Here is a 52,366-nt window from a genome sequence, read left to right as displayed (position 1 = left end):
GGGGTTCGCTCTCCCCCCACCCCCGGGTCGGCGACCTCCCCCCCCCGTGCGGTTTGCCGGCCCGCCCCCGCCGGCGGGTGCCCACCTTCCCACGCAACCGTGGGCACCGGCCTTCTCCGACCACCACCCGCCCTTCTGACCCCGGGGTCGACGTCGGCACCTGGGACTCACGTCGTCAGTCCCCGCTCCGTAAAAGGTGATGCGTCAAAAGAGGCCACGTACGTGTCGGATAAAGGTGTGCCACTCGCCTGGTTGCGTGCTCTTGTACCCGCTGTGCTTCAAGGTCAGCTCCAGGGTCTTTCTGAGCGGGCGAGGCGACTGCATGATGGCTTCGTTCCGCTCCGCGAGTCTGAACATCTCCTGCTCGGTGGGGAGCCGGTTGCTCTTCTGTCCGTTGCACCCCGCGTGCGTGGGAGCCAGGTTCCAGATCGCGTCCAGGTCGGGTGTCGTCCCATTGCCGCCGGGGGGAAGAAGCCTCTTGAACGAGAGGGGGAACACGTGGTCGACGGCGATGCTGTCTCTGTTCAGCGTGATGAGGTCTGTGCAGATCAGGCAGAGGCCGCGCTGGAAGCCGATGACCGAGTCCGTGACGCCGGCGACCGATCGGCGGCGCTGTCGGTCGGTGATCTGCAGGGTGCTCATGTCCACGACGACACCCTCACGGATCAGGCTCTGGCCGATCCCGATGGCGAAGGACGTCTCCACGATGCTCCAGCGGGCTGACAGCTCGCCCCGTAGGGTCGGGGCCTGCTCCGACTGGGCGATGTCGCGGAGTTCCTTGCTCAGCCGGACGACCTGTTCGTGGGAGCGGCCGGTCACCTCGTAGAAGCGATGCGGCACCTCCGCTCCTTCGCCGCGCAGGTTGTGGAACTTCCGCATCACCATCCTGGGCATGGACTGGATGGCCGCAGCCAGCAGTTCTTCGGTGGGGCTTCCGAGCCTGAGCGATTCCGCGGCCTCTCGCTCGGCCACCGAGAGGAAATCCTTCTCTCCCCGTTCGCCCTTCTGGGATACCTGCGGTGCCTGGCCGAGATGCCGTACCAGCCCCATCGCGTACGGCACCGCCAGGTCCCGGAGCAGGATCTCCGACCGGCCTTCGGCGGCGGCGTCCAGGAGCGCGGAGCCGAGGGCGAACTTGTAGGTACGGGTGTTCGCCCCTACGAGTACGGCCATGCGCCACGAGGAGCGTGGGCTCTGTTCCCAATGAGAGAAATCCATCCGCCGCCACCCTGGGTGTGTATTTGCCGAAATACAGGCCATTTTCACCGCTCCTGTCGGGGAACGCGCACGACGGAGGAGCCCGGTAGTCTCTGGGCTTTCCGAAGGAAGCCGTACGTGCGCGAAGGGGCGGTCTGAGGTGGGGAAACTCGTGCGGGACAGGATTCCGGAGATCATTCGGGAGCATGGCGGGGAGCCGGTGGTGACCGTGCTCGGGGAGGCGGACTACCGCGCGGCGCTGCTGGAGAAGCTGTTTGAGGAGGCGGCGGAGCTGCGCGAGGCCGGGGTGACCGAGGTGGCGGAGGAGATCGCCGACGTGCTCGAAGTGCTGCGGGCCATCGTCAAGGTTCATGGGCACGAGTGGGCGGACATCGAGAAGGTCGCCGAGGTCAAACGGGCCGAGCGGGGGGCGTTCCTCGAACGCGTCTACCTCGAAGGATGACGGTAATCGGGGCAATCTATGGTTCTTCCTCTCGCCCCTAACGCGGCCCTTCGGAGTCCGGCGAATGATCAAAAATGGGTTGATCTTCTCGGTAGGGTGAACGCAGGTGCCGGTTCGAAACCGAGCCGTTCTGCGTAGGGGCTGTAGCGCAGTTGGCCGTCGCACTTTCTCTCACAGGGGAATTCGAATCCAGTCGGCCCCACCCCCCCCGGGAGGATGACGTGGACTCCGAGACCGTCTGGACGGTCCTGCGAGCGCTTGGCGAGGCCAGGCGGCTCCCGCTGGACGATCCGGACCGCAGGTGGATCGCGCACGCGGCGCTCGCACTGGTCCGTGACGGGCAGCAGCGCCGCAGGCAGGAGCGTGATCATGCCGCGAAGGAGGCCGACGCCGCGGTGCTGGCGGCCACCGCGATGGGCAGTCCAGACCGGGTGATCGACGCTCCCATCTCGGAGAGACCAGTGGGAGAGCCGGCCGGAGAGCTGCGCAGGGCGCGACGCTGCTATGTCTGCAAGGAGCACTTCACTCGGGTGGGCAGCCTGTATCACCTGCTCTGCCCCTCGTGCGCGGCCTTCAACGCGGCCCATCGTACGGCCCGTACCGACCTGTCGGGGCGGCGGGCGCTGGTCAGCGGGGGGCGGACGAAGATAGGGCATCAGCTCGCGCTGAAGATGCTCCGTGACGGCGCCCACGTCACGGTGACCACCCGTTTTCCGGCCGACGCGGTCAGCAGGTTCGCGGCGGCCGGTGACTGGGGCGGGCGCCTGGAGGTCGTGGGGATCGATCTGTGCGATCCTCGCCAGGTCATCGCGCTCGGCGACCGGTTCCTGGCGGCCGGGGATCCGCTGGACATCCTGGTCAACAATGCCGCGCAGACCCTGCGCCGGCCGCCGTCGGCCTACGCTGCCCTGGTCGAGGGGGAGCGGGCCGGGCTTCCGCCGGGGGCGTCGACGGTGCCGGGGTTCTTACCGGGGTTCATGCCGGGCCCTCCGGTGTCGCTCTCCGGTGACGGGAACGGTCTTCCGCTGCCGCCGCCAGGTGACGGGCTCCGGGATCTGTCGGGCCTTCCGCTGCCGTCAGGTGATGGGGCTTGGGATCTGCCAGGGCTTCCGGTATCCCCTTTCGGGGATGAGACCCGGGGTCTGCTGGTCTCGACTCCTGTGGACGAGGCCGAGCGACTGTCGGTCTCGCCTTCCGGGAATGTGAATCTGGGAGTGCCGGACGCGTCCGGTCTGCTGCCGGATATGTCGGCGGGTAACTCCTGGTCGGTGCGGATCGGTGAGGTGGACCCGGCCGAGCTGCTGGAGGTCCAACTGGTCAACGCGGTCGCGCCGTTTCTGCTGATCGACCGGCTGCTGCCGTTGCTGCTCGCCGCGCCCTTCCCGCGCCGGTACGTCGTGAACGTGTCGGCGGTGGAGGGACAGTTCGCGGTGCCGAACAAGACCGGCCGTCACCCGCACACCAACATGGCCAAGGCCGGACTGAACATGCTGACCCGTACCAGCGCCGCCGATCTGGCGCGGCAGGGTGTGTACATGTGCAGCGTGGACACCGGCTGGATCACCGACGAGAACCCGGTGCCGGTGCGGGAGTGGCTCGACCGCCGGACGCCGCTGGACGTCATCGACGGTGCCGCGCGGGTCTACGACCCGATCGTGCGCGGCGAGGCGGGCGACCCGGTGCACGGCGTCTTCCTCAAGGACTACGCGCAGGCACCGTGGTAGGCGAGCCGCACGACCTCGACGGGTTGCTCGCGTGGCTGCGTACCGGGCGGCCCGCGACCCGCCGCACCGTTGCTCGCAGGGGGCCGGGGCCGATTGCCTTATGGGCCGAGGCCAAGGCGTATCCGCTCGATCAAGCCGAGGCCGCCGCCCGCAGGGCCGACACCAGCAGGTAGCCCGGGTATTCGCGCAGCCGAGGATAGGCGCTTGTGTGGTAGCAGCTCCAGTAGCTGATCACCCGCTGTTCCGTCACTGTCAGGAAGTCCGGATTGTCGGCGAAGAATCGCCCGTAGGCGGCGTGGACGGCGGAGCCGGGCCGGCCGAGATCATCAAGCACGCGGTGGACATCCCCCACGATCTCCACGACGTACTCTCCGATCAGTCGCGCCACGTACGGGATGACCCATGGCTCCAGTGAGCCGATGATCTGGGCGAGGTGGCGCTGCCGGACGAACCCGTCGTGGTGACGGGTGTAGAGGCAGTGCAGGATCACCCGCTGGACGGGGGGGCAGCGCACTGAGCGCCTCGGAGGTGGGTTCGGGATGGTAGATCCGCTCGGGAACGGTGACGCGGTCCTCGCCGACGGTCACCTCAAAGGACGTCGCCGAGCAGTGTCCGGGGATCGGCATGACCCCGACAGCAGTGCGAACGTCGTCGGCCAGTGCGAGAGGGAAGGCGCACGTGAGGGATTCGTTGAGCCCGCCGGCCGGTTCCGGCTGCCGCGGCTCGGCGGTGGCTCGCCGCCGATAGTGGGCGTCGGGGAGGTTCTCCTCGTTGTCGTCGCCGTCTCCCAGCGCCACCAGGGTGAAGCCGTGCCGTTCGTAGAGGCGGCGGGCGCCGGTGTTCTGCTGGAACACGTGCAGGTTGAGCAGGCTGGGCCGTGCCTTCCTGGCCTGGGCGAGCAGGGCTGAGCCGATGCCGTGGCCCTGGGCCTCCGGTGCGACGTACAGGTGTTCCAGCCACTGGTCGTCCAGTGCGGCGAATCCGGCGACCTGGCCGTGTAGTTCGGCCACCCATGTCTCGTGGCGGGCGACCACGACCCCGGCGATCCAGGCCCGGGTCTCCTCGTCGGTGTGCAGCCGCGGCAGGTAGGTCATCTGGCCACGCGCGGCCAGGAAGACCTCCGCGATCCGCTCCGCGTCGCCGTGCCATGCCCGGCGTACGAGCGGTAGCGCGTCGTGTGCCATGAGTTCGGCCATCTTGCGCAGCTGAAGGAAATAGGTGAGCGCCCCGGAGATGGGCGAACGGTAATCGAACCGTACGGCACGCAGGTCGGCCAGGCAGGACCGCAGGATGTCCCGATGGTCGGGATGCAGGGCTCCGCCCCGGCGCAGGTAGGTCTGTACGCAGTCCGCGACGGTCGAGTCCAGCGTGACCAGGGATGGTACCTCCGGGAAGGGCAGCCGCTGGCGCTGGGCCCACAGGGTCTGGACCGTTTGGTGCATCGCCTCGTGCGCGTCAGGGCCCGGCCAGCGCCAGCCGTGCCGGTATCGGTGCTCGCCGGCGGACAGGGTGCGGCGATCACGTTTCTCGCTCGTACGGCGCAGTGCGAACGCCGCCATCTCCGCCAGCCGGGCTTCCCGGCTGGTCTCCAGGATGTCCAGCGCGCGGAGCAGGGCGGTCTCGTCCGTCCGTATCCGTCCGGCGCGGCTGGTGATGTAGTCCCAGGTCGCGTGGTATCCAACGGGCATGTAACGCTCGACCGCGTATCTGAGGGAGGTGTGGCGCAGGCCGTACGGCAGATCCTGATTCCGGACCCGGCGCGCGTAGGTACCGAAGCTCATGATGCCGCTCGGACGACTCTGCGGGCGTTCACCTTCTCGGACACCGTCATACAGTGCCATGTTCGGATATGAACGGGCCATCGGATATCGCAGCATCCTTTGCTGTCAGCCCAGGCCAGCGTTTGGTGTGGCCGTAGGGCGTGGGCGCGCAACGCGGCCTTGGCTGCGGCGGTGCCCTGCGGCGTGAGTGCGAACGGTGCGCCGAGCGGGCGCGCGAGGTGATGGCAGTCGAGTGCCCACAGCCGGTGGCGCATGGACACTCGTTCGTCAAGGACCGGTTGGGCGAGGCTACCGGGGGTGCCCCGTTCCTGGCCGGGGATCTCAACCATGTTCCGATCGAGGTCCTCGGCACTCATGGGACCGCGGACGATGAGCAGCGTCAGCATGACCTCCCGGGCGATGACGGTGAGCGTGCGCCCCTGGCCGATCACGGTCGCGACCGCGGTGTCCCGGTGTCGATAGCCTCGTCGCGGGAAAATCGGTCGCCGGGCCGGGTGGTCTGCTTCTACGCTCGATAACCATGACCGTCGAGTGGGCCCCGCTGGGCAAGGACGATGTCGGGGCGTGGGCGGAGTTGCTGGTGGCGATCGACGCGGTCGATCAGGTCGGGGGGAGAAGCGACGCGGACGACCTCGCCGAGGAGCTCGTCAATCCGCTGCTCGATCCCGTCGAGGGCACGCTGGGGGCGTGGGAGTCCGGCCGGCTGGTCGCGTACGGGGTGACCATGGCTCGGGCCGCGGCCGAGCCGGTGCATCGGATGAGCCTGTGGGGCGGGGTGCATCCGGAGTATCGGCGCCGGGGGCTGGGGGGTCACCTGCTGGAGTGGGCGATCGGCAACACCCCGGTGCTGCACGAGCGTCGGTTCCCCGGGCAGCCGCTCGAACTCCACGTCGAGGTGGACACCCGCAACGAGGGCTTGCGGGCGCTGGTCGCCGGAGCCGGGATGGAGCCGGCCCGGTGGTTCTACGGGATGGCCCTCGACCTGAGCGCCGAGCTGCCGGAGGTCTCACTGCCGGACGGGCTCCGGATCGTCACCTACCGGGATGACCTGGAGGACGCCGTCCGGGAGGTGCGTAACCGCTCGTTCGTCGACCACTGGGGGAGCGTCCAGCACACCCCGGAGTCCTGGCGGAACACCGTCGTCGGGGTGAAGGTGTTCCGGCCGGATGGGTCCTTCGTCGCGCTGGACGCGTCGGGGGAGAGCGTGGGCGTGCTGCTCACCCACTATTTCGAGGCCGACACCGAGGCGACCGGGGTTCGCGAGGCGTGGATCCAGATCATCGGCACCCTGCGCGAGTGGCGTGGGCGCGGGGTGGCGAGCGTGCTGCTCGCGCACGCGCTGCGCGAGTTCCGGGCGCAGGGGTACGACAAGGCCGGCCTGGGGGTGGACGCGGACAACCCGACCGGGGCTCTCGGCATCTACACCCGGGCAGGGTTCGAGATCGCGCACCGCACGGCCGACTACGGGCTCCCACTGGTCCCTGCGGTGACGTGACAACCCGGGCTGTCAGTGCCTGCGCTTCCTGCCGTGGCCGCTGGGGCGGCCCCGTGAGCCGGGTGCGGGGCTTGGCATGAGGCGGAGCCGGCTCCTCCGGGCCAGCATCGGCTCGTACACCAGGGTGCGCAGCTCCTCCAGGGCCGCTCGTGCGGGATGCCCCGAATCCAGCACCTCCGCGACGAACTCGGACGCGTCCCTGCCCACCGACTCGCGGAGTTGCTCCATGACGGCCTCGGGGCCGCCCAGCTCCAGCAGGTTGATCAACCCCTCGGCGAGTAGCAGTGAGTACTCGTCGGGGCTGAGATCCTCGGGGCGCAGCTCTCCGGTCTCCAGGAGGGCGGTCAGGACGACGGGCCCCAGCATCGGATCACGCCGGAGCCCCGCCCGCATCGACCGGCCGCCGGGGAGTGTCTCCGCCAGGGTGGAGAGCATGGCGGAGGCGCGGGTACGGAAGGGGCAGGCGCGTACGGCGTCCAGAAGCGGCTCGACGTCACCTCCGTGCGTCGCCAGCCAGCCTTCGAGCTCGGCCGCCGCCGTCTCCTGGGTGTAGTGCTGGGCGAGCACCCCCAGCAGTTCGGCCGCCGTGGCGTCCGCCAGTTCCCCGAGCAGCGGGGCGTCCCGCCCGTCGGCGAGCAACCGCTCCCGTACGGCTCGGGTGCCCAGGGGCGTCAGCCGTACCAGCGGGCCCGGCTCCGCCAGGCGCGGCAGGAGCCGGGCGCGTGCCTCGGGCGGCAACGGCAGGTCGTCCTCGCCGAACTCGCCGAACTCGCCGAACTCGCCGAGCACGCCGGGACGCAGGTCGCTGGAGTACAGCTCGTCGGGCACACCGTGGCTCGGCTCGACGGCACCGAGGCCGGCGAGGGTGTCGAACACCGCGAGCAGGTCCCTTGCGACCTGGCGGCGCCAGAGGTCCTGACGGAAGCCGTCCTCCTCGGGATCGAGCAGGAAGTACTCCTGGCAGGCCAGCCATACGGTCTCCTGCAGCCGGGCCACGGGGATCGGGGTCGGCAGGCTGTACATCGTGTTCAGCACGTCGGGCAGCAGCAGGTCGAACGCCGTGGCGAGCATCGAGGAGGCGGCCCACCCGTAGGCGGGCGTGCAGATCTCGGTGCCCAGCTCGAAGACCGCCTCGAACGCGCGCCGCCACAGCGCCTCCGGGTCACGCAGGAGGGGGGCGGCCTTGGCCACCGGGACCAGGTGGCCCTTGCGCACTCGCACCAGGCTGGTCTTCTTCGCCCACGCCAGCAGGAGGTTCACCCGGGGCAGCTCGGCGGAGCTGCGTACCCGCAGATCCTGCTCCCCGGTGCCCAGCAGCGTCGCCAGCTCGCGGGCGTCGGCCAGCCGCAGGTTGCCGGTCTTGGTGAGGGGCCGCCCGCCCGTCCCCACCCAGCCGGTCAGGGCGGTCAGCTGCCGTACGACCTCGCTTTGGGCGGCCTCGGCGGCGAGTTCGGCGGCGGGAGGGAGGGCGACGGGGGACTGGGGGAAGGCCCGCTCGTCGTCGGGTCCGGCACCGGCGAACTCGGCCTCAAGAAGCCTGTCGAGTATGTCGGCGTCGAACCGTATCCGGCCCATGTCGACATCGCGCTGGAATCTGGCCACGGCCCTTTCGTCGTCGAGGATGATGCCGTTGTCGAGGGCGGTCTGCGCCCAGAACTTCCCGATGCCCTGCCGGGCGGGGTCGGCCAGCGCCGCCGGGTACTCCGCCGCGGCCTCGGCCACGGTCGCCTCCAGCTCCGCCGGGGAGGCGCCCCGGGGGTCACGCAGGCCGGACGCGGCGAGGTAGCGCAGGAGCGTCAGCAGGCTTTCCGGCGCGGTGGCGAGGACATCCCGCTCGGCCGCGAGGTGCCGGGGAATCCATTCCAGCAGGAAACGCCGCACCTGTCGCGCGTCCCAGCAGGCCAGCCGCCCGTCGTGGCTGCGGTGCCGCGCGTCCAGAGCCGCCGCCAGCATCGCCCCGTCGGCCCGCACGCCGTGCTCATCCGCCCAGGCGAGGCAGCGGCGGACCAGCAGGTCCTTCGCCGACTCGAACTCCTCGGCCTCCTCCGGATCGAAATACGTCCGCACCATGAACCCCCGTACTCATGTGTCGTGACCAGGCCGAGTCGCTCTTTCTCGCCGGGACGGTGTGCGCAGGTCGGCCTCGGCGCGCACGGGATCCATCGTGTCATCATCATCGCTGACAGTGCGGGATCCAACGGAGCCTGCACGGGTGGCCGGTATGGGGCGCCGCAGCGGCCGCCGTCCCCCGTCTCCCAGGAGTGAGGAGCCGGGCGGCGTTGACGCTCCGCGTGTGGAATCTTGACCGCCGGACAGGGCCGATGCCCGCCTTCTCGCTGGATCGCCCACATGCTCGGCGCGTGGGCGGGGGAGTCAGCCGGGACGCTCGTCGGGACGTCGGGCGAGTGCCAACGGCGCGTGCCGACGACGGCATAGATTGTCCGCATGATCAGTGCGTGGGCGGTGGAGGCGGTCGCCGTACTGGACGCGGAGATGGAGCGGACGCCTGTCACGCCGCTGCGCCGGTTCCCGTTGCCCACCGGGTGGGAGGTGCGGCTGTGGATGAAGGACGAGTCGGCGCAGCCGACGGGGAGTCTCAAACACCGGCTGGCGCGTGCCCTGTTCCGCCAGGCGATCGCCTCGGGCCGGATCGCGGCGGGCACCACGGTGGTGGAGGCCACCGGGGGTGCGATGGCAGTCGCCCAGGCCTACTTCGCCCGGTTGCTCGGCCTGCCGTACGTCGCGGTGATGCCCAGGAGGTCCTCGGGGGAGGGCGTCGAACGGCTGGGCGGGACGTGCCGGTTCGTCGATCCGCCCCTGGCCATCTACGGCGAGGCCAGGGAACTGGCCGATCAGGTCGGTGGCCACTACCTGGACCACTACGTCTCGGCCGCGACCGTCGACTGGCACGGGGGGAGTCTGGCCGAGGAGCTGTTCGGGCAGGTGGGGGAGTGCCCGCACTGGGTGGTCGTCGGCGCGGGCACCGGCGTCACCTCCGCCGCCGTCGGCCGTCACCTGCGTGCCCATGAGCTGCCGGGTCGACTGGCCGTGGTCGATCCGGAGAACTCCGCCTACTTCCCGGGCTGGGTGAGCGGCGCCGCCGACTACGGCACCGGGATGCCGTCCCGGATCGAGGGGATCGGCCGGCCGAGGATGGAGCCGGGGTTCGTCCCCGATCTCGTCGACCTGGTGGTGCCGGTGCCGGACGCCGCCAGTGTGGCCGCCGCCCGCCGGGTGCGCCGGGAGACCGGGCTGACGGTCGGCGGTGCCACGGGCACGAACCTGTGGGGTGCGCTGGAACTCGTCACGCGGATGCGCGCCCAGGGTGTCCGGGGCGACGTGGTGACCGTGATCGGCGACGCCGGCGCGCGCCACCTGCGGACCTGCCACGACGATGGCTGGGCGGAGGACAGGGGGCTGGACTGGCGGCCGTACGCGGCGCGGCTGGAAGGCCTGCTCGATCATGGGGAGTGCTGGACGACTTCGTGAGACACGAGGGTGGGACGTCCCGCACCCGACTGTGCGGGACGTTCCACCGTTGAGCGCGGGTGAGCACCTCCCGGGGCCGGTCAGGGGCCGGGGCAGACCCCTACCGGGAGGCGCTCACCCGCGTTCTCCCCGTCAGTGGCCGTGGTCGTGCTCGTACATGCCCTTTTCCGGGATGGTGCTGGAGACCACGGCTTCGTAGGACTTGCCGCGGGGGTTGGGGCGGGGGTCGACGAGGCCGGCGCACTGGCCGCTGCCGGTGATCTGGTTGGACACCCCGGCGTTGGACGGCGCGGGCGTGTTGCCGCCGCAGGCGAGCGCGCCGCGGACGCTGGTGCCCGCCATCACGAGCGCGTCGACGGTGGTGTTGTTGTTCAGCACCGCCGCGCCCCTGAGGTCGGAGCCGGCGACGATCAGCTGGCCGGTGGTGCCGGAGACGGTGACCGCGCCGTTGATCCGCGCCTTGAGCAGGTGCACCTCGGCGGCGGCGGTCGCGGTGACCGCTCCGTTGATCGTGCCGCCGGTCACCACCAGGGACGCGCCGGCGGAGACGGTCACCCCGCCGTTGATCCGGGCGTCGTTCAGGCAGGTGACGCCGGAGCGGACAACGAGCGTCCCGTTCCTGGTGCCGGTGACCGTGGTGGTGCAGGCGGGCGGTGCCGCGAGGGTGGTGACCGTGAAGCTCCTGGCCGTGCCGTGGTTGCCGCTGGGGTCGATCGAGCGGTACTCGACGGTGTGCCTGCCGCGCGGCAGCTTGCCGAACGTGAGGCTGTCGATGACGGTGCCGCTCTCGCTGAACGTCCACGGCAGATCGGCGGAGGTCGGCCAGCCGAAGTAGTTGAACCAGCCGTCGCCGTCCACCCGGGACTCGCTCACCACGTACCCGTCCTGGTCGTCGTCGCCGGTGAGCCTCATGGTGAAGGGGCCGTTGTAGACGTGGGTGTCGCCGGAGGCGACCAGCGGCTCGGAGAGCTGGTAGCCGGTGGTGGGCGGCGTGTTGTCGACGGTCCAGGACCGGGTGTCGCCGCCGGAGGTGGCGGTGAGGGTGTGGTTGCCGGGGGTGAGCGTGAGCGCGCCCAGATCCAGGTCCCCGTCGCTCTCGTCGAGCCGCGCGCCGTCCAGCGTCCAGGTGACGGCGGGGACGCTGTCGTCGGGGTGGGTGGTCTCGACGTAGACCACCTCGTCGTGGCCGACGGCCTGGTCGGTGGGCGTGGAGGAGAGCAGACCGGCGCCGACCGCGGTGGGGACGGTGGTCACGGTCGTGTCCACGGTCCAGGTGCGGGTCGCGGTGAGGGCACCGGAGCGGATGGCCGGGTCCCGTACGAAGCCGGTCGGGTCGGCGACGGTCGCCTTCACCGTGTGCGTGCCGGCCGGCAGGTTCAGTGTGCGGAGGTCGAGCGCGGTGCCCTCACCCGGCAGTTCGGTGCCGTCGACGCTCCAGGTGGTGGTCAGCGAGTGGCTGTTGGGGTGCAGCGGCTCCACCCAGAGCACCCGGTCGGCGCCGACCGGCGACGTGGTGGGCGTGCCGTCCTGGATGAGGCCGACCTTGGCGGAGATCTTCTGGGTCATGACCTCACGGCTGACCTGGTCGTAGTAGTAGCCCAGCGTCCTCATGATGGAGTGCTCGCTGGGCCGCCAGACGCCTTTGCCGAAGTACAGGCCGCCCTCGTGGCGGCTGATGGTGCCGCCCGCCTCGCTCGGCTCGCCCAGCCAGCGCCACCACTTCTTCCGCTGGTCGGCGATCTGCTGCTCGGTCAGCAGGGTGTGGTGTACGGAGCCTGGCTCGGCCCCGGCGTAGGTGCCGCCCTCCACGCCGCGCGTGTAGTAGGTGTACTCGTCCTGCAGGCCGCCCAGCGAGTGGCCGATCTCGTGCGGCGCGATGAGGGCCGACATCGAGTTGTGGCCGGAGGAGGTGGCGTAGGCGCCGCCCGCTCCGCCGTAGGTTCCGCTGTTGCCCAGGGCCAGGATCTGCCGGTTGGCGCTGCTGGTCCCGGCCACCAGGTTGGCGTACGTGTTGGCCGCCGAGTTGCTCATGGTGATCAGCCGCTGGACGCTGGCGGGGTTGCAGCCACCCCAGAAGGCCATGCTCAGCGGGGTGTTCTTCTTGCCGGAGGCCAGGTCGGGGTCACAGCCGATGCCGGACTCGCCGGAGACGATGTCCACCCGGTAGACGTTGAAGTAGTTGCGGTAGGACTTGTACGGCTCGATGGACCACATCACGTTGAGCTGCTGATCGGTGTCGGCGGCGAACGTGGACTGCTCGTTCTCGGTGTAGCCGTCGCCCATGATGATCAGATTGAACCGCTTGGCCGGGGCTCCGGTGACCTGGAGCGGCACCACGGTGGCGCTGCCGACGGTGGCGTCGGCGGCGTTGGCGGGGGCTACCGGAGTGAGCAGGGCGGCGGTCATCGAGACGGCCGCCAAGGCGGTGAGCGGCCTGGTGATACGCATGGTGGGGGGAACCTCCAGGGGGTGGTCGGGGCGGCCCCGCACGGTCGTGCGTCGGCGCCCCGGGCATTCATTTCAAACAGGGATTCATGGGCTCATTTGGTGGAGCAGCGGGCGCTCGCCCAAGGCGCCCGGGGACCGGTGCGGACCTCGATCCCGGTATGGCCGCGGGCCGGCCGTAGCGGGAGGGGAGGTCAGCGCTCCCCGCGAGGGGGGAGCATGTCGTCGTCGGGGAGGGGCGGCACAGCGCGGCTGTTGACGGTGATGCTGTCGGACACCCCGGCCCAGCGCCTGAGCGTCGCCGTCGCCGCGTCACGCTCGGCCGGGCTCAGCTGGGAGATGTTCGCGCTGTGGTTGGCGCCGGGGGCGACGTACAGATGGGAGTCGTTCCGGCTGGGTGTGAACCGCTCCGCGCTCCACGGGTCGTTCTCGCCGTAGATGAACATCATCTGGCTCGCGTCCTTGCGCACCCAGTGGTCCACGTCGAGCATCGGCTTCGGGTCGTGCCCGGTGCGCAGTTCGGCGGGGAGCACCGAGTTGGGCTGGTAAAGCTTGGGGTATCTGGCCATGCCGCGCAGGTGCGCGAACTTCAGGTCGGGCCAGCCGAGCTGGCTCGCCGCCTGGTAGTAGTACGGGGCGTAGTAGTTGAGGCCCTGGTCGGTGTAGAAGGAGAAGCCCGCGATGTCGTCGATCCACGCGTAGATCTCGTCATCGGAGGCGGTGGCGGCCGGCACCTTCGCGCAGTCGGACACCTTGGCGTACTGCCAGAACGCCCAGACCGTGTCGAGGACCGTCATCTCGAACGACCGGTCGGCGGTGCCCAGGGTCTTCTCGAAGGTGATCCCGTCGCGCGCGGCGGTCTCCACCAGCTTCGGAACCAGCCGCTCGCGCCGCTTGAGCGCCTCGATCTGCACGTTGTTCAGCGCGGTACGGCAGGCCCGGTCGGCCACGTTCGCGAAGAAGTCGTCGTAGGTGTGGTCGGACGGATTGACCCGGTCGTTCGGCGCGACGTAGGCCACCACGCCGTCCACGTCACCGGGGTAGAACCGCCGGTGGTAGACCGAGGTCATGCCGCCCTTGCTCGCGCCGGTCTGGATCCACTTCCCCGAGTAGACCGTCTTGAGCGCCTCGACGATCCGGTGCTCGTCGCTGGCCTCCTGCCAGATGTCGAGCTTTCTCCAGTCCGCCGGGTCCGGGCGGGAGTTCCGGAAGAACCGGTGCTCCACCGAGACCTGGTTGGCGCCGAGCAGCCGGGTCGGCTCGGTCTGGGAGGCGCCGGGGTTGACCGGCAGGCCGTACCCGCCGGTGTACAGCACGACCGGCGCGTCGGCGGACCGGTGCAGCAGGGTGAATCGCTGCTCGTACGTGCCCTTGCCCGGATGGCGGTGGTCGATCGGCTGGGTGAGGCGCAGGACGAAGAACCGGTAGCCGGTCGGCCGGGTCTCCGAGACCACGGTCAGCCCGGGGATGGCGGTGAGCTTGCCGAGGAGTTCGTCCTCGACCGCCGCGGCGGGGGGCGCGAGGCCGGGTTCCGCCGCCGCGGCGGGGGTGACCCCGGCCACGCCGATCGAGCCGGCGGTGAGGACCGCCAGCATGAGGGCGGGAAGTACGCGCACTGATATGTCTCCTTCTGACACACGAAGTGTCGAAGGAGGCTATCGATCATGCTTTATCCGCGGTAGTCCTGATTTCCATAATTCCAGTGTTATGGGAGTGTCTGTAGTGGTTGGTCTGGAATGCCGACGCGCCGCCGGCTCAGGGCGTCGGGAAGGCCGGTCACGACTTCGCGTACAGGGCCTGCCAGTAGTAGCTCCACGGGGTCCCCCAGCCGTCCGCGACGAGTCGCCAGTCGTCGCCGGGCTGGTACACCTCGACGAAACGCTTGGACTGCGCCTGGACCGCCTCGCTGTCGTGCACGTCGATGATCTCGCGGAGCAGGCCGGATTGGAGGGCCTGCTGGACCACGGCCTGCCCCTCGTAGTGTCCGTCCAGGTCCGGGTCCAGGTACTTGCCGACCGGGTTCTTCGTGTAGGAGTGCGTGGCGATGCCGTCGATGAGGGAGAGGTAGTTCCTGACCGTGTCCGCGGGCATCTCGGCGAACGAGTCGATGTTGACGCACAGGTCGAAGGGCTCGCCGCCGGAGAGGTCCTCCACCTCGTCGATGCCCAGGAACCTGATCTTCTCGAACTGCTCGCCGGTCAGCACGGCGCGCAGATACTCGCGGGAGAGCTTCAGGCAGTTCTCCAGGTCGATGATGTGGTATTCCGCGACATCGTGGTTCGACAGGATGGTGTGGCAGGACCGGCCGTACCCGGCGCCGATCTCCAGGATCCGCGCGCCGTCCATTTTCACGGACCGTGCCATGAAATCGAGCTCAAGAACCGCCTGCAGATAGTCCAGGCAGATCGACTCACCCTTCAGGGTGACCGCGATGGGCTCTCCCAGCTGGCGGTTCCTGATCCGGAGCATGCGCTCCCAGTTCTCCGGTGACAATTGGAGGCCAAGGTTGTGGATGAGCGTCTTCAGATATCTCCGGCCGTTGACCTCGGGGTTCCAGAGTGCGATCTTGTAGTTCACCCGGCTGGATTTGAAACGGCTCAGATCGGGGGTCTCGTCCAGGGCGAGATTGTTCTCGTTAATGTGCGCCCACTGAGGACTCTGGCCATATTTATGACTCATTTGTCTGCTCTTTCCTGGAGCTCGGCGATTCAAGGTCCGCAAGGCGCCGCACCCATGTCCGCACGAGTATCGCGCACCGAACCGGCTCGCGCCTAGATCACTTCTCCGGCTCTCCCGGGGTCCGGAACCCCGGCGCGCGGCGGCCCTCCGGAGTGGGCGGCGCCCGGTCCCGGCGTTGATCGCGGGCATGATCGTGACAGGGGGTTAATGGCGGTGCCGCCGAATGTCCAGGTCAGCACGGGGGCGTTACCCGCGGGACAACAAGATGTACTCACAGTTCCACAGGTTGTTGTCAAAAAATTTATCCAATTGTGACATGCCAACTATAAGATCACGTTTCATGATCATGAATCTCCCCGTACCGGACGGACCGTCGGCTTGGCCGTGGCGTGGGGCTCCGGGCGTCGCGGCGCCGGACGGGAGGTTACCCGCGGTTGCCCGCTGACACGGTGGGTCTCGGTGAGCTAGGAATGATGTCACTGAACGAGACGCTCGCCGACCGGTTCGGAACGTGAAGGAATTCGGGATTGTCGATGCTTTTGCCGTTGGGTCAACGGATTTACCGTGGCGCCGGACCCGATGAAACCGCCAGTTTTCCACGAATAGCAGGCCGCCCGCTCCGCCCTCTCACCACAGCCCCGTCGAGAACGACCCCTGTCTGAGAATTCCATGAAGTGGGGGAGTGGTTCACTCTGCCGCTGCGCAGGACCCGGGTCGTCAGACTAAACGAGGATGTAGTAAATGCTGGCATCGCAGCATCGCAGCGTACTTGATGTCCTGAAGGGATTGCTCGCCGAGAGCAGCGCGGGAAACGGCCGGTTGGTGCTGGTCAGCGGGGGACTGGCAAGCGGGAAGACCGAGTTGCTGCACGAGTTCTCGCGGGTCGCGGCCACCTCCGGCGCGTTGCTGCTCAGCGCCACCGGCTCCCTGGGGGAGAACACCCTGCAGGCGGGCATGATCGACCAGTTGTTCCACGGCGCGGGGCTGCCGCCGGAGGTCTCGGACCAGGTGTCACGGCTGATCCGGCGGCACACCGTGACGACCGGCGCCACCCGGCACGCCGAGGCCGAGGTCGTCCGCGAGATCGGCGATGTCCTGCTGGAGCTGTCCAGGGAGCGCCCGGTGGTCGTCGGCGTCGACGCCGTTCATCTGGTGGACGGCCTCTCACTCCGGCTGCTGCTCTATCTGTGCCGCAGGATAAGCTCCGCCCGCATTCTGCTGATCATGAACGAGTGGGATCTGCCGCAGTCCACGATCCCGTCCTTCTCCGCCGAGGTCACCCGAGGGTTCCACCACCGGATCTGGCTGACCCCGCTGTCGGTCGGTGACATCGCCGAGGTGCTGCCCCCGACAATGGATCCGGTTGCCGCCGTCGCGCTCCAGCGGCTGAGCGGTGGGAACCCGATGCTGGTCAACGCCCTGATCGAGGACCATCGTGCCGACCCCGACGACCCGATCGCCGCCGGGGCTGCGTACGCCCGGGCGGTGATGGCGTGCCTGCACCGGTGGGAGCCGGAGCTGCTCTGGGTGGCCCGGGCCCTGGCGGTTCTGGGGGAACCGGGCTCGGCCGGGCTGACCGGCGGCCTGGCGAAGATCAATCCGAAGGCCGCCGAGCGGGCGGTGGAGGTCCTGACCGAGGCGGGCCTACTGGCCGGCGGCTGGTTCCGGCACCCGGTGGCCGCCGCGGCGGTGCTGGACGGCATCGGTGCCGAGGAGCGTTCGGGCCTGCACGTCCGCGCGGCCGTGCTGCTGTACCAGCGCGGCATGTCCACCACGAAGATCGCGGGGCATTTCGTCGCCGCGGACCGGGCGCCGGAGGACTGGGCGACCGGGGTGCTGCGGGACGCGGCCGAGCAGGCGCTGGCCGGCAATGAGGTGGCCGTGGCCGTGCAGTGCCTGGAGCTGGCCCTGCGGTCCGTCCGCGACGAGGGCGAGCGTCTGGCGATAACGAAGGTGCTGGTCCGGGCGCTGTGGCGGGTCAACCCCTCGGCGGCCGCGCTGCATCTGCCGCTGCTGCGGGAGGCCCTGGAGAAGGGATGCCTGTTCGGCCAGGACGCGGCGGCCGTGGTGCGGCACTCGCTGTGGAACGGTGACGTGCAGACGGCGTCGAGGGCGATGGAGGCGCTGACCGCGACCCCCGATCTGCTGAACGTGCAGACCGCCGCCGAGCTGCACCTCACCTACCAGTGGTTCTACGGGACGTCGCGGGGTCCGCACGGGAGGTTCGACACCGCCTCCGCCTGGGGCGACGAGGCCCGCAGGATGACCTCGATCTGGACGCACGGCGACGGCGAGGTGGCGCTGGTGAGCGCCGAGAACATCCTGCAGAGCTGCCGGCTCGGCGAGACCACCCTGGAGGTGGTGGCCATCGCGGTACTGACCCTGATGTACGGGGGCAGGACGGAGCGGGCCACTCACTGGTGTGACGAGCTGATCGACGAGGCGGTCCGCAGCGGCGCGCTCACCTGGCAGGCCGTGCTCGGTGCGGTCCGGGCCGAGATCGCGTTCCGGCAGGGGGAGGTGGTGGTCGCCGCGGCCAAGGCGCAGGCCGCCCTGGAGCTGATGCAGGCGCAGAGCTGGGGCATCCTGATCGGCTACCCGAGGTCGACGCTGCTGCTGGCCCACACGGCGATGGGGCAGTACGAGGAGGGGGCCGAGCTGCTGCAGCAGCGGGTGCCCGACGAGATGTTCGCGACTCTGATCGGCCTGCGGTACCTGCACGCGCGCGGTCACTACTACCTGGCCACCGATCGGGTGCTCGCCGCGATCAGCGACTTCCAGACCTGCGGCAGGCTCATGCAGGACTGGGAACTCGACCGGCCGATGGTGGTTCCCTGGCGCAGCAACCTGGCCGAGGCGAACCTCCGGCTCAGCCGCTGGGGGGTGGCCCGCGACCTGGTGACGGAGCAGATGGAGCGGCTCAAGCCCATCGACCTGCGGACCCGGGGCGTCTCCCTGCTGATCCTGGCCGCCGCCAGCGGGCTCGCGCAGCGTACCGAGCTGCTGCGCGAGGCGGCGGAGTGCCTGCGAACGGCGGGCGACCGGCTGCTGCTGTCCCGGGCGCTGGCCGATCTGGGCGCGGCCCTGCAGCAGCTCGGGGAGGCCGACGAGGCCAAGCCGCTGATCTGCCGGGCGATGCGGGAGGCCGAGATCTGCCACTCCGGCGTGATGCCCCTGCGGCTCAGCAAGAGCTGGACCACCGGCCCCGTTCTGCCGGACGCGGGGGAGCCCGCCGAGGACCCGAACCCGCTGGGGCTCAGCGACTCGGAGTGCAGGGTGGCGGAGCTGGCCGCGCTCGGGCACACCAACCGGGAGATAAGCCGGACGCTGCACATCACGGTGAGCACCGTCGAACAGCATCTGACCCGCGTCTACCGGAAGTTGGGAGTGAAGAGCCGGGCCGATCTGCCCCCGGTTCTCACGCCCCCCGACCGGCGGGCGTCCGCCGGCCCGCCCGAGGCGGGATCGAGAGCCAAGCCGAGCATGCGGGGAATCGCACAGTGAACAGTTTCCCAATCCCAGGAGTCACCTATGCCAGTCACGTCGTCGTGCCGGATCTGCTCGGGCACGGTTCGCGAGTTCCTCGATTTCGGAAGGCAGCCGCTCTCCGACGCCTTCGTGACGCCTGAGGACTTCGAGGAGGAGTTCTTCTTCACCCTCGCCGTGGGGATCTGTGAATCGTGCACGATGGTGCAGCTCATGGAGGAGGTGCCGCGCGACCGCATGTTCCACGAGAGCTATCCGTACCTCTCCTCGGGGTCGGCCGTCATGCGCGAGCACTTCCAGGCGATCGCCAAGCGTTTCCTGGCCGTCGAGCTCACCGGGCCCGACCCGTTCGTCGTCGAACTCGGCTCGAACGACGGCACCATGCTCCAGGTGATCGCCGAATCGGGCGTCCGCCACCTGGGAGTGGAGCCGTCCGGCGGGGTGGCGGACCTGGCCGCGGCCAAGGGCATCCGGGTGCGCAAGGACTTCTTCGAGGAGGCGACCGCGTCCGGCATCCTCGCCGCCGACGGACCGGCCGACGTCATCTACGCCGCCAACACCCTGTGCCACATCCCGTACATGGAGTCGATCCTGCGCGGTGTCGACAGGTTGCTGGCGCCCGGCGGGGTCTTCGTGTTCGAGGACCCGTACTTCGCCGACATCCTGGAGCGCACCTCGTTCGACCAGATCTACGACGAGCACTTCTTCTTCTTCACGGTCCGCTCGGTACAGGAGATGGCGCGGCGGTTCGGGTTCGAACTCGTCGACGCGGAGCGGCTCTCCGTGCACGGCGGCGAGGTCCGCTACACCCTGGCGCGTCCGGGAGCGAGGCAGCCGACCCGGGCGGTGACCGACCTGCTGGCCGAGGAGAGCGCGGCCGGGGTCACCGAGCCGGCGACGCTCGAGGGCTTCGCCTCCCGGGTCGGGCACATCCGCGAGCGACTGCCGGCGCTGCTGGGCGAGCTGCGCGACAAGGGGGAGCGGGTCGTCGGGTACGGCGCCACCGCCAAGAGCGCGACGGTGACGAACTACTGCGGCATCGGCCCCGAGCTGGTCCCCTTCGTCTGCGACACGACCGCGGGCAAGCAGGGCAGGCTCACGCCGGGGGCGCACATCCCGGTACGGAGCCCCGAGGCGTTCTCCGACCCCTACCCGGAGTACGCGCTGCTCTTCGCCTGGAACCACGCGCAGGAGATCATGGAGAAGGAGAAGGAGTTCCGCGAGGCGGGCGGCAAGTGGATCCTCTACGTTCCCGAGGTGCGCGTTGTCTGACCAGCCGCTGGTCGTGGTCCTGGGCGCCTCCGGTTTCGTGGGCTCCGCCCTCGTGACGGAGCTGGCCGGGCGGGATGTCCGGCTGAGGCTGGTGGCGCGGAGGCCCGCCGTGGTCCCCCCGGGCCACGCGGCCGAGGCCGAGGTCCGTACCGCGGACCTCACCGGCGCGGGCCAGGTCGCCGAGGCGATCGCCGGCGCCGACGTGGTGGTCAACCTGCTGCTCTACACCGGCGGCGGGACCTGGCGGGCGGCGGAGGACGAGTCGCCGGGCGAGCGGGTGAACGTCGGCGTGGTACGCGACATCGTCGCGGCCATCCGGGCGGAACGCCGGGACGGCCCACCCCCCGTGGTCCTCTTTCCAGGCTCGACCTCCCAGGTCGGCCCGAGGCCGGAGGCCAGGATCGACGGCACCGAGCCGGACGCCCCGGTGACCGCCTACGACCGGCAGAAACTGGCCGCCGAGCGGGAGCTGAAGGCCGCCACGGCGGAGGGCCTGCTGCGCGGGGTCACGCTCCGGCTCGGCACGGTGTTCGGCGGCCGGGTCTCCCCGACCGCCACCGACCGGGGGGTGGTGACCACCATGGTGCGCCGCGCGCTGGCGGGTGAGCCGCTGACCGTGTGGAACGACGGGACGGCCGAGCGCGACCTGCTCTACGTCGGGGACGTGGCCGGCGCCTTCCTGGCCGCGCTCGACCACGCCGACTCCCTCGCGGGCCGGCACTGGCTCATCGGCACCGGCGGCGGCCGGAGCGTGCGAGACATCTTCACGACCGTCGCCGCGACCGTGGCCGCCAGGACGGGGGCGCCCGCGGTCCCGGTCGTCTCGGTGCCGGCGCCGCCGGACGCCACCGGAATGGACTTCCACAGCGTCGTCGCCGACCCGGCCGCCTTCCGCGCGGTCACCGGATGGCAGGCCCGGGTGCCGTTCCGCGAGGCGCTGGAGCGCACCGTCTCCTCGCTGATCCGCGGTGACGAGGTGCCGCTCTGAGGCGTTTCGGGCGACCCCTATCTTGCTCGCGGGCGACCCCTACCTTGTTGACCCCGCACCGGCGGTCTGAGCATGCTGGACCGCGTTCCGTGACCGTCCGTCATCCTCGACCGATTGGCGACTGTTGTGACCGAACACCCCCCGGCGGCGCGGCCGTAATGAAATCCCGCGCGCTCGCCGTCACCGGCGCTTTCGAATTCACTCCCGAGGTGTTTCCCGACGAGCGGGGCCTCTTCGTCTCCCCGTTCCAGGAGGCGGCGTTCGTCGAGGCGGTCGGGCACCCGCTCTTCCCGGTCGCGCAGACCAGCCAGAGCGCCTCGGTGCGCGGCGTGCTCCGCGGGATCCACTTCACCCTCGCCCCGCCGGGGACCGCCAAGTACGTGCACTGCGCGCGGGGAAGCGCGCTGGACATCGTCGTCGATCTCCGGGTCGGCTCCCCGACGTTCGGGGAGTGGGACCAGGTGGTGCTGACCGGTGAGAGCTTCCGCTCGGTGTACTTCCCGCCGGGGCTCGGCCACGCCTTCGTCGCGCTCGAGGACGACACCGTGATGTCCTACCTGCTCTCGCAGCGGTACCGGAAGGAGAACGAGCTCGCGCTCTCGGCCCTCGACCCGGAGATCGGGCTGCGGCTGCCCGAGGACCTGGCGCCGATCCAGTCGGAGCGGGACCGGGAGGCGCCCACCCTGGCGAAGGCGCGGGCGCTGGACATACTGCCCGACTACAAGGAGTGCCTGCGGATCGAGGAGACCTTCCGGCAGGCGTGACGGCGGCGTGCGGGAGCCGGTCGCGGCTCGGGGGAACTCCCGAGCCGCGGCCGTCGGAAGATGAAATTTCGTATCAAAGGAGCCAGCATGGCCGTACCCTCTCGGCGGCAGACTCGTTCACCGTTGCAGGTGCGGCTCGCGGAATCCGTGCTCTCCCCGGGTGGGTGGTTCGCGACACTCGACGAGTTCCACCGATGGCTGGCCGAGACGGCGAGCCGTACGTACATGAACGTGCGGAAGGTGCCGTTGCACGGGCTGTCCGGTTGGGAGGTGGACCGGCACACCGGGAACATCCGGCATCGGACCGGAAAGTTCTTCAGCGTCGAGGGTCTGGACGTCCACGTTCCCGGCCGGACGGTCTCCCACTGGTCCCAGCCGATCATCAACCAGCCGGAGATCGGCATCCTGGGCATCCTGGTCAAGGAGATCGACGGGATCCCGCACTGCCTCATGCAGGCCAAGCACGAACCGGGCAACCACAACGGCCTGCAGCTCTCTCCCACCGTGCAGGCCACCCGGAGCAACTACACCCGGGTGCACCAGGGCAGGCCGGTCCCCTATCTCGACCACTTCCTCGACACCTCGGGCCACGAGGTGATCGCGGACATCCGCCAGTCCGAGCAGGGCGCCTGGTTCTACCGGAAGCGCAACCGGAACATGATCGTTGAGATCACCGGGGAGATCGAGGTCGCCGAGGGCTTCTGCTGGCTGACCCTCGGCCAGTTGCACACCCTGATGTCGGTGCCGGATCTGGTGAACATGGACGCGCGGACCGTGCTGGCCTGCATGCCGTTCTCCGGAGCCGGGCTGACATCGGCCCTGACGGCGGCGCTTTCGATGGAGCCGGGCGACGGTTTCCGCGCCGCGCTCGTCCGCTCCTGCGATCCGGGCGAGGCCGGCCCGCACACCATGGGGGAGGTGCTGAGCTGGATCACCGACATGCGCACCAGGACCGACCCGCAGGTCAGGCTGATCCCCCTCGACGAGGTGCGGGGATGGCGGCGGACGGACGAGCTGATCTCCCACGAGACCGGCCGCTACTTCGACGTCGTCGGGGTGAGCGTGGAGGCGGGCGGGCGCGAGGTCGGCCACTGGGACCAGCCCATGATCGAACCTTCCGGGACCGGGGTCATCGCGTTCCTGGTCGGAGAGATCGGCGGAGTGCTGCACGCCCTGGTGCACGCGCGGGTCGAGCCGGGCTACGCCGATGTGGTGGAGCTGGGGCCGACCGTGCAGTGCACCCCGGAGAGCTACGACCACCTGCCCGCCGGGGCACGCCCGCCCTTCCTGGACGAGGTGCTGGGGGCCGGCCCCGAGCGCGTCCGGTTCGAGACGATCCTGTCGGAGGAGGGCGGGCGTTTCCACCGCGCCCGCAACCGCTATCTCATCGTGCACACCGACGAGGCCGCCGGGATCGACCACCCCGAGTACCGCTGGCTGAGCGTGTCCCAGCTCGGAGAGCTGCTGCGGCACAGCTTCTATCTCAACATCCAGGCGCGCAGCCTGCTGTTCTGCCTGACCACCCTGACTACAACGCCGCCAGCACCTCTCGCAGCGCGCTGATCACCCTGTCCTGGACGTCGCCGGGCAGTGACGGGTACATCGGCAGCGAGAAGATCTCACCGGCCAGCTCCTCGGTGACGGGCAGGCTGCCCCTGCCGTAGCCGAGGTGGGCGAACCCGGTCATGGTGTGGACCGGCCACGGGTAGCTGATGTTCAGCTGGATGTCGTACGCCTTCAGCGCCTCGATGATGTCGTCGCGGCGGGGGTGGCGCACCACGTAGACGTAGTAGACGTGGTCGTTGCCCTCGGCGAGCGCGGGAAGGACGAGTTCGGTGTCGCCGAGGCCGTCGGCGTAACGGGCCGCCACGGCTCGCCGGTCGGCGATGTACCGGTCGAGCCGGCGCAGCTTGCGCCGGAGGATCTCGGCCTGCAGCTCGTCCAGCCTGCTGTTGTGGCCGGGGGTCTCGACGACGTAGTAGGTCTTCTCCATGCCGTAGTAGCGCAGCCTGCGCAGGTTCCGCTCGACCTCGTCGTCGGAGGTGAGCGTCGCGCCGCCGTCCCCGTAGGCGCCGAGCACCTTGGTCGGGTAGAAGGAGAACCCGGCCGCCTTCCCCATCGATCCCGCGACGCGCCCGTGGTGGCGGGCGCCGTGCGCCTGCGCGCAGTCCTCGAAGATCATCAGGTCGTGCCTGGCCGCGAGCCGCTCCAGCGGCTCCATCTCGACGCACTGGCCGTACAGGTGGACCGGCAGCAGGCACCGGGTCCGCTCGGTGATGGCGGCCTCCACCTGGGTGGTGTCCATCAGGTAGTCATCCCGGCGCACGTCCACGAAGACCGGGGTCGCGCCGACGGCGTCGATCGCGACCACCGTCGGCGCCGCGGTGTTGGAGACCGTGATCACCTCGTCGCCGAGGCCGACCCCCAGGGCCTGCAACCCCAGCTTGATCGCGTTGGTGCCGTTGTCGACGCCGACGCAGTGCCCCACCCCGTGGTAGCCGGCGAACTCCGCCTCGAAGGAGCGGACGCTCTCGCCGAGGACCAGTTGCCCTGACCGGAACACCGTCTCGACGGCGTCCATGATGTCCTTCTGCTCGCTGTCGTATTCCCGCAGATAGTCCCAGACACGCGTGGTCATGGCAGCCCCTTTCTCGAAAGCTCGGCCCAGCATAATGACCGGCGGGAATCGGGGGGAGCCCCTGTGTCCAGGCGGAAACCGGCACCCCGGGAGGTGGCCGGCGGCGGTCTCGGAATGGCTAGGGGTAACCCCTAACACTTCACCCGGTACCCCAGTCTCCATCGCCGTTCGTTGCGGATGAATGGCGGCCCGGCTAGGGTGGCGCTCTTTTTCCGTTATCGCGTTGTGAACTCGATCCCGGGCGTGCGCGCCTGTGGAAGACGGTTAGGGGTGTTGCCCTAAATAGGCCCTAACTAGCATTGCCGGAAGATCGTAGTGACTGATTTGTCGCCGATGGGCTAGTTTTTTTGTCGCGAAATCAGTGCTTATCAGGTCAGAAATCCCAGAGAGACAGGATTCTCCCAGATGGCGAAACATTTCCTCTTCCTGGTTCATCCCGACCATGGCCACGTGATCCCCAACCTGGCCGTGGTGACGGAGCTGGTCCGCAGAGGAAACCGCGTCTCCTATCTGACCGGAGACATGATGGTGGGCATCGTGGAGGAGGCCGGCGCCACCGCGCTGCGCTACGACTCGAAGTACCGGGACTCGGACTTCCTGAACCTGGCGCGCGACCCGCTCTACCTGCTCTCGGTCCTGCTCGACGAGAGCGCGGACATGCTGGCGGCCCTGGAGTCCTACCCGGCCGACGACCTCCCCGACATGATCGTCTACGACACCTCCATCCTCTACGCGGGGCGCATCCTGGCCAGGAAGTGGAACCGGCCCGCGACCCAGCTCATCCCGATGTTCGCGTCGAACGCGAACTTCTCGTACCTGAACGCGATCTACAACTCCGACGGGGCCGAGCAGTCCATGCCGAACTGGGTGGACGACATGTTCGCCCGGATCAGCGCCCTGTCCAGTGCGCACGGGGTCGACGTCCCGCCCGCGGAGCTGTGGTGGGAGATCCAGGACTTCAGCATCATCAACATGCCGCGGTCCTTCCAGTACGTCGGTGACAGCTTCGACGAGCGGTTCGCGTTCGTGGGGCCGTGCCTGGGCGAGCGGAACTTCCTGGGCGAGTGGCAGCCGCCGGCCAGCGGGCTTCCGGTCGCGCTCGTCTCGTTCGGCGCGGTCTTCAACGAGTATCCGGACTTCTTCCAGATGTGCGTACGGACCTTCACCGGCGTTCCGTGGCACGTGGTGATCACGGTCGCGGACGGAATGGACCCCGCGGACCTGGGCCCGCTGCCCCCCAACATCGAGGCGCATCGGTGGATGCCGCACTACAAGGTGCTCCAGCACGCCTCGGTGGCCGTCACCCACGGGGGCATGGGCACCGTGATGGAGGCGCTGCACTCCGGCTGCCCGATGGTGGTCGTCCCGACGTCGTCCATCGACGCGGTGGCCGCCCGGCGGATCGAGGAGCTGAACCTCGGCCGGTCCATCCCGCCGGAGGAGGTCACCGGGGAACTGCTGCTCCAGGCGGTGCTGGAGGTGGCGGGCAGCGAGGTCATCCAGCGGTGCACGGGGGAGATGCAGAAGGATCTGCATGCCTCGGGCGGCACCCTTCGGGCCGCCGACGAGCTTGAGAAGTACCTGATGCGGATCCAGTGATGGACGGACGACTCGAGTTTCGGATCATGGGGCCGCTCGGGGTGTTCAGGAAGGGCGAGGAGCTTCGGATCGGCGGCCCCCGGGAGCGCGCGATCCTGGCCAGCCTGGTGCTGAACGCGGGCCGCGTCGTCGGGGTGGACCGGCTGATCGAGGCGGTGTGGGGCGGGCACGCCCCGCAGAGCGCCCGTGGGCAGATCGCCATCTGCGTGTCGCGGCTGCGCAGGGCGCTGGGGGACCGGGCGGACGACATCATGACGTCGAGCCCCGGCTACCTGCTCAGGGCGGCCCCCGAGCAGATCGACAGGCTCCGCTTCGACGACCTCGTGGCGCGGGCGCGCCGGCAGGCCGCCGGGGGCGATCGGGAGGGTGCGATCGCCATGCTGCGGGACGCGCTCTCCCTGTGGCGGGGAACCCCGTTCGAGGACATCCACAGCATGCGCTACGACGCGGCCCGGCTGCGGGAGTCGCGGCTGGAGGCGATCGAGGCCTGCCTGGAGCTGGAGCTGGAGCTCGGCAACCACCTCAAGGTGATCGCGGAACTGGTTCCCGTGGTGGAGGAGCACCCGCTCAGGGAGCGCGCCCGGGCGCAGCTGATGCTGGCCCAGTACCGCTCGGGGCGCCGCGCCGAGTCACTGCGGACCTACCAGGAGGGCCGGCGGCACCTGGTGGAACAGGTCGGGCTCGAACCCGGCCCGGAGCTGAGGCGGCTGCACGACCAGATCCTGCGGGACGAGTCCGCGCTGATGGAGGTGTCGGGGGTGCGGCGGGCCGAGGAGTTCGTCATCCCCTCCCAGCTCCCCCCGCAGGCCCTGCCGTTCACCGGGCGCACCGCGGAGCTCGCCGTCCTGGACGACGCGCTCCGCTTCTCCCCGGAGACGACCGGGCCGGGAACGGTGGTCGTGACGGGTCTGGGCGGCTTCGGAAAGACCGCGCTGGCCCTGCGGTGGGCGCACCGCAGGATCGCCCAGTTCCCCGACGGGCAGCTCTTCGCCGACCTGCAGGGGGACGAGGGCGCGGCGGCCCTGACCCCCGGTGTCGTCGCCGGCCGTTTCCTGCGCGCGCTCGGCGTGGCCGGCCACGCCATCCCCGAGGATCTCAGCGAGAAGCTGGCCCTGTACCGCAGCAGGACGGCGCGCCGGCGGCTGCTCGTCGTGCTGGACAACGCCCGCGACAGCGCCCAGGTCATCCCACTGCTGCCGGGCGGCGCGCACTGCCGGGTGATCGTCACGAGCCGGGATCCGCTCGACGAGTTCGTGGCCCGCCAGGGCGCGCACCGGGAGTTCGTCCGGCCGCTGGGCTTCGAGGAGTCCAGGGCACTGGCGGTCATGCTGGTCGGCACCGCCAGGATGGAGGCCGAGCCGCAGGCGATGACCAGGCTCGCGGCTAGTTCCTCGGGGTGCCCGCTGACCCTGCGGATGGCGGCGGCGCGGCTCTGCTCGGGGTCCTACCGGGGATCGGCCGACGAGCTCGCCGGCCACGACGGCTACAACCTCGCCAGGATGGTGCCCAGGGCGCCGGTCAGCGCGTTCGCCGACGCCTCCGCGCCGGGGGAGCGCCAGCCGACGTGACCGTCGGGGCGGATGAGTACGGCTCCGGCGGTGCCCACGCCGAACTCCTCCGCCCACGTCGGTGAGGTGAGCTCCGTCGAGCCGTCGGCGGAGATCTCCAGGGCGGTGACGGCGACCCCGGTGTCCTGGGCCGCCTGCTTGGCGGCCTGCGCCCAGCCGGTGCCCGCGGGCGTCATCAGGGTGAACGAGCTGCCCAGCAGGTCCAAGGTGGAGACCTGACCACCCCGCCGCGACAGCCAGACGTGGGGCATGCGGTGGCCGGGGCGGGCGGTCGGCAGGTAGGTCCGGTAGGGGTCGGCGGGTTCGGGGGCGGGCGTCCCGTCCGCGACGACGGCGGCGGAGTCGTAGTGGAAGCCGAGCACCAGGCCCTCCGAGCTGCGCCGGCCCGCCTGCTGGTCGATCGACTCCTGCATGGTCAGGCGGCCCTCCATCATCTGGAAGGTGATGAGCGCGTTGTTCAGGCTCTCGGTGACCGTACGGTCGGAGATCGGGCGCCGCTCGGGCGTGTAGGTGTCGAGAAGGCCGGCCCCCGCGGTGCCCCGGAGCACGGCGGCGAGCTTCCAGCCGAGGTTGTGCGCGTCCTGGATGCCGCAGTTCATGCCGAACCCGCCCTGCGGGGTGGCCACGTGCGCCGCGTCCCCCGCGAGGAAGACCTGGCCGCTGCGGAACTCGTCGGCGACCACGGCCTGCTGGAGCCAGGGCATGATGCCCACGATGTTCACCGCCAGGTCGGGGATGCCCGCTGCGGACCGCACCGCCGCGACGCAGACCTCCTCGGTGAAGTCGTCGGGGCTGCCGCCGTGCGCCGGGTCGTACCCGGTCTGGATCATCCACCGGCGCTGGTTGTCCACCGCCTCCACCGCGCACGGCGGGTTGCTGAGCAGGAAGTAGAGCGCGGCCTGGCGATCACGGAGCAGCGGCCCCAGGTCGGCGTCGAACATGACGCTGATCATGTTGCCCAGCGGGGGAGGGCCGGTCATGGCGATGCCGAGCGCGTCCCTCGTGGTGCTCCGGCCGCCGTCGGCGGCCACCAGGTAGCGGGCGCGGACTCCGCGGCGGACCCCCGCGGACTCGATCACCGCCTCGACGCCGTCCGGGGTCTTCCGCATCTCCGTCATGGTCGTGTCGAAACGGACGTCGGCGCCCGGCTGCGCCTCGGCGAGCGCGCGCAGGATCACCTCGAAACGGTCCTGGGCGCAGATGTAGGTGTAGGTCGGGCTCTGCGGGGCGTCCTCGTGCAGCGGCGCGACCGCCCGCAGGAAGTCGTCATCGGTCAGCGACGTTCCGACGCCCACCGCCAGGGTCTCCTCGCGGGGCAGTCCGGCGCGTTCGACCTCGTCCTGGATTCCCCACGCCCTGACCAGTTCCATGGTCCTGGTCGAGATGAGCCGGGCCTTGGGAAAGAGGGAGGTTTTCTGGTGCCTCTCGACGAGCAACGAGGATATCCCGTACCTCGAAAGCTCGATCGAGGCGGACAGGCCGACCGGGCCGCCTCCGACAATCAACACCTCGACATCGAGCTCGTCCATGGGCGTCAGCGTTTCGTACCGCTGTTATCAGCGTCAATAGCCGGATATCCGGATGATATCGGGCTGAAAACCGGCTTCAGTAGCCTCTCCCTTTGTAAGCGGACGATCAGGTCGGCTCCCTTTCACCTCACCACTGACACCCTGGAGACGAGGATGCTCTTTACCGAAGGCTCGGTGGCCCTGGTAACAGGCGGGTCGCGCGGAATCGGGCGGGCGGTGGCGCTCGATCTGGCCAGGGAAGGCGCTCACGTCGTGGTCAACTACCTGCGCGCCGAGCAGGACGCCAAGGACCTCGTCGCCCAGATCGAGCAGGAGGGTGGCGGCGCGACGGCCGTACAGGCCGACGTCACCAAGGAGGAGGAGGTCCAGCAGCTCTTCCGCGGCCTGCGCTCCGACTTCGGCCGGCTGGACGTGCTGGTGACCAGCGCGGGCATCACCCGCGACCGGCACCTCGTCGCCATGAGCCTTGCGCAGTTCCGCGAGCCGATGGACGTCAACGTCACCGGCACCTTCCTGAGCTGCCGGGAGGCTCTCCGGATCATGCAGCACCAGCGGCGCGGCTCGATCGTGACGCTGTCGTCGGTCAGCGGGCTCGACGGTGGCTTCCCCGGCCAGACGAACTACGTGGCGTCCAAGGGGGCGATCATCGCCTTCAGCAAGGCGCTGTCCTACGAGGCGGCGCCGCACGGTGTCCGGGTCAACGTGGTGGCCCCTGGCTTCGTCGCCACCGACATGACCCGCAGCGTTCCCGCCCAGATCAGGAAGCAGTACGAGTCCCGCATCCGGCTGGGCCGGATGGGCAGGCCCGAGGAGATCGCGTCGATCGTGAGCTTCCTCGCCTCGGACAAGGCCTCGTACGTCACCGGAGAGGTGATGGTCGCCCACGGCGGCGGCCTGGGCTGAGCCTGTCATCGAAAGCACGAGCTTCGACAGCACGAGCACGGAGGAAAGATGACCATCGACGAGCTGCGCGCCAGGGCTGCCCAGCGTCAGCAGGCGTGTGACCAGATCAAGAAGATGATCGTGAACCGGCTGGATCTGGAGATCGAGCCGAACTGGATCACCGACGACCAGCCCCTGTTCGGCCGCGGCCTTGAGCTGGACAGCCTGGACATCCTTGAGCTCTACGTCGCGATCGAGGCGGAGTTCGGGGTGGCCCTCTACGACAGCGAGATGGCGGTCTTCGGCTCGGTGTCCCGGCTCGCGGAGACGATCAAGCCCGAACTGCGAGCGGCAGCCGCGGTATGACCGTTGCCCAGTCGTCCAGGGAATCGCTCAGCCTGAACAACGACCAGATCAGGGAGCTGATCCCGCATCGCTGGCCGATGCTGCTGCTCGACCGCGTCGACAAGGTCGAGCCGGGCGTCAAAGGCACCGCGATCAAGAACGTCACCGGGACCGAGATCTGGTTCCAGGGGCATTTCCCCGACGAGGCGATCCTGCCGGGCGTCGTGGTCATCGAGGCGATGGCCCAGCTCGCCGGAGTGGTCTTCTCGCTCACCGGGACAAGCAAGATCAGTTACTTGGCGGCGGTCAGGTCGATGCGCTTCCGCCGCCGGATCGTCCCCGGTGACCAGCTGGTCCTGACCGCGGAGCGGAGCGCGGGCGGCAGAGGCTTCGGGGAGTACCGGGTCTCGGCGCGGGTGGACGGGAACATCGCCGCCGAAGGAATCATCACGATCGCCGACCCGGCGGCCGGCAGCACTCATGGAGAGGTGTGAGAAATGGATTCCGTGCTCGCGAACGCGCACCCGGAGGAGACCGTCTTCGGCGAGGTGCTGGACGTGACCGTCCCACTGCGCTTTTCGACGCCGGCCGAGGAGTACCAGGCCCTCAGGGAGCGGGCCGCGCTGCTCGACCTGAGCGGGCTCGGCCTGATCGAGATCAGCGGTGACGGCGCCGTCGACTTCGCGCAGCGGGTCCTCGCCCGCGACGTCGAGTACCTGACCTCCGAGCGCTGCATGATGAGCCTCGTCCTGGACGAGTCGGGGCAGATCGTCGACCAGGTGGTCGTGTGGGGCCGGGAGAACGGGATGTTCCTGGAGAGCTCCTGCGGCGCCGGGCCGCGCCTGCTCGAACACCTGCAGAAGCACAACGACGAGGGCGTCGACATCGTCGACCGCTCCGGCGACCTGACCATCCTGGGACTGGAGGGCCCCTACGCCTGGGGCGTGGTGGGCCGGCTGATCGACGGCGAGCTGGCCTCGCTGCCGTTCGAGGCCGTGGTGGACACGACCTGGAACGGCGTGGACATCGTGTTCGGGCGGACCGGGTTCACCAGCGAGTACGGCTACCAGATGATCGTGCCCACCGAGTCGGCCGCCGAGCTGTGGCGGCAGTCGCTGGAGCAGGCGGTGCCCGCCGGCAACGAGGCACTGGAGATCGCCATGCTGGAGGTCCGGCAGCCGGTGATCCGGCACGAGGCGACCGGCGGGGTCGACATCATCGAGGGCGGCGCCAACTGGCTCGTCGACATCACCAAGGAGTCGTTCATCGGCAAGGAGGCGGTGCTGGAGGCGTTCAACGGCTCCGTCGGCCGCCGGACCCTCGGCTTCAGCGGTGGCGGGTCGGTCCCCGAGCCCGGCACCCGGGTCCTGGCCGCCGGTCAGGACATCGGCGAGGTGGTGTACGCGGTGCACAGCCTCGGGCTGGGCGCCACGCTCGGCCTGGCGCGGGTGGACGCGGAGTTCGCCGCGGCGGGTCTGCGGTTCACCGTCGGCGACGCCGAGGTCACCACGCTGACCAGCCCCTACATCACGCCCAAGAGCTGGAGCATCCCGATCATCTGATCGGTTGATCGTCGGAGAAGGAGTGAGCATGGTGTCGCGCCCCGTCGTCATCACAGGTCTGGGTGTCATCTGCGCCATCGGCCGTGACCCGGAAGAGTTCTGGCTACGGCTCATGGCCGGCCAGGGTGGTGTCACCCCGGTCGACGACGAGGCGTTCGCCGTGTTCACCGCCCGGTACGCGGGTCAGGTCCCCACCGAGTGGATCACCGGGCAGCTGCCGGACTCCGACGCCGCCCTGGACCGCACCGCCCAGCTGGCCCTCATCGCGGCACGTCAGGCCGTCGGCCAGGCGGGGCTGTCGGCGGACGACGTCGAGGCCGACCGGTTCGGGCTGGTACTCGGCAAGTGCCAGGCGACCCCCGACGCGGCGGGCCGCTACCAGCCCATGCACCGCACCGGCGACGTGGTGGCCGGGCGGCTGGGCATGCGCGGGCCGCGCATCCTGGTGTCGACCGCGTGCGCGGCCGGCGGCAACGCCGTCGGCCTGGCCAAGGACAAGATCCTCACCGGCGAGGCGGACGTGGTGCTGGCCGGTGGCGTCGACCCGCTGCTGTTCGGGACCTACGCCGGATTCGCCGGGCTGCAGGCGCTCAGCACCGGACCCTGCGCGCCCTACAGCCGCTCAGACGGTCTCAACCTCGGCGAGGGCGCGGCGTTCCTGCTGCTCGAACCGCTGGACCGGGCGCTGGCCAGGGGGGCGACCCCGCTGGCCGAGGTCGCCGGGTACGGGCTGTCCGCGGACGCGTACCACGCGACCGCCCCCGACCCCACCGGCCGGGGCGGTGCGAGCGCGGTACGCCGGGCGCTGGCCGACGCGGGCATGAGCACCGACGACGTGAGCTACGTCAGCGGTCACGGCACCGGCACGCCGGCCAACGACGCGATGGAGGCCAAGGTGATGCGGGCGGTCTTCGGCGACCGCGCGCCGCGGGTGCCCACCAGCAGCATCAAGTCCTTCGTCGGCCACACCCTGGGCGCGGCCGGCGCGGTCGAGGCGGTCGCCAGCGTGCTGGCGCTCCGGCACGGCATGGCGCCGCCGACCATCGGCTTCGACGCCGACACCACGACGGACCTGGACTTCGTGCCCAACGTGGCCAGGCGGATGCCGATCGAGACCGTGGTCTCCAACAACTACGCCTTCGGCGGCAACAACGTCGCGCTCGCGCTGACCACCCCGGGTGGCGAGCGCGAGTACGAGGAGTTGCCCGACCGGCCGGTCGTGATCACCGGGCTGGGCCCGGTCAGCGGGCTGGGCACCGGGATCGCCGAGCTGGCCGAGGCACTCGCGGAGGGCCGCCAGGCCGTCGGCCGGGCGCCCTCGCTGGAGGGACGGACGTTCGCGCCCCGCTCGCTCTGGCGGCACATGAACCACCTGTCCAGGATGGCGATCGCGGCCTCCCGGCTGGCCTGGGAGGACGCCGGGATCAAGCTGCCCAGGGCGGCGCTGGACAACGTCGGACTGATCTTCGCGACCGCGGCGGGCTCGGTGGAGAGCACCGGCGGATTCGACGAGAGCGTCGCGGTCGACCCGAACAAGCCGGCCGTGCTGAGCTTCTCCAACGTCGTGCTGAACGCCACCGGCGGCGCGGTCTGCCAGACCCTGGGCCTGCGCGGCCCGACCACCACGATCTGCAACGGCGAGGCCTCGGCCTCGATCGCGCTGGACTGCGCCATTGAGATGATCAAGGCGGGCAAGGCGGACGTGGTGCTGGTGGTGGCGGCGGACGAGACGACGACGGCGGTCGCTGAGGGTACGGTGGTCACCCCCTATGACCGGGAGCGCACGGGGTCCGTTCCCGGATCCGCGGCCGTGGCCATCCTGGTGGAGTCGGCCGAGCACTGCGCCGCACGCGGGGGACGCGCGTACGCGCGGATCCTGGGCAGCGGCCACGCCGGCACCGGGGAGCAGGGCGAGCGGGAGTCGATCAGGCGCAGCCTGGCAGGCCTCTCCGCGGGGAAGGCCGGTCTGGTCGTCGGCGCGGGTACCGGCGGCCGGTACGACGCCGACGAGGCGGCGGTCCTGCTCGAACTGGTGCCGGACGGCCTGCTCACCACCTCGGTCGGGCAGACCGGCGACTGCCAGGCGGCCTCGGGCGCGATGAACCTCGCCGTGGCCGCCCTGGCGATCCGCGACGGGATCGCCCCCGCGCTGCACGGCCTGGAACACCCGTACGCCGGTGAGGTGGAGTCCTACGTCAGGAAGCCGCACCTGTCGGAGGCGGTCGAGCAGGCGCTGGTGCTGACCGCGGCGGCCGACTCGGTGCGCGGCGCCGTCCTGCTGGGGGCGATGCCATGAAACCGGCCCCGGAGGCCGGCCCGGAGACCGATCGGTTGCTGACCACCACCCGGTCCGTCCGGCGGCGGCTCGACCTTGACCGGTCTGTGCCACGTGAGGAGGCCGGCCCGGAGACCGATCGGTTGCTGACCACCACCCGGTCCATCCGGCGGCGGCTCGACCTTGACCGGTCTGTGCCACGTGAGGAGGCCGGCCCGGAGACCGATCGGTTGCTGACCACCACCCGGTCCGTCCGGCGGCGGCTCGACCTTGACCGGTCTGTGCCACGTGAGGAGGTCGGCCCGCCGTTCGACGTCCCGGAGACCGATCGGCTGCTGACCACCACCCGGTCCGTCCGGCGGCGGCTCGACCTTGACCGGCCGGTGCCGCGCGCGGTCGTGGAGGAGGCCCTGGAGGTCGCCGTCCAGGCCCCGACCGCCAACAACCAGCAGCACTGGCGCTGGCTGGTGGTCACCGAGCCCGCCATCAAGGAGAAGCTCGCCGAGCTGATGCGGGTCTCCTGGAACTTCCATCGCAACGACGTATGGACCAGCGCCGGCCGCAGAAGGAACAGCGAGGCGGCACGGCGGAACAACGCCTCGGTGGTCGCGCTGGCCGAGGGGATCGCGAGGGTGCCCGTCCTGGTCATCCCCTGTGTGCTCGGCCGGCCGCCGGACATCGCGGCCATCGACGCCGCCTGGGAGCGGCAGATGGCGGCCAAGCCCGCGGAGGACACCGGACACGAGGTGCGGCTCGGCGCCATGCGGGCGAGCACCTTCTACGGCTCGATCTTCCCGGCGATCTGGTCCTTCCAGCTGGCACTGCGCAGCCGGGGTCTCGGCAGCACGATCACCTGCATGCACGTGCCCTTCGAGCGGCAGGTGGGCGAACTGCTCAACATCCCGTCCGGGGTCACCCAGGTGTGCATGGTGCCGGTCGCCTACACGATCGGTACCGACTTCCGACCGGCGAAGCGGTACCGAGCCAGAGAACGCACGTATTGGGAAGGGTGGCAGGCATGACCGTTGAGTACGCCGATGTCGTCGTCGTCGGTGGCGGAATCGCGGGCGCGTCCGCGGCCAGCAAGCTGGCCGCGGGTGGCCTGTCGGTCGTCTTGCTGGAGAAGCAGAAGGTCTACCAGGACCTGGTGCGCGGCGAGTGGCTGGCGCCCTGGGGCGTTCGGGAGGCACAGCTGCTCGGCGTCGCCGACTGCTTCGCGGCGGGCGGCGCCTGGGAGATCCGCGAGTGGATGACCTGGGACGAGGCCATTCCCGCGGACGAGGTCGAGGCCATCGACATGACCCGGTCGATGCCCGAGGTCGGCGGCCCGCAGTCGTTCCCGCACCACGCGGTGTGCGAGCTGATGGCGGCGCAGGCGGCGGAGTACGGCGCCAGGCTGGTGATGGACGCGGCCAAGATCAAGGTCACCCCCGGCGCGGAGCCGAGGGTCACCTACCTCGACAACGACACCGAGCACGAGATCAGGACCAGGATGGTGCTCGGCGCCACCGGCCGGGTCGGCAACGTCGGCCGGCAGATCGGTGTCTCGATGAGCGGCTCCGTGCACCACTGGGGCGGCGGCATGATGGTCGAGGGGCTGGACGACTGGCCCTCCGACGTGCAGGCGATGGGCACCGAGGGCGACGTCATGTTCATGGTGTTCCCGCAGGGCTTCGGCCGGGCGCGGCTCTACCTCAACCTCGCGACCGGCACCCAGCACCGCTACCGCGGACCCGACGCGGTGCGGAACTTCCTGAACGCCTTCGAGCTCAACTGCCTGCCCGACCGGGGCAAGGCGGTGACCCAGGCGATCCCCGCCGGGCCGCTGGCGGTCTGGCCGTCGATGACGCTCATCCCCGACGGGCCGCCGCTGACCGATGGGGTCGTGCTGATCGGCGACGAGGCGGGAAACGGCGACACCGTACTGGGCACCGGCCTGTCGTGCAGCATGCGCGACGCCAGGACCGTCGCCGACATCCTGCTGGAGAGCGACGACTGGTCGGTGGGGGCCTTCGACCCCTACCTGAAGGAGCGCAAGGCACGGATGGACCGCCTGAACTTCGGCGCGGCCATCATCAGCAAGCTGTACGCGGAGTTCGGGCCCGAGGCCACCGAGCGGCGCAGGCGCGCCCGCCGGTTGATGTCGCAGAACGTCGCACTGCAGGTGACGGGGCTTTTGAACATGGTGCCCCCGGAGGATGTGCCGGAGTTCGGCTTCAGTGAGTTCTTCGCCGAACGGTTGTTTAGGGAGACCGCATGAGCATGGAATCGTTGGTCAACAGGACGCTGCACGTCAACGGCGTCGACATCGCGTTCGTCGACCAGGGCGAGGGCGATCCGGTGGTCCTGCTGCATGGATTCCCGGACTCCTCCTACCTGTGGCGTCACCAGATACCGGCGCTGGTCGAGGCGGGCTTCCGGGTCATCGCCCCGGACCTGAGAGGGTTCGGCGAGTCCGGCAAGCCGCAGGAGATCGAAGCCTACGACATGCAGACGATCGTCAACGACGTCGTCGAACTGACCCTGGCACTGGGCATCCGCAAGGCGCACCTGGTCGGTCACGACTGGGGTGCGGCCATCGCGTGGATGTACTCGTTCCTGATGCCCCGCAGGGTCGACCACCTGGCCGTGCTGTCGGTCGGTCACCCGGGGGTGTTCTCCACCCCGACGCTGGAGCAGCGGGCGGCCTCCTGGTACATGCTCTTCTACCAGTTCCCCGGGGTGAGCGAGACGCTGCTGCGCCGCAACGGGTGGCGGCTGTTCAAGCAGATCATGGGGCGCGAGGGTGACCACACCCGCTACCTGCGCGACCTGGCCCGCCCCGGCGCGCTGACCGCCGGTCTGAACTGGTACCGGGCCAACCGCTCGCCGGAGTCCGAACTCCGTCCCGAGCGGCCCTTCCCGCCGGTGCTCGCCCCCACGCTGGGCATCTGGTCGGCCGGTGACAAGGCCATGATGGAGGAGGGCATGACCGGCTCCGCCAAGTACGTCAAGGGCCCCTGGCGCTACGAGCGGATCGAGGACGCCAGTCACTGGATCCCCCTCGACGCCCCCGAGCAGGTCAACAAGCTGCTGATCGGCTTCCTGGGCACCGAGAAGCCGGCCGAGGCGGCCAACCGCCGCAGGCGGCGGCTCTAACCGGGGGGCAGGGGGATCTCATGCTCGGGTTCCTGTTTCCAGGACAGGGCACGGTCCGCGTCGGCATGGGCGCCTGGCTGCGCCGCAAGCCGGTGGCCGCGGAGGTGTTCGCCCAGGCGGACGAGCTACTCGGGCAGCCGATCTCGCCGCTCTGCGCCAAGGGGCCGCTGGACCGCCTGGTCGCCACCGAGCACGCCCAGCCGGCGGTGACCGTGTGCAACCTGGCGGCGCTGGCCGTGCTGCGCGCCGACGGGCACGAACCCGGCCTGGTCGCGGGGCACAGCGTCGGCGAGCTCAGCGCGCTGTACGCGGCGGGCGTGCTCGATCTGGCGGGCACGCTCCGGCTGGTGGAGATCCGTTCCCGGCTGATGGCCGAGGTCGGGGTGACGGGCGGGATGAGCGCGGTCATGGGGCTGACGGTCGAGGAGGTCGAGGCGCTGGCCGCCGAGGCCGCCACCGCGGACGAGCCACTCGTCGTGGGCCTGGAGAACGCGCCGGGCCACGTGGTGGTCTCCGGCGCCCTGCCCGCGATCGAGCGGCTGGGCAAGCTGGCGAGCGGCGCCCGCAAGATCGTGCCGCTCCAGGTCAGCAACGCCTTCCACTCCCCGCTGATGGCCCCGGCGGTACCCGGCTGGCGGGAGGCGGTGCGCGCCGCGCCGATGGCGCCGCCCCGCGTCCCGGTCGTGCCCAACGTCACCGCCGAACCCACCATGGATCTGGACGTGATCAGGGAGGCGCTGATCACCCAGCTCACCGGGCGGGTGCGGTGGACCGAGACGGCGCTGCGGACCACCACGACCACGCTCTGTGTCGAGGTGGGCGACAGCAAGGCGCTCGCCGGGCTGTCGCGCGGCGTCGGCGCCCGCTGCCTGAGCATGACCGATCCCGGCACGCCGCGGCGGCTGGCCCAGGAGCGGGGCGCGTGAGCCGGTGGGGCTGCGCCATGGTCTCCTTCGCCGGGCTCTCCCGGCCGAAGGAGCTCCTCGGCGAGATGCGGCTGGAGCAGGTCTACACCCGCCCGGAGCGTCTGCGGTCGGGCACGGGCCGCACCCTCCAGCACTGGGCGGGCCGCCTCGCGGCCAAGCGGGCGGTGCTGCGCCTGCTGGACGTCGCGGAGACCGCCGAGCATCTCGGCCAGGCGGAGGTGCTGCCCCGGCCCACCCCGATGTGCTCCCGGAGTGCGGTCTGCCTGCACGGGCACCCGCCCGACGTACGGCTGAGCGGTGCCCTCGCCGACGCGGCGGGGGGCAGGGAGCGGATCCGGATATCCATCAGCCACACCGCCGCCTGCGCGCTGGCGGTCGCGCTGGTCTCGGCTCGGCTCCCCGAAGACGACCACCTCGATGGGGTTTGACGATGAGGTTCGACGGTGAGGCCTGACATGGACATGCGACAGATCGCGGAAAGCCACCTGAAGGCCTGGCAGAGCGGGGACGCCGAGGCCGTGGCCGCGTCGGTGGACGCCTTCGACGATCCGGACACGGCGGGCCCGCTGAGCGGGGACGCGCTGGCCGCCCACGCGGGCGAGGTGCTGGCCCGGTTCGGCAACCTGCGCCTCCACGTCGAGCACCTGGCCGCCACCGAGGAGTTCGCCATGCTCTCCTGGACGCTGGAGGCCGACCACCGCGCCCCCTACCTGGCCATGCCCGCCGTCGGCAGGCCCGTCCGCGTCACCGGGACCGACCTGCTGGTCAGGGACGGTGAGACGGTGCGCGTCCAGCGGTGCTTCGACCGGCTGGCCGTCGCCGCCGCGCTGGGATTCGAGGCGAGGTTCGTGCCCGAGGCCGACGAGGAGCGGGAGTTCGGGGTGAGCACGCGGACCACCCTGGGACGTACCGCGCGTCCCGGCGCCCTGGCGCTGACCTGGCTGGAGGTCGACGACGGCGCGCAGGCGGCCGAGGTCGACCTGCTCAGCGTGGAGGTCGTCAAGGCGCTGCGCGCCTCGAAGGGATTCCTCGGCGCCTCGACCTTCGACATCGGCAGGCGCAAGTTCACCCTGAGCGCCTTCGACCGCCCGGAGTCCGTCCGCGCCGTACACGGCCGGCCCCACCAGCGGGCGATGCGGCGCTTCTTCAAGGGCGGACTGTGCACCCGGGCGCTCACCAGCATCTGGCTGCCGGCCACGGTCCGCGAATACGCTCGCTGTCCCGACTGCGAGACCGTCTTCTCCACGGACGAGGGCGCGGCCTGCGGTTGTGGCTGGATTCCCGAGCGCGAATCCCTATTGTGACTGGAGTGCGATCTTGCCCACCCCCTCCCCCTGGTCCCCCTTCACCGCTGAGCACCGGCTTGACGACGGTGACCGGCCAACCGTGGTGTTCATGTCCGCCCTGTTCGCCGGAGGCTGGATCTGGGATCATCCCTACCGGCGGCTGGAGAGCGCCGGCTGGCCGGTGCTCCGCACCAACGAGCCCATCTGCGCGCTCGACAGCAAGATCGTCGGTTCGATCGAACGACTCGGCGACGTGCTGCTCGAGGTCTGTGACGCCGCGGGGGTCAAGGACATCATCATCTGCGCCAACTCCCTCGGCGGCCTGGTCGCGATCGACCTGGCGGGCCGCTTTCCCGAGCGGGTACGCGGCATCGTGGTGAGCGGGGCCCCCGGCCTGACCCCCGACCCCGACGTCGGCCTGAGCTTCGACCGCAGGGCGAGCGTGCAGCCCGCGGGCGAGGAGTTCCGCGACCGCATGCTGAGCGCCCTGTTCCACGGCGAGCCGCTCTTCACCGAGGAGCAGCTGGAGGCGACCGCCACCCTGCTGCGGCACCCGCCCGCGATGGTGAGCATGGCCCGCAGCATCAAGGCCACCCGCGTCTACAAGGTGCTGCCGGCCATGGACAAGGTGACCTGCCCTTCGATGTACGTGTGGGGGGAGTACGACCGGATGACCCCGGTCGACGCCTGGGTGAAGGCCCTGGCCGGCTACCCGCAGTACGAGATGGTCCTGGTCGGGGAGTGCGGGCACATCCCGATGATCGAGCGCGCCGACGAGTACTCGGCCTGCCTCGACCGGTTCCTGGCACCCTTCGTCGAGGCGGCCGGGACGGCCGGGGTGTCCGCGTGACCCGCTCGGCGGTCCTGGTGGGCGTGGACATCGTGGAGACGGACCGGATCGCCAGGACCGTCTCCGACGGCGGCGCCGCCTACGGCAGGCGGGTCACCACGCCCGCCGAGCGGGAACTGCACGCCGGCTCGCCTCTCGCGGACGCCGCCTCGTTCGCGGTCAAGGAGAGCTTCATCAAGGCGGTGGGCGGCCGGCCGGCCGGATTCGACTGGCACGACTTCGAGGAGCGGGGCGAGGAGCAGCGGTGGGCCACCCCGCTGCTGGCCGAGGCGGCGTCGGCCCTGGGCGCGTCCACCGAGCTGACACTGACCACGGGCGCGTCGTACACCATCAGGGGCGCCAGCCGCCGCGCCGCCCTGGCCCGGCTGGCGCCACAGGAGAATGACGCCCCGGTGGCCGGCGCGGCCCGGTGGGGCCTGAGCGCGGGACTGCTCGTCGCGCTGGCGATAGTGACCGTCGATTCCAAGGGAGCATTGTGATGTCGCTTGTCCAGGCGGAGGGGGAGACCTTCGTCAAACCCGGAGAGTCGATCCAGCGAGCGCTCGACGAGGCGGGGCCGGGAGCGACCATCCGCCTGACCGAGGGGACCTACGCCGAGAGCCTGTGGATCAGGCACAGCGGGGTCACCCTGGCCGGTGAGGGACCGGAGCTGACCAGGCTGGTTCCCGGCGCGGCGGCGGAGGTGGGCATCCCGCAGCTGCACGACGCGTCGGAGGACGTGGTCAGCGGCATCAGCGTGCACGGTGACGGCATCCGCGACATCACCGTACGCGGGCTGGCGGTGAGCGGCTTCTCCGGCTCCGGCGTCTACGCGCACACGGTCCAGGGGCTCGTCGTCGAGGACGTCGAGGCGCGGGACAACGACTTCTGGGGCATCTACGTCCGCGAGTCCAGCGGCGTCGAGGTGCTGCGCTGCCGGGCCTCGGGGAGCCAGTACGCGGGCATCGCGCTGAGCTTCTGCCCCGAGGCGAACGCGCTGGTCGCGGAGAACGAGACCTCCGCCAACGCCTTCGGGATCTTCGTCGACAACTCCTCGAAGGCGCGGATGCTGCGCAACACCTGCCACGGCAACTCCGCCGGGCTGCTCCTGCTCAACCAGACCTACGAGGGCGAGCTGCCGGGCGGGGTGAACGACTGCCTGGTGGCGGAGAACGAGCTCCGCGGCAACGGGCTGCTCAGCGGGGAGGGCAACCCGAACGGCCTCGGCGAGGCGGGCCCGCCGATCTCCGGGGTGGGCCTCGCGCTGATCGGCGCCCACCGCGTCACCGTGGTGGGAAACCGGATCCACGACAACCACCCGAGCGGCCCCTCGGTCATGGGCGGGGCGTTCGTGCTGGGATCGTCCAAGGACTGGGGAGGCGACGAGTCCCTGGACAACCACATCTCCTGGAACCGGATCACCGGCAACACCCCGCTCGACGTCCAGGTCGACGCCGACTTTACCCGGCAGGGGTTCGCCAACAACGTGGCGAACGCCACCGCGCCCGACACGATCGAGGGCTGCGCCGCCGAGGAAAGCCGATGACGGCCACCCTGAGCTGTACGGGGCTGAGCAAGAGGTACGGCGACATCCTCGCCGTACAGGACGTCGGCTTCTTCATCGAGAAGGGGGAGGCCTACGGCCTGCTCGGTCCCAACGGGGCGGGCAAGACCACCGCGATCTCCATACTGGTGGGCCTGCTGCAGCCGGACGCGGGGAGCGTACAGGTCTGTGGCCACGATCTCGCGACCGCTCCGCTCGCGGCGAAGGCGAAGATCGGTTACGTCCCGCAGGAGATCGCGCTCTACCCCGACCTGACCGGCCGGGAGAACCTGCGCTTCTTCGGCAGGCTCTACGGGCTGCCCCGGCGGGAGCTGGCGAAACGGATCGACGAGGTGCTCGACTTCGTCGGCCTGTCGGACCGGGCGGACGGAAAGATCGACACCTACTCGGGCGGGATGAAGCGCCGGATCAACATCGGCGCGGCCCTGCTGCACCGGCCGGAGGTGCTCATCCTGGACGAGCCGACGGTCGGGGTGGACCCGCAGAGCCGCAAGGCCATCCTGGACGGGGTCGAGCAGCTGGTGGCCGACGGCATGAGCCTGCTGTACACCTCGCACTACATGGAGGAGGTCGAGCGGGTCTGCAAGCGCATCGGGATCATCGACCACGGCAAGGTCATCGCCGAGGGCACCCGCAAGGAACTCGTCTCCACCCTCGGTAGCGCGGACCGGGTCGAGCTCGTCCTCGACGGCGACCTGGATATCGCGACCGACAAGCTGCGCGCGGTGGAGGGGGTCACCGAGGCGGTGCGGGCGGGTACCTCGTCCATCCGGCTGATCGTCAACGAGGGAAGTCACCTGTTGCCCACCCTCATCGCCGCGGTGCGGGGCATCGCCGTCGTGACGGCCGTCGAGGTCATCGAACCCGACCTTGAGGCCGCGTTCCTGCACCTCACCGGCAACAAGCTGCGGGACTGACGATGCTGAGAGCTCTTTTCGTGGTGAGCCGTCTCGAACTGCGCGCCAGGTTCATGGACGGTACCGCGGTGCTGACCGCCCTGCTCGCCCCCATCGTGCTGGCCTCGCTGTTCGGGTTCGCCCTCGGCGGGGACGATCCGCCCTTGCGCGCCACCGTGGGCTTCGTCGATCTCGACGGCGGGGAGTTCCCCTCCAGCGTGCGCCGGGAGGTGCTGTCGGCCAAGGAACTCGACGGCATGCTGACCCTGCGCGACTTCACGACGGAGAAGGACGCGCAACAGACCCTCGACGACGGGGACATCGGCGCGGCGATCGTGTTCCCCTCGGGGTTCAGCCAGGACGTCGGCGCCGGGCGCGGGGGGAAGGTCACCGTGCTCACCTCCCCGGAGACGCCGCTGGCCGGAGTGGTCGCGAGCAGCATCGTCGACCGGATCTCCGCCCTGGTGGACGCCCGCACCCTCGCGGTCAAGGCGTCCCTGGACGCCGGCGTCTCCGCGGACAAGGTCAAGGAGTTCGTCGAGCGCAACGGCGCGAGCGGCCCGGCGCTGACCCTGGAGAGCGACCCCATGGCGGGCGGAAAGGTCGACCTGTCGGTCTACTACGGCTCCGGCATGGCCGCGCTCTTCGCCTTCTTCGTGGTGGGCACCTCGGTCAGGAGCCTGCTCACTGAGCGCAACCTCGGCACGCTCAACCGGATGCGTGCCGCGCCCATCCGGCCGTGGATCCCGATCGTGGGCAAGGGGGTGGTCGGCTTCCTGCTGGCGCTGGTCAGCGTCTGCGCCGTCTGGGCCTCCTCGGTGCTGCTGTTCGGATCCACCTGGGGTGATCCGCTCGCGGTGTTCGCGCTCTGGACCGCGCACGTGCTGGCCGCCGCCGCGATCACCATGCTGGTGGCCAGCAGGGCGAAGACCGACTCCCAGGCCGACGGGCTGATCATGGGCGTCTCCTTCGTCTTCGCGTTCCTGGGCGGCAGCCTGGTACCGATGTACAACCTGCCGGACTTCCTGCAGAAGGTGGCGCTGTTCACCCCGAACGGCTGGACGTCGACGGGACTGACCGAGCTCGCCGGTGGCGGCGGGGGCCTGGCGACGGTCGCCGGCCCGATCGCCGCACTCTGCGGGATGGCACTCGTGGCCGGCGGCGTCGCCGCCTTCGGCTTCCGGAGAGGACTACTCGGATGAGCCCGAGCCCGGTCAGAGCCCTGGTGGCGGCCAACCTGCGCCGTCACTCCCGCGACAAGGTGGGACTGTTCTTCATGGTGGTCATGCCGTTCGTGACCATCCTCTTCGTCGGGATGGCCCTGGGCGGAAGCGCGTCCGGACAGGATCGGATACCGGTCGGGGTGGTCGCGCAGGACTCCGACCCGGTCGCGACGGCCGTACTGCGCCGGCTGGAGACCAACCCCGACCTCGCGATCGAGCGGATGGACACCGAGGAGCAGGTGCGGTCCGGCGTGCGGACCGGCGCCCTCGCCGCCGGCCTGCTGATCCCGCCCGGGTCCACCGACCTGGAACTGGTCATGACCCAGACCAACGGCAGCGGCATGGCGGCACGAGGCATGATCGACGTCGCGGTCGGCAAGGTGGCCGCGGTGCTCGAAGCCGTGCGGGCGGCCGAGGCGGCGGGCGCGTCCCCGGCCGAGGCCGAGGCTCTGGTACGCAAGGCCCAGAGCGAGTCGGCCCAGGTGGCGGTGAGCACCAGTGGCGCCGCGGAGAGCTCCACGCCCCGCGGATTCGCCTACACCGCACCCGCCAACGTGCTGCTGTTCACCTTCGTCAACTCCATGGCGGTCGCCGCGGCCCTGGCCGAGAGCCGCAGGCTGGGCATGATCCGCCGTTCCCTCGCCGGGCCGGTGCGGGAGCGCTCGGTGCTGCTCGGAGAGGTGCTGAGCAGGCTCATCATCGCCATCGTGCAGGCCTGCCTGATCATGGTGGTGAGCACGCTGATGTTCGACGTGTCATGGGGAGACCCGCTGGGCGTCGCCGCGGTCGTCGGCTCGTTCTGCCTGGTGTCCACCGGCGCCGCGGTGCTGGTCGGCAGCCTGGTGCGGTCGCCCTCCCAGGCCCCCGCGATCGGGCCTCCGCTGGGCATCGTGCTCGGCATGCTGGGCGGCTGCCTGTGGCCGCGCGAGGTCGCGGGCGAGACCCTGAACATGATCGGCTACCTGGTCCCGCACGGCTGGGGGATGGACGCGCTGATCACGCTGACCAAACCGGGCAAGGGGCTGGGCTCGGTCCTGGTCGAGGTGGCCGTACTGCTCGGGATGGCGGTGCTCCTGCTGGGCATCTCGCTCGTGGTGTTCCGCAAGCGCATGCGCACGTCCAACTGACCGAACGCGGCACTGGGGAAAAGGGGCGGCGAATGCGCATCCTGGTGACCGGCGGGGCCGGTCTCACCGGCTCCCGTCAGGTGTGCGCGCTCGCGCGCGGTGCCTCGGTGGCCGCGCCGGAGGCCGTGCCGGAGAGCGTTACCGCGCGCCGGTGCCGGGGCGGCCGAACCCGCGCCACGGACCCGGCGGTCCGCACATGAAGGGCATCGTGCTGGCCGGGGGCTCGGGCACCCGGCTCCGGCCGCTGACCACGATCACCTCCAAGCACCTGCTGCCGGTCTACAACAAGCCGATGGTCTACTACCCGCTCTCGGTGCTGATGCTGGCCGGAATCCGGGAGATCCTGCTGATCAGCACCCCCGAGCATCTGCCGGGCTTTCGGACGCTGCTCGGCGACGGCTCCCGGCTGGGCCTGCGCCTGAGCTATGCCGTCCAGACCGCGCCCCGCGGGCTGGCCGACGCCCTGGTGGTCGGCGGGGAGTTCGTGGGCGACGACCGGCTGGCCCTCATCCTCGGCGACAACATCTTCTACGGCCACGAGCTCCCCTCGGTGCTCCGCGACGAGGTCGGCAAGCTCGACGGCTGCACGGTCTTCGGCTACCCGGTCGCCGATCCCGAACGGTACGGGGTGGCGGTCATCGGCGAGGAGGGCCGGCTGATCGACATCGAGGAGAAACCGGCCCGGCCCCGGAGCAACCTCGCCGTCACCGGTCTCTACCTCTACGACAACGTCGCGCTGCGCTATGCCGCGGAGCTGACCCCTTCGGCGAGGGGCGAGTTGGAGATCACCGACCTCAACCGGCGCTTCCTCGCCGAAGGCCGCGCCAGGCTGGTCAACCTGGGCCGGGGTACGGCCTGGCTGGACACCGGCACGCCGGACAGCCTGCTGGAGGCCGGGGTCTTCGTGCAGGTGCTGGAGAAACGGCAGGGCGTGCAGATCGCCTGCCTGGAGGAGGTGGCCTACCGGATGGGTTACATCGACGACCACGGGCTCCGCGAGCTGATCGGCCGCGCCGGATCCGTGACGGAGGAGGGGCGCTACCTGGTCCGGGTGCTGGAGGCCTCCATCTGAGCGGCGGTGTCGCGCCACCCGCTTCGTTCCGGCCGGAGGGCAGGGGACACCACCGGATCGATGAGGCCCGTGTGAGCCGCTTCCCGGCCGGCTGAAGGAGAACCACGATGGCGGACGGCGGGCGTTACTCCAAGGCCCTGCCGCCCCTGCTCGTGGACCCGCGCTACGAGCACTAATAGATACATATCAATATAGACCGAAGTTGACATAGGCGACTGTCTATGTCGGAAGGGGGAGCGATGGAGCCGATGGAGCTTCTGGAGTGCGGCCCGCCGCTGGCCCGAGAGTCGCTGAACGCCGAGCAGGCCGCGGGGGTGGCGCGGGTCTTCAAGGCACTCGGTGATCCGGTGAGGCTGCGCGTCCTGTCGATCGTGGCCAGCCACGCCGGTGGCGAGGCCTGCGTCTGCGACATCGCCGCGGCCTTCGAGGTCTCCCAGCCGACGATCAGCCACCACCTCAAGGTTCTCAAGGAGGTCGGCCTGCTCACCTCCGAACGCCGCGCCTCCTGGGTCTACTACCGCGTCGTCCCCGAGCCCCTGGCGGACCTGTCAGCCCTGCTGAACATCCCGGCCGAGGCCTGACCGGCGTCGCCGTCCGCATCTCGTCAGCGGGCCCCGTGCCGGGCGACCGGGGTACGCCTAGCATGGAGGTATGCGCACCGATCCGGTGACGTTGTTCCTCTGCGGGGACGTCATGCTCGGCCGCGGCGTCGATCAGATCCTTCCGTACCCCGGTGACCCGACGCTGCAGGAGAGCCATGTCCGTGACGCTCGGACATATGTCGATCTCGCGGAGGCGGTGAACGGCCGAATTCCCCGGCCGGTCGGCTTCTCCTGGCCGTGGGGGGATGCCCTGGGGGTGCTGGCGAAGGTCGCGCCCGATGTCCGGGTGGTGAACCTGGAGACGAGCGTCACCCGGAGCGATGATTTCGAGGTGGGGAAGGCCGTGAACTACCGGATGAGTCCAGCCAACCTTCCCTGTCTGCTGGTCGCCCGGCCCGACGTCTGCGTGCTGGCGAACAACCACGTCATGGACTTCGGCCGACGAGGTCTGGAGGAAACGCTCGACGCCCTGGCCGACGCGGGACTGCGAGCGGTGGGGGCGGGCCGGGAGGCGGACGAGGCGCGGCGACCCGCGATCGTCACCGTCGAGGGTGGCGGGCGGGTCCTGATCCTCTCCTGCGGGACGGAGTCCAGCGGCATTCCGCCGGAATGGGCGGCGGCCCCGGATCGCGGGGGTGTCGATTTCGTCCCGGAGCTGTCGGAGACCGCCGCGGCCGAGGTGGCCGGCCGGGTGCGGCGGGTGAAGCGCCCCGGTGACGTCGCGGTCGTCTCCATCCATTGGGGCTCCAACTGGGGTTACCACGTTTCCCGAGATCAGCGGCGCTTCGCGCACCGCCTGGTCGACGGCGGTGTCGACGTGGTGCACGGGCACTCCTCGCACCATCCCCGGCCCGTCGAGGTCTACCGAGGCAAGCTCATTCTGTACGGCTGCGGTGACCTCGTCGACGACTACGAGGGCATCACCGGCTATGAGGAGTACCGGGACGATCTTCGGCTGCTGTACTTCGTGTCGGTGGAGCCGGAGTCGGGCAGGACGGCCGGTTTGCGGATGGTGCCCATGCGGGCCTGTCGGATGCGCCTCCAGCACGCCTCGGGCGAGGACTCCGAATGGCTGCGGGCGGTTCTCGACCGGGTCGGCCGTGACCTCGGATCACGAGTCGACCTGGAGCCGGACGGCGCCCTCGCGCTCCGGCGGACGTAGGTGGGGCCGGACATGACCGCAGGCGCCTCTCCCGAAGATCTCATCCGGGCCGTCCGGGCGATGGGCGTCCGCGACGAGCGTCTGCTGGAGGCCGTACGCGCGACGCCGCGAGCGGGATTCGTTCCCGCGGACTGTATCGCGATCGCCTACTACGACGAGCCCATCCTGATCGGGCACGGGCTGGTGACCACGCAGCCCTCGCTGTCGGCAAGGATGATCGAAGGTCTCGGTCTCGGCGGGACGGAACACGTGCTTGAGATCGGCACCGGCCTCGGTTTCCAGACCGCGCTGCTCGCTCGCCTGGCCGCCGATGTCGTGACCGTCGACCTGTGGGCGGACCTGGTCCGGCAGGCGCGCCGGAACCTCGCCCGGCAGGGGATCGGCAATGTCGAGCTGCTCGTCGGAGACGGCGGCGGCGGCGTGCCGGACCGCGCTCCGTACGACGGCATCGTCGTGTCGGCCGCGTTCCCGGAGGTGCCCCCGCCGCTGGTCGAACAGCTCCGGCTCGGCGGCCGTCTGGTACAGCCCATCGGACCGGGCGGGCGGGAGGAGGTCGTCCTGTTCCAGCGCACCGTGACCGGACTTGAGCGTCGGCAGGTCCTCACGCTGGCCAGCTTTGTCCGCCTTCATGGAAAGTACGGCTTTCCGTCCTGAGGGTGTGACCCGTCTCCCTGCGGATGATGGGGGTCCAGCAGGAAAGAAACGGTGAGCCCGTTGGATGAAAGCGTTGATCTGCTCGGTGCGGCCGAGCCCTACCACCACGACCGCATCCCGGTTCGTGTCACCCGCACCTTTTGCACCTGGTGCTCGCACGTCGCCTGGTCCACGTCGGCTGAGATCGGCGTCGTCCAACGGGGGCGGGGCGGGATGCGCCCGTGGTCAGGTTCTCAGGCACCGGGTCGCCGTAGCCGCGCGCATCCGGTCACGGCGGCGGCCACCAGCAGCGCGCCGCACAGTCCCATGCCCAGCGTCGTCACCGCGGCCAGCACCGAGCCTTCCTCGATCGACAGCGACGCCAGCCCGGCCAGTCCTGCCGCGACCCCTGCCGCCGCGATCCACGGCTCGATCTCGTCGTGCGTGATCTCCCATGATCGCGCGTCCCCCAGACCGATCCTGGCCGCCAGCCCGCCCCAGCCGCGCACCGGCCCGAGCCTGACGCGCCGCGCGAGTACGAACAGGGCGAGGCCGACGCCCAGCAAACACAATCCCGCGACCTCGTTCACGACACCCTCCAACAGGCGGTGGACCCTGGCCCGGCGACGCCGTATGACGCCGCTCTGATCCCATGGTGAGCCGGTACCCGGGCCCGTCACCATGGCTTTGACGCGATCCATACGCCTTTGCGGGAATTTCTGACGCCGTCACCGCGCCGCATTTCCGGATGTCGGCACTCCCTGCGACTTCGAGCGCCGGCAGAGGTGGCGGGGTCGGGGTTCACCGTCCTGTTTCCCACGGGATCTCCTCGTGGTGAGTTGTTGCCGGGCACGGCGGCTCCCCGGCCGGGAGCCGCCGAGGGTGACTGCGGAGAGGCACGTCAAGGAGCTCCACGACCTGCGCCGCAAGCGGAGAAGAGCCCCGTGCGTCCGGTCTCTCTGGTGACGGCGTGGAATGGCCACCGGTTCGAGTACTGATCCCTTCCGGTCGCGCGGTCGCCGTTGTCGTCGCGTCGCCGTGGGATGCGCATAGTTATTCACCGTAAAGGCGTCAAAAACGTATATGGGCGGACAATTGTTCTCTGGGCTGGGGGTGACGATGAGGTGTAGCCCTCGTACAGGAGTGACGTGATGTCCGCGCTGTTGACCCCCGCTCGCCCCCAGGAGCCAAATACCGGTGACCGGCACCGGCTGACGGTCACCGGCGGCCTGGCGGCCCTCTCGCTGGACGCGATGGCCTCGGTGGCCTATGGTCCCGAGGCCATCGTCTTGGTACTGGCCCTGGCCGGCGGCGCGGGGCTCGGTTTCACCCTTCCGGTCACGCTGGCCATCGCGGCCCTGCTGGGCGTGCTGACCTTGTCCTACCGGCAGGTCGTCGCCGCCTTCCCCGAGGGCGGAGGCGCCTACGGTGTGGCCAAGACGTACCTGGGCCGCCAGGCCGGCCTGGTCGCGGGCGCCTCGCTCATCGTGGACTACGTCCTGAACGTGGCGGTCTCGGTCGCCGCCGGGGTCGCCGCGCTGACCTCGGCCTTTCCCGAGATCCTGCCGTACACCGTGTGGCTGTGCCTGGCCGTGCTCGCCGTGATCACTATGATCAACCTCCGGGGTATCACGCACAGCGCCCGCGCCTTCATCGCACCGGCCGCCCTCTACGTCGGCGCCATCACGCTGGTGATCGTGGTCGGCCTGATCCGCAACGAGCCCGCCGTCTACGCCGAGCACACGCCCCACGCCCTGCAGACGGTCGGGGTGCTGCTGCTGCTCAAGGCGTTCGCCAACGGCTGCGCCTCGCTCACCGGCGTCGAGGCGATCGCCAACGCGGTGCCCTCCTTCAAAAAGCCGCGGGTCAAGCGGGCCCAGCGCGCGGAGATGGCGCTCGGCGTCCTGCTGGCCGTGATGCTGATCGGCATCGCCATCCTGATCGAGAAGTTCGAGATCACCCCTGCTGAGGGGGTGACCGTGCTCTCGCAGGTCACCCAGGCGTCGCTGGGTGATGGCCCGCTGTTCTACCTGGTGCAGTTCTCCACGGTCGCGCTGCTCGCGCTGGCCGCCAACACCTCCTTCGGCGGCCTGCCGGTCCTGACCCAGCTGCTGGCCCGGGACAACAACCTGCCGCACCTGTTCGCGCTGCGCGCCGATCGGCACGTGCACCGCTACGGCATCGCCTTCTTGACCATTACCTCGGCCCTGCTGCTGATCCTGGCCCGGGGTGAGATGAACCTGCTGGTGCCGCTGTTCGCGATCGGCGTGTTCGTCGGTTTCACCATCTCCCAAGCCGGTATGGTCAGGCACTGGCTTGGGGACCGACCCGCGGGCTGGCGGTGGCGGGCGGCTCTCAACGGCTTCGGCGCGCTGCTGACCTTCGTCGCCGCCATCGTGGTCACGATCTCCAAGTTCACCGAGGGCGGCTGGCTGATCGTGGTCACGATGCCGCTGGTGGTAGCGACCATGCAATGGGTCAACCGCTCCTACGCCCGCATCGGCGAGCGCCTGGAACTGGGCAAGACGCCCGTCCCGCCGCGGCCGCGTCGCTCGCTCGTGGTGGTGCCGGTGCATGCGATCACCCGCCTGACCTGCGAGGCGCTCGCCGCCGCGCTCTCCTTGGGAGACCGGGTGGTCGCGGTCAACATCACCCACCCGGAAGACGAGTCAGAGGCGCGAAGATTCGTCGAGGACTGGGAGCGCTGGCACCCCGGCGTCGAACTGGTGCAGCTCTTCGACGCCCACCGGCGGCTGGACACCCCCTTGATCGAGTACATCAAGAGCGTGCCCGAGAGGCGGGTGTTCGTCCTCATCACCGAGATCGAGCCCGAACACGCCTGGCAGCGCGTTCTGCAGAACCAGCGCGGCGCGGTCCTCGCCCGAGCGCTGCGTCGGCGCAGCGACGCCGTCGTCTGCCGGATGCGTTTCCGGGTAACGGCCACCGCTCACCATCACGGCTGAGGTGGTGACGGTGTACCGGCGTCGTCGCCGGCCGGGCCACTGTTGCCGTCGTCCTGGACGCGGACCGTGCGAAAGGAGTCCCCGCGCCGGGCCGAGTCGCGCAGCGTCATGCCGCCGCCTCCACGGCCGTACCGCCGAGCAGCAGCAGGTAACCGTCCTCCACAGTCGGCTCGGCCAGGCGGGCACCCTCCGGAGTGGGCCCGATGTTGCGGAACAGCCCGTCGCCGGTGCGCCAGGAGAGCACTCCCGACCTCTCCGAGGAGAACCAGACCCGGCCCTCGGCCAGCGCCCGGATCTCCTCGGGCGTGCCCTCGAACTCGCACCGTCCCGCCTTGAGCACGACCACCCGGTTGCAGAGGGCGGCGACGTCCTCGGTCTGGTGGGTGGAGAGCACGACGGCCCGGTCCTGCCCGATGTGCGAGATCAGCTCGCGGAACCGGAGCCGCTGCTCGGGGTCCAGGCCGGCGGTCGGCTCGTCCAGCAGGATCAGCTCGGGGTCGCCGAGCAGCGTCTGCGCGATGCCCAGCCGCCGCCGCATGCCGCCGGACAGCGTCCGGATCCGCTTCCCGCTCACGGAGGTCAGCCCGACCTCCTCGATCACCCGGCGCACCTCGTCGTGCCGGGCCCGCCGCTCCACCATCTCCTTCAGGATCGCCACGTAGTCGACGAACTCGAAGACCGTGAACCCCCGCTGGTAGCCCGGCTCCTGCGGCAGGTATCCCAGCCGCCGCCGGATCTCCAGCCGGTCCCCGGCCGGGTCCCGG

The 52,366-nt window shown here is 70.2% G+C and carries 46 protein-coding genes; 34 read left to right on the top strand and 12 right to left on the bottom strand.

The window, feature by feature from the left end; all coding sequences use genetic code 11:
• Window positions 1–204: 204 nt before the first annotated feature.
• Window positions 205–1,218, bottom strand: a complete 1,014-nt coding sequence (locus ABZU75_RS21040) for a hypothetical protein (protein ID WP_355556605.1) — start codon at window positions 1,216–1,218, stop codon at window positions 205–207.
• A gap of 151 nt (window positions 1,219–1,369) precedes the next feature.
• Between ABZU75_RS21040 and ABZU75_RS21035 the strand changes: the two genes are divergently transcribed.
• Complete coding sequence (locus tag ABZU75_RS21035; protein ID WP_355556602.1) at window positions 1,370–1,660, top strand: nucleoside triphosphate pyrophosphohydrolase; 291 nt, start codon at window positions 1,370–1,372, stop codon at window positions 1,658–1,660.
• A 221-nt stretch (window positions 1,661–1,881) separates the two neighbouring features.
• The gene (locus ABZU75_RS21030) at window positions 1,882–3,384 is read left to right on the top strand and encodes an SDR family NAD(P)-dependent oxidoreductase (RefSeq protein WP_355556599.1); all 1,503 of its coding nucleotides are present in this window, start codon (window positions 1,882–1,884) and stop codon (window positions 3,382–3,384) included.
• Window positions 3,385–3,514: 130 nt separating this feature from the next.
• Here ABZU75_RS21030 and ABZU75_RS21025 read toward each other — a convergent pair whose 3' ends face one another.
• The 3 genes from ABZU75_RS21025 to ABZU75_RS21015 are packed head-to-tail and all read right to left on the bottom strand — an operon-like array spanning window position 3,515 to window position 5,596.
• Window positions 3,515–3,718, bottom strand: coding sequence for a hypothetical protein (locus ABZU75_RS21025; protein WP_355556596.1), 204 nt, complete (start codon window positions 3,716–3,718; stop codon window positions 3,515–3,517).
• Window positions 3,711–5,165, bottom strand: coding sequence for a GNAT family N-acetyltransferase (locus ABZU75_RS21020; RefSeq protein WP_355556593.1), 1,455 nt, complete (start codon window positions 5,163–5,165; stop codon window positions 3,711–3,713). Before ABZU75_RS21020 ends, ABZU75_RS21025 begins: the two co-directional genes overlap by 8 nt.
• Complete coding sequence (locus ABZU75_RS21015; RefSeq protein ID WP_355556590.1) at window positions 5,162–5,596, bottom strand: hypothetical protein; 435 nt, start codon at window positions 5,594–5,596, stop codon at window positions 5,162–5,164. Before ABZU75_RS21015 ends, ABZU75_RS21020 begins: the two co-directional genes overlap by 4 nt.
• Before the next feature lie 89 nt (window positions 5,597–5,685).
• On the opposite strand from ABZU75_RS21015, the gene ABZU75_RS21010 reads away from it, so the two are divergent.
• Window positions 5,686–6,660 (top strand): GNAT family N-acetyltransferase, encoded by a 975-nt coding sequence (locus tag ABZU75_RS21010; protein WP_355556587.1) that lies wholly within the window; start codon window positions 5,686–5,688, stop codon window positions 6,658–6,660.
• A 12-nt stretch (window positions 6,661–6,672) separates the two neighbouring features.
• Here the strand turns inward: ABZU75_RS21010 and ABZU75_RS21005 are convergent, their stop codons facing one another.
• Entirely contained in the window at window positions 6,673–8,730 is a 2,058-nt protein-coding gene (locus ABZU75_RS21005; protein ID WP_355556584.1) for a hypothetical protein, read from the bottom strand.
• 375 nt (window positions 8,731–9,105) lie between these two features.
• Here ABZU75_RS21005 and ABZU75_RS21000 point away from each other — a divergent pair, with 375 nt between their 5' ends.
• Window positions 9,106–10,149, top strand: coding sequence for a pyridoxal-phosphate dependent enzyme (locus ABZU75_RS21000; protein WP_355556581.1), 1,044 nt, complete (start codon window positions 9,106–9,108; stop codon window positions 10,147–10,149).
• Between the two features lie 132 nt (window positions 10,150–10,281).
• Here the strand turns inward: ABZU75_RS21000 and ABZU75_RS20995 are convergent, their stop codons facing one another.
• The 3 genes from ABZU75_RS20995 to ABZU75_RS20985 form a co-directional block, all read right to left on the bottom strand.
• Window positions 10,282–12,597, bottom strand: coding sequence for a M64 family metallopeptidase (locus ABZU75_RS20995; protein ID WP_355556578.1), 2,316 nt, complete (start codon window positions 12,595–12,597; stop codon window positions 10,282–10,284).
• A gap of 191 nt (window positions 12,598–12,788) precedes the next feature.
• Window positions 12,789–14,210 carry a S28 family serine protease gene (locus tag ABZU75_RS20990; protein ID WP_355556575.1) on the bottom strand — a complete coding sequence of 474 codons (1,422 nt, stop codon included), beginning with the start codon at window positions 14,208–14,210 and terminating at the stop codon, window positions 12,789–12,791.
• A 160-nt stretch (window positions 14,211–14,370) separates the two neighbouring features.
• Window positions 14,371–15,273 (bottom strand): putative sugar O-methyltransferase, encoded by a 903-nt coding sequence (locus ABZU75_RS20985; protein ID WP_355556572.1) that lies wholly within the window; start codon window positions 15,271–15,273, stop codon window positions 14,371–14,373.
• 741 nt (window positions 15,274–16,014) lie between these two features.
• On the opposite strand from ABZU75_RS20985, the gene ABZU75_RS20980 reads away from it, so the two are divergent.
• From ABZU75_RS20980 to ABZU75_RS20960, 5 genes are all read left to right on the top strand, one after another.
• The gene (locus ABZU75_RS20980; RefSeq protein ID WP_355556569.1) at window positions 16,015–18,777 is read left to right on the top strand and encodes a LuxR C-terminal-related transcriptional regulator; all 2,763 of its coding nucleotides are present in this window, start codon (window positions 16,015–16,017) and stop codon (window positions 18,775–18,777) included.
• Window positions 18,778–18,804: 27 nt separating this feature from the next.
• Complete coding sequence (locus tag ABZU75_RS20975; protein ID WP_355556566.1) at window positions 18,805–20,031, top strand: class I SAM-dependent methyltransferase; 1,227 nt, start codon at window positions 18,805–18,807, stop codon at window positions 20,029–20,031.
• Window positions 20,024–21,019: an NAD-dependent epimerase/dehydratase family protein gene (locus ABZU75_RS20970; RefSeq protein ID WP_355556563.1), complete on the top strand. Its 996-nt coding sequence runs from the start codon at window positions 20,024–20,026 to the stop codon at window positions 21,017–21,019. The genes ABZU75_RS20975 and ABZU75_RS20970 overlap by 8 nt, the downstream gene beginning before the upstream one ends.
• 158 nt (window positions 21,020–21,177) lie before the next feature.
• A complete protein-coding gene (rfbC, locus tag ABZU75_RS20965; RefSeq protein WP_355556560.1) occupies window positions 21,178–21,783 on the top strand; it encodes a dTDP-4-dehydrorhamnose 3,5-epimerase in 606 nt (201 codons plus the stop codon).
• A gap of 87 nt (window positions 21,784–21,870) precedes the next feature.
• Window positions 21,871–23,346, top strand: a complete 1,476-nt coding sequence (locus tag ABZU75_RS20960; RefSeq protein ID WP_355556557.1) for an NDP-hexose 2,3-dehydratase family protein — start codon at window positions 21,871–21,873, stop codon at window positions 23,344–23,346.
• Here ABZU75_RS20960 and ABZU75_RS20955 read toward each other — a convergent pair.
• On the bottom strand, window positions 23,312–24,421 hold the full coding sequence (locus ABZU75_RS20955) for a DegT/DnrJ/EryC1/StrS family aminotransferase (RefSeq protein ID WP_355556554.1): 1,110 nt from the start codon (window positions 24,419–24,421) through the stop codon (window positions 23,312–23,314). The two genes, ABZU75_RS20960 and ABZU75_RS20955, sit on opposite strands and share 35 nt — an antisense overlap.
• Window positions 24,422–24,826: 405 nt before the next feature.
• On the opposite strand from ABZU75_RS20955, the gene ABZU75_RS20950 reads away from it, so the two are divergent.
• Together ABZU75_RS20950 and ABZU75_RS20945 are read left to right on the top strand one after the other, a co-directional pair.
• On the top strand, window positions 24,827–26,020 hold the full coding sequence (locus ABZU75_RS20950) for a macrolide family glycosyltransferase (protein WP_350915277.1): 1,194 nt from the start codon (window positions 24,827–24,829) through the stop codon (window positions 26,018–26,020).
• Complete coding sequence (locus tag ABZU75_RS20945) at window positions 26,020–27,588, top strand: BTAD domain-containing putative transcriptional regulator (RefSeq protein ID WP_355556549.1); 1,569 nt, start codon at window positions 26,020–26,022, stop codon at window positions 27,586–27,588. The genes ABZU75_RS20950 and ABZU75_RS20945 overlap by 1 nt, the downstream gene beginning before the upstream one ends.
• Here ABZU75_RS20945 and ABZU75_RS20940 read toward each other — a convergent pair.
• Window positions 27,504–29,117 carry an FAD-dependent monooxygenase gene (locus ABZU75_RS20940; protein ID WP_355556546.1) on the bottom strand — a complete coding sequence of 538 codons (1,614 nt, stop codon included), beginning with the start codon at window positions 29,115–29,117 and terminating at the stop codon, window positions 27,504–27,506. The genes ABZU75_RS20945 and ABZU75_RS20940 overlap by 85 nt on opposite strands.
• A 153-nt stretch (window positions 29,118–29,270) precedes the next feature.
• Here ABZU75_RS20940 and fabG point away from each other — a divergent pair, with 153 nt between their 5' ends.
• The 22 genes from fabG (at window position 29,271) to ABZU75_RS20830 (ending at window position 48,660) form a co-directional block, all read left to right on the top strand.
• Window positions 29,271–30,020, top strand: a complete 750-nt coding sequence (gene fabG, locus ABZU75_RS20935) for a 3-oxoacyl-ACP reductase FabG (protein WP_030916371.1) — start codon at window positions 29,271–29,273, stop codon at window positions 30,018–30,020.
• Window positions 30,021–30,068: 48 nt separating this feature from the next.
• Window positions 30,069–30,365 carry a phosphopantetheine-binding protein gene (locus ABZU75_RS20930; protein WP_343964540.1) on the top strand — a complete coding sequence of 99 codons (297 nt, stop codon included), beginning with the start codon at window positions 30,069–30,071 and terminating at the stop codon, window positions 30,363–30,365.
• The gene (gene fabZ / locus ABZU75_RS20925; protein WP_355556541.1) at window positions 30,362–30,838 is read left to right on the top strand and encodes a 3-hydroxyacyl-ACP dehydratase FabZ; all 477 of its coding nucleotides are present in this window, start codon (window positions 30,362–30,364) and stop codon (window positions 30,836–30,838) included. Before ABZU75_RS20930 ends, fabZ begins: the two co-directional genes overlap by 4 nt.
• A 3-nt stretch (window positions 30,839–30,841) precedes the next feature.
• Window positions 30,842–31,906 (top strand): glycine cleavage T C-terminal barrel domain-containing protein, encoded by a 1,065-nt coding sequence (locus tag ABZU75_RS20920; RefSeq protein WP_355556538.1) that lies wholly within the window; start codon window positions 30,842–30,844, stop codon window positions 31,904–31,906.
• 28 nt (window positions 31,907–31,934) lie between these two features.
• Window positions 31,935–34,202, top strand: a complete 2,268-nt coding sequence (locus tag ABZU75_RS20915; protein WP_355556535.1) for a beta-ketoacyl-[acyl-carrier-protein] synthase family protein — start codon at window positions 31,935–31,937, stop codon at window positions 34,200–34,202.
• Entirely contained in the window at window positions 34,199–35,203 is a 1,005-nt protein-coding gene (locus ABZU75_RS20910; RefSeq protein WP_355556532.1) for a nitroreductase family protein, read from the top strand. Before ABZU75_RS20915 ends, ABZU75_RS20910 begins: the two co-directional genes overlap by 4 nt.
• Window positions 35,200–36,441, top strand: a complete 1,242-nt coding sequence (locus tag ABZU75_RS20905) for an FAD-dependent oxidoreductase (protein WP_355556529.1) — start codon at window positions 35,200–35,202, stop codon at window positions 36,439–36,441. The genes ABZU75_RS20910 and ABZU75_RS20905 overlap by 4 nt, the downstream gene beginning before the upstream one ends.
• Complete coding sequence (locus ABZU75_RS20900) at window positions 36,438–37,319, top strand: alpha/beta hydrolase (protein WP_344745556.1); 882 nt, start codon at window positions 36,438–36,440, stop codon at window positions 37,317–37,319. Before ABZU75_RS20905 ends, ABZU75_RS20900 begins: the two co-directional genes overlap by 4 nt.
• A gap of 20 nt (window positions 37,320–37,339) precedes the next feature.
• Window positions 37,340–38,245, top strand: coding sequence for an ACP S-malonyltransferase (locus ABZU75_RS20895; protein WP_355556525.1), 906 nt, complete (start codon window positions 37,340–37,342; stop codon window positions 38,243–38,245).
• Window positions 38,242–38,673 (top strand): phosphopantetheinyl transferase, encoded by a 432-nt coding sequence (locus tag ABZU75_RS20890; protein WP_350956816.1) that lies wholly within the window; start codon window positions 38,242–38,244, stop codon window positions 38,671–38,673. The genes ABZU75_RS20895 and ABZU75_RS20890 overlap by 4 nt, the downstream gene beginning before the upstream one ends.
• 27 nt (window positions 38,674–38,700) lie before the next feature.
• A complete protein-coding gene (locus ABZU75_RS20885; protein ID WP_355556521.1) occupies window positions 38,701–39,549 on the top strand; it encodes an ester cyclase in 849 nt (282 codons plus the stop codon).
• 13 nt (window positions 39,550–39,562) lie between these two features.
• A complete protein-coding gene (locus ABZU75_RS20880) occupies window positions 39,563–40,381 on the top strand; it encodes an alpha/beta hydrolase (protein WP_355556518.1) in 819 nt (272 codons plus the stop codon).
• On the top strand, window positions 40,378–40,860 hold the full coding sequence (locus ABZU75_RS20875; RefSeq protein WP_355556515.1) for a 4'-phosphopantetheinyl transferase superfamily protein: 483 nt from the start codon (window positions 40,378–40,380) through the stop codon (window positions 40,858–40,860). The genes ABZU75_RS20880 and ABZU75_RS20875 overlap by 4 nt, the downstream gene beginning before the upstream one ends.
• A complete protein-coding gene (locus tag ABZU75_RS20870; RefSeq protein WP_355556512.1) occupies window positions 40,860–41,906 on the top strand; it encodes a right-handed parallel beta-helix repeat-containing protein in 1,047 nt (348 codons plus the stop codon). Before ABZU75_RS20875 ends, ABZU75_RS20870 begins: the two co-directional genes overlap by 1 nt.
• Entirely contained in the window at window positions 41,903–42,841 is a 939-nt protein-coding gene (locus ABZU75_RS20865) for an ABC transporter ATP-binding protein (protein WP_355556509.1), read from the top strand. Before ABZU75_RS20870 ends, ABZU75_RS20865 begins: the two co-directional genes overlap by 4 nt.
• A 2-nt stretch (window positions 42,842–42,843) precedes the next feature.
• On the top strand, window positions 42,844–44,022 hold the full coding sequence (locus ABZU75_RS20860) for an ABC transporter permease (protein WP_355556506.1): 1,179 nt from the start codon (window positions 42,844–42,846) through the stop codon (window positions 44,020–44,022).
• A complete protein-coding gene (locus ABZU75_RS20855) occupies window positions 44,019–45,170 on the top strand; it encodes an ABC transporter permease (protein WP_355556503.1) in 1,152 nt (383 codons plus the stop codon). Before ABZU75_RS20860 ends, ABZU75_RS20855 begins: the two co-directional genes overlap by 4 nt.
• A 32-nt stretch (window positions 45,171–45,202) precedes the next feature.
• Entirely contained in the window at window positions 45,203–45,370 is a 168-nt protein-coding gene (locus tag ABZU75_RS20850) for a hypothetical protein (protein ID WP_355556500.1), read from the top strand.
• A complete protein-coding gene (gene rfbA, locus ABZU75_RS20845) occupies window positions 45,367–46,242 on the top strand; it encodes a glucose-1-phosphate thymidylyltransferase RfbA (protein WP_355556497.1) in 876 nt (291 codons plus the stop codon). Before ABZU75_RS20850 ends, rfbA begins: the two co-directional genes overlap by 4 nt.
• 239 nt (window positions 46,243–46,481) lie before the next feature.
• Window positions 46,482–46,823, top strand: a complete 342-nt coding sequence (locus tag ABZU75_RS20840; protein ID WP_355556493.1) for a metalloregulator ArsR/SmtB family transcription factor — start codon at window positions 46,482–46,484, stop codon at window positions 46,821–46,823.
• A 70-nt stretch (window positions 46,824–46,893) separates the two neighbouring features.
• Complete coding sequence (locus ABZU75_RS20835) at window positions 46,894–48,006, top strand: CapA family protein (RefSeq protein WP_355556490.1); 1,113 nt, start codon at window positions 46,894–46,896, stop codon at window positions 48,004–48,006.
• Between the two features lie 12 nt (window positions 48,007–48,018).
• A complete protein-coding gene (locus ABZU75_RS20830; protein WP_355556487.1) occupies window positions 48,019–48,660 on the top strand; it encodes a protein-L-isoaspartate O-methyltransferase in 642 nt (213 codons plus the stop codon).
• Window positions 48,661–48,893: 233 nt separating this feature from the next.
• Here the strand turns inward: ABZU75_RS20830 and ABZU75_RS20825 are convergent, their stop codons facing one another.
• Window positions 48,894–49,229, bottom strand: coding sequence for a hypothetical protein (locus tag ABZU75_RS20825; protein ID WP_355556484.1), 336 nt, complete (start codon window positions 49,227–49,229; stop codon window positions 48,894–48,896).
• A 561-nt stretch (window positions 49,230–49,790) separates the two neighbouring features.
• Between ABZU75_RS20825 and ABZU75_RS20820 the strand changes: the two genes are divergently transcribed.
• The gene (locus ABZU75_RS20820; RefSeq protein WP_355556481.1) at window positions 49,791–51,602 is read left to right on the top strand and encodes an APC family permease; all 1,812 of its coding nucleotides are present in this window, start codon (window positions 49,791–49,793) and stop codon (window positions 51,600–51,602) included.
• 106 nt (window positions 51,603–51,708) lie between these two features.
• On the opposite strand, the gene ABZU75_RS20815 is transcribed toward ABZU75_RS20820, so the two are convergent.
• On the bottom strand, window positions 51,709–52,366 hold a 658-nt coding region (locus tag ABZU75_RS20815), incomplete at its 5' end, for an ATP-binding cassette domain-containing protein (RefSeq protein WP_355556478.1).

Source organism: Streptosporangium sp. NPDC005286 (assembly GCF_040607515.1).
GTDB lineage: Bacteria > Actinomycetota > Actinomycetes > Streptosporangiales > Streptosporangiaceae > Streptosporangium.
The sequence above is the reverse complement of the archived record's forward strand: the minus strand, read 5'-3'. Positions and strand labels throughout refer to the sequence as shown.

Excerpts from the sequence above, each read along its gene's own strand:
- ABZU75_RS21010 (WP_355556587.1), top strand. The coding sequence starts at position 5,686 with ATGACCGTCGAGTGGGCCCCGCTGGGCAAGGACGATGTCGGGGCGTGG.
- ABZU75_RS20820 (WP_355556481.1), top strand. The coding sequence starts at position 49,791 with ATGTCCGCGCTGTTGACCCCCGCTCGCCCCCAGGAGCCAAATACCGGT.
- ABZU75_RS20905 (WP_355556529.1), top strand. The coding sequence starts at position 35,200 with ATGACCGTTGAGTACGCCGATGTCGTCGTCGTCGGTGGCGGAATCGCG.
- fabZ (WP_355556541.1), top strand. The coding sequence starts at position 30,362 with ATGACCGTTGCCCAGTCGTCCAGGGAATCGCTCAGCCTGAACAACGAC.
- ABZU75_RS21020 (WP_355556593.1), bottom strand. The coding sequence starts at position 5,165 with ATGAGCTTCGGTACCTACGCGCGCCGGGTCCGGAATCAGGATCTGCCG.
- ABZU75_RS20855 (WP_355556503.1), top strand. The coding sequence starts at position 44,019 with ATGAGCCCGAGCCCGGTCAGAGCCCTGGTGGCGGCCAACCTGCGCCGT.
- ABZU75_RS20940 (WP_355556546.1), bottom strand. The coding sequence starts at position 29,117 with ATGGACGAGCTCGATGTCGAGGTGTTGATTGTCGGAGGCGGCCCGGTC.
- ABZU75_RS21005 (WP_355556584.1), bottom strand. The coding sequence starts at position 8,730 with ATGGTGCGGACGTATTTCGATCCGGAGGAGGCCGAGGAGTTCGAGTCG.
- fabG (WP_030916371.1), top strand. The coding sequence starts at position 29,271 with ATGCTCTTTACCGAAGGCTCGGTGGCCCTGGTAACAGGCGGGTCGCGC.
- ABZU75_RS20860 (WP_355556506.1), top strand. The coding sequence starts at position 42,844 with ATGCTGAGAGCTCTTTTCGTGGTGAGCCGTCTCGAACTGCGCGCCAGG.
- ABZU75_RS20910 (WP_355556532.1), top strand. The coding sequence starts at position 34,199 with ATGAAACCGGCCCCGGAGGCCGGCCCGGAGACCGATCGGTTGCTGACC.
- ABZU75_RS20980 (WP_355556569.1), top strand. The coding sequence starts at position 16,015 with ATGCTGGCATCGCAGCATCGCAGCGTACTTGATGTCCTGAAGGGATTG.
- ABZU75_RS21000 (WP_355556581.1), top strand. The coding sequence starts at position 9,106 with ATGATCAGTGCGTGGGCGGTGGAGGCGGTCGCCGTACTGGACGCGGAG.
- rfbA (WP_355556497.1), top strand. The coding sequence starts at position 45,367 with ATGAAGGGCATCGTGCTGGCCGGGGGCTCGGGCACCCGGCTCCGGCCG.
- ABZU75_RS20975 (WP_355556566.1), top strand. The coding sequence starts at position 18,805 with ATGCCAGTCACGTCGTCGTGCCGGATCTGCTCGGGCACGGTTCGCGAG.
- ABZU75_RS20985 (WP_355556572.1), bottom strand. The coding sequence starts at position 15,273 with ATGAGTCATAAATATGGCCAGAGTCCTCAGTGGGCGCACATTAACGAG.
- ABZU75_RS20945 (WP_355556549.1), top strand. The coding sequence starts at position 26,020 with ATGGACGGACGACTCGAGTTTCGGATCATGGGGCCGCTCGGGGTGTTC.
- ABZU75_RS20840 (WP_355556493.1), top strand. The coding sequence starts at position 46,482 with ATGGAGCCGATGGAGCTTCTGGAGTGCGGCCCGCCGCTGGCCCGAGAG.
- ABZU75_RS20900 (WP_344745556.1), top strand. The coding sequence starts at position 36,438 with ATGAGCATGGAATCGTTGGTCAACAGGACGCTGCACGTCAACGGCGTC.
- rfbC (WP_355556560.1), top strand. The coding sequence starts at position 21,178 with ATGAAATCCCGCGCGCTCGCCGTCACCGGCGCTTTCGAATTCACTCCC.
- ABZU75_RS20930 (WP_343964540.1), top strand. The coding sequence starts at position 30,069 with ATGACCATCGACGAGCTGCGCGCCAGGGCTGCCCAGCGTCAGCAGGCG.
- ABZU75_RS20835 (WP_355556490.1), top strand. The coding sequence starts at position 46,894 with ATGCGCACCGATCCGGTGACGTTGTTCCTCTGCGGGGACGTCATGCTC.
- ABZU75_RS20920 (WP_355556538.1), top strand. The coding sequence starts at position 30,842 with ATGGATTCCGTGCTCGCGAACGCGCACCCGGAGGAGACCGTCTTCGGC.
- ABZU75_RS20955 (WP_355556554.1), bottom strand. The coding sequence starts at position 24,421 with ATGACCACGCGTGTCTGGGACTATCTGCGGGAATACGACAGCGAGCAG.
- ABZU75_RS20895 (WP_355556525.1), top strand. The coding sequence starts at position 37,340 with ATGCTCGGGTTCCTGTTTCCAGGACAGGGCACGGTCCGCGTCGGCATG.
- ABZU75_RS20960 (WP_355556557.1), top strand. The coding sequence starts at position 21,871 with ATGGCCGTACCCTCTCGGCGGCAGACTCGTTCACCGTTGCAGGTGCGG.
- ABZU75_RS21040 (WP_355556605.1), bottom strand. The coding sequence starts at position 1,218 with ATGGATTTCTCTCATTGGGAACAGAGCCCACGCTCCTCGTGGCGCATG.
- ABZU75_RS20830 (WP_355556487.1), top strand. The coding sequence starts at position 48,019 with ATGACCGCAGGCGCCTCTCCCGAAGATCTCATCCGGGCCGTCCGGGCG.
- ABZU75_RS20865 (WP_355556509.1), top strand. The coding sequence starts at position 41,903 with ATGACGGCCACCCTGAGCTGTACGGGGCTGAGCAAGAGGTACGGCGAC.
- ABZU75_RS20950 (WP_350915277.1), top strand. The coding sequence starts at position 24,827 with ATGGCGAAACATTTCCTCTTCCTGGTTCATCCCGACCATGGCCACGTG.
- ABZU75_RS20885 (WP_355556521.1), top strand. The coding sequence starts at position 38,701 with ATGGACATGCGACAGATCGCGGAAAGCCACCTGAAGGCCTGGCAGAGC.
- ABZU75_RS20995 (WP_355556578.1), bottom strand. The coding sequence starts at position 12,597 with ATGCGTATCACCAGGCCGCTCACCGCCTTGGCGGCCGTCTCGATGACC.
- ABZU75_RS20870 (WP_355556512.1), top strand. The coding sequence starts at position 40,860 with ATGTCGCTTGTCCAGGCGGAGGGGGAGACCTTCGTCAAACCCGGAGAG.
- ABZU75_RS20850 (WP_355556500.1), top strand. The coding sequence starts at position 45,203 with ATGCGCATCCTGGTGACCGGCGGGGCCGGTCTCACCGGCTCCCGTCAG.
- ABZU75_RS20915 (WP_355556535.1), top strand. The coding sequence starts at position 31,935 with ATGGTGTCGCGCCCCGTCGTCATCACAGGTCTGGGTGTCATCTGCGCC.